General features: G+C 58.5%; 49 protein-coding genes (2 of these 49 only partly in view). 16 read left to right on the forward strand and 33 right to left on the reverse strand.

What is annotated here, in order from left to right:
- Together thrC and thrB are read left to right on the forward strand one after the other, a co-directional pair.
- Positions 1-1,222, forward strand: the 3' portion of a protein-coding gene (gene thrC, locus DW850_RS00320) for a threonine synthase (protein ID WP_117785918.1). 296 nt of this gene lie to the left of the window's left edge; 1,222 of the gene's 1,518 nt are visible here — the last part of the coding sequence; the start codon falls outside the window, past its left edge; the stop codon is at positions 1,220-1,222.
- Between the two features lie 201 nt (positions 1,223-1,423).
- Positions 1,424-2,305: a homoserine kinase gene (thrB, locus tag DW850_RS00325; RefSeq protein ID WP_117785919.1), complete on the forward strand. Its 882-nt coding sequence runs from the start codon at positions 1,424-1,426 to the stop codon at positions 2,303-2,305.
- Positions 2,306-2,587: 282 nt separating this feature from the next.
- Here the strand turns inward: thrB and DW850_RS00330 are convergent, their stop codons facing one another.
- From DW850_RS00330 to DW850_RS00375, 10 genes are all read right to left on the reverse strand, one after another.
- The gene (locus DW850_RS00330) at positions 2,588-3,220 is read right to left on the reverse strand and encodes a helix-turn-helix transcriptional regulator (RefSeq protein ID WP_117564737.1); all 633 of its coding nucleotides are present in this window, start codon (positions 3,218-3,220) and stop codon (positions 2,588-2,590) included.
- 31 nt (positions 3,221-3,251) lie between these two features.
- Positions 3,252-3,935 carry a DUF3990 domain-containing protein gene (locus tag DW850_RS00335; RefSeq protein WP_117785920.1) on the reverse strand — a complete coding sequence of 228 codons (684 nt, stop codon included), beginning with the start codon at positions 3,933-3,935 and terminating at the stop codon, positions 3,252-3,254.
- Between the two features lie 94 nt (positions 3,936-4,029).
- A complete protein-coding gene (gene yihA / locus DW850_RS00340) occupies positions 4,030-4,620 on the reverse strand; it encodes a ribosome biogenesis GTP-binding protein YihA/YsxC (protein ID WP_055252447.1) in 591 nt (196 codons plus the stop codon).
- Positions 4,621-4,658: 38 nt separating this feature from the next.
- Positions 4,659-5,399: a 5'-methylthioadenosine/S-adenosylhomocysteine nucleosidase gene (mtnN, locus tag DW850_RS00345; RefSeq protein WP_117785921.1), complete on the reverse strand. Its 741-nt coding sequence runs from the start codon at positions 5,397-5,399 to the stop codon at positions 4,659-4,661.
- A gap of 125 nt (positions 5,400-5,524) precedes the next feature.
- Positions 5,525-6,343 carry a pyruvate formate-lyase-activating protein gene (gene pflA, locus DW850_RS00350; protein WP_117785922.1) on the reverse strand — a complete coding sequence of 273 codons (819 nt, stop codon included), beginning with the start codon at positions 6,341-6,343 and terminating at the stop codon, positions 5,525-5,527.
- 187 nt (positions 6,344-6,530) lie between these two features.
- Positions 6,531-7,385, reverse strand: coding sequence for a DegV family protein (locus tag DW850_RS00355; protein WP_117785923.1), 855 nt, complete (start codon positions 7,383-7,385; stop codon positions 6,531-6,533).
- Positions 7,386-7,820: 435 nt separating this feature from the next.
- Positions 7,821-8,072 (reverse strand): autonomous glycyl radical cofactor GrcA3, encoded by a 252-nt coding sequence (gene grcA3 / locus DW850_RS00360; RefSeq protein WP_055252439.1) that lies wholly within the window; start codon positions 8,070-8,072, stop codon positions 7,821-7,823.
- An 85-nt stretch (positions 8,073-8,157) separates the two neighbouring features.
- Positions 8,158-10,209, reverse strand: a complete 2,052-nt coding sequence (gene pflB, locus DW850_RS00365) for a formate C-acetyltransferase (protein WP_117637024.1) — start codon at positions 10,207-10,209, stop codon at positions 8,158-8,160.
- A gap of 470 nt (positions 10,210-10,679) precedes the next feature.
- Complete coding sequence (locus tag DW850_RS00370) at positions 10,680-11,693, reverse strand: 2-keto-3-deoxygluconate permease (RefSeq protein WP_117564719.1); 1,014 nt, start codon at positions 11,691-11,693, stop codon at positions 10,680-10,682.
- Positions 11,694-11,801: 108 nt separating this feature from the next.
- Positions 11,802-12,551, reverse strand: a complete 750-nt coding sequence (locus DW850_RS00375) for an SDR family NAD(P)-dependent oxidoreductase (RefSeq protein ID WP_117785924.1) — start codon at positions 12,549-12,551, stop codon at positions 11,802-11,804.
- Positions 12,552-12,802: 251 nt separating this feature from the next.
- Between DW850_RS00375 and DW850_RS00380 the strand changes: the two genes are divergently transcribed.
- The 3 genes from DW850_RS00380 to DW850_RS00390 are packed head-to-tail and all read left to right on the forward strand — an operon-like array spanning position 12,803 to position 17,471.
- Positions 12,803-13,252 carry a MarR family winged helix-turn-helix transcriptional regulator gene (locus tag DW850_RS00380; RefSeq protein WP_117785925.1) on the forward strand — a complete coding sequence of 150 codons (450 nt, stop codon included), beginning with the start codon at positions 12,803-12,805 and terminating at the stop codon, positions 13,250-13,252.
- A complete protein-coding gene (locus DW850_RS00385; protein ID WP_117785926.1) occupies positions 13,249-15,615 on the forward strand; it encodes an ABC transporter ATP-binding protein in 2,367 nt (788 codons plus the stop codon). The genes DW850_RS00380 and DW850_RS00385 overlap by 4 nt, the downstream gene beginning before the upstream one ends.
- Positions 15,615-17,471, forward strand: a complete 1,857-nt coding sequence (locus DW850_RS00390) for an ABC transporter ATP-binding protein (RefSeq protein ID WP_117785927.1) — start codon at positions 15,615-15,617, stop codon at positions 17,469-17,471. Before DW850_RS00385 ends, DW850_RS00390 begins: the two co-directional genes overlap by 1 nt.
- A gap of 557 nt (positions 17,472-18,028) precedes the next feature.
- Here the strand turns inward: DW850_RS00390 and DW850_RS00400 are convergent.
- Positions 18,029-19,060: a 3-deoxy-7-phosphoheptulonate synthase gene (locus DW850_RS00400; protein ID WP_117564710.1), complete on the reverse strand. Its 1,032-nt coding sequence runs from the start codon at positions 19,058-19,060 to the stop codon at positions 18,029-18,031.
- Between the two features lie 344 nt (positions 19,061-19,404).
- Between DW850_RS00400 and DW850_RS00405 the strand changes: the two genes are divergently transcribed.
- Together DW850_RS00405 and DW850_RS00410 are read left to right on the forward strand one after the other, a co-directional pair.
- A complete protein-coding gene (locus DW850_RS00405; protein WP_117716324.1) occupies positions 19,405-20,055 on the forward strand; it encodes a GNAT family N-acetyltransferase in 651 nt (216 codons plus the stop codon).
- A 735-nt stretch (positions 20,056-20,790) separates the two neighbouring features.
- Entirely contained in the window at positions 20,791-20,982 is a 192-nt protein-coding gene (locus DW850_RS00410; protein ID WP_117564706.1) for a hypothetical protein, read from the forward strand.
- 36 nt (positions 20,983-21,018) lie between these two features.
- On the opposite strand, the gene DW850_RS00415 is transcribed toward DW850_RS00410, so the two are convergent.
- The 5 genes from DW850_RS00415 to ptcA all read right to left on the reverse strand — a co-directional run bounded on the left by DW850_RS00415 (position 21,019) and on the right by ptcA (position 27,219).
- The gene (locus DW850_RS00415) at positions 21,019-22,428 is read right to left on the reverse strand and encodes an APC family permease (protein ID WP_117776867.1); all 1,410 of its coding nucleotides are present in this window, start codon (positions 22,426-22,428) and stop codon (positions 21,019-21,021) included.
- Positions 22,418-22,600 (reverse strand): hypothetical protein, encoded by a 183-nt coding sequence (locus tag DW850_RS00420; protein ID WP_117637033.1) that lies wholly within the window; start codon positions 22,598-22,600, stop codon positions 22,418-22,420. The genes DW850_RS00415 and DW850_RS00420 overlap by 11 nt, the downstream gene beginning before the upstream one ends.
- Before the next feature lie 399 nt (positions 22,601-22,999).
- Positions 23,000-24,205 carry an agmatine deiminase family protein gene (locus DW850_RS00425; RefSeq protein ID WP_089572369.1) on the reverse strand — a complete coding sequence of 402 codons (1,206 nt, stop codon included), beginning with the start codon at positions 24,203-24,205 and terminating at the stop codon, positions 23,000-23,002.
- Positions 24,206-24,572: 367 nt separating this feature from the next.
- Positions 24,573-26,012 carry an APC family permease gene (locus DW850_RS00435; RefSeq protein WP_117785928.1) on the reverse strand — a complete coding sequence of 480 codons (1,440 nt, stop codon included), beginning with the start codon at positions 26,010-26,012 and terminating at the stop codon, positions 24,573-24,575.
- A gap of 133 nt (positions 26,013-26,145) precedes the next feature.
- Positions 26,146-27,219, reverse strand: a complete 1,074-nt coding sequence (gene ptcA, locus DW850_RS00440; RefSeq protein WP_117776864.1) for a putrescine carbamoyltransferase — start codon at positions 27,217-27,219, stop codon at positions 26,146-26,148.
- Between the two features lie 330 nt (positions 27,220-27,549).
- Between ptcA and DW850_RS00445 the strand changes: the two genes are divergently transcribed.
- The gene (locus DW850_RS00445; RefSeq protein WP_117654943.1) at positions 27,550-28,515 is read left to right on the forward strand and encodes a response regulator transcription factor; all 966 of its coding nucleotides are present in this window, start codon (positions 27,550-27,552) and stop codon (positions 28,513-28,515) included.
- 328 nt (positions 28,516-28,843) lie between these two features.
- Here DW850_RS00445 and DW850_RS00450 read toward each other — a convergent pair whose 3' ends face one another.
- Entirely contained in the window at positions 28,844-31,081 is a 2,238-nt protein-coding gene (locus DW850_RS00450) for an FtsX-like permease family protein (protein WP_117785929.1), read from the reverse strand.
- A complete protein-coding gene (locus DW850_RS00455) occupies positions 31,071-31,856 on the reverse strand; it encodes an ABC transporter ATP-binding protein (protein WP_006234847.1) in 786 nt (261 codons plus the stop codon). The genes DW850_RS00450 and DW850_RS00455 overlap by 11 nt, the downstream gene beginning before the upstream one ends.
- 144 nt (positions 31,857-32,000) lie before the next feature.
- Between DW850_RS00455 and vsr the strand changes: the two genes are divergently transcribed.
- From vsr to DW850_RS00475, 3 genes are all read left to right on the forward strand, one after another.
- Positions 32,001-32,987: a DNA mismatch endonuclease Vsr gene (vsr, locus tag DW850_RS10325; RefSeq protein ID WP_233514497.1), complete on the forward strand. Its 987-nt coding sequence runs from the start codon at positions 32,001-32,003 to the stop codon at positions 32,985-32,987.
- 497 nt (positions 32,988-33,484) lie between these two features.
- On the forward strand, positions 33,485-34,414 hold the full coding sequence (locus tag DW850_RS00470) for an AraC family transcriptional regulator (protein ID WP_158565200.1): 930 nt from the start codon (positions 33,485-33,487) through the stop codon (positions 34,412-34,414).
- Positions 34,415-34,470: 56 nt separating this feature from the next.
- Entirely contained in the window at positions 34,471-35,094 is a 624-nt protein-coding gene (locus DW850_RS00475) for an HAD family hydrolase (protein WP_089572377.1), read from the forward strand.
- Positions 35,095-35,416: 322 nt separating this feature from the next.
- Here DW850_RS00475 and DW850_RS00480 read toward each other — a convergent pair whose 3' ends face one another.
- Positions 35,417-36,274 (reverse strand): class II fructose-bisphosphate aldolase, encoded by an 858-nt coding sequence (locus DW850_RS00480; protein WP_022095149.1) that lies wholly within the window; start codon positions 36,272-36,274, stop codon positions 35,417-35,419.
- Between the two features lie 335 nt (positions 36,275-36,609).
- On the opposite strand from DW850_RS00480, the gene DW850_RS00485 reads away from it, so the two are divergent.
- On the forward strand, positions 36,610-37,413 hold the full coding sequence (locus DW850_RS00485) for a DeoR/GlpR family DNA-binding transcription regulator (protein WP_117785931.1): 804 nt from the start codon (positions 36,610-36,612) through the stop codon (positions 37,411-37,413).
- Positions 37,414-37,472: 59 nt separating this feature from the next.
- Here the strand turns inward: DW850_RS00485 and DW850_RS00490 are convergent, their stop codons facing one another.
- Together DW850_RS00490 and DW850_RS00495 are read right to left on the reverse strand one after the other, a co-directional pair.
- A complete protein-coding gene (locus DW850_RS00490) occupies positions 37,473-38,633 on the reverse strand; it encodes an FprA family A-type flavoprotein (protein WP_233540576.1) in 1,161 nt (386 codons plus the stop codon).
- 129 nt (positions 38,634-38,762) lie between these two features.
- Positions 38,763-39,749 (reverse strand): LacI family DNA-binding transcriptional regulator, encoded by a 987-nt coding sequence (locus DW850_RS00495; RefSeq protein WP_117785933.1) that lies wholly within the window; start codon positions 39,747-39,749, stop codon positions 38,763-38,765.
- A 383-nt stretch (positions 39,750-40,132) separates the two neighbouring features.
- On the opposite strand from DW850_RS00495, the gene DW850_RS00500 reads away from it, so the two are divergent.
- Both DW850_RS00500 and DW850_RS00505 read left to right on the forward strand, forming a co-directional pair.
- A complete protein-coding gene (locus DW850_RS00500) occupies positions 40,133-41,338 on the forward strand; it encodes a galactokinase family protein (protein ID WP_117785934.1) in 1,206 nt (401 codons plus the stop codon).
- Positions 41,329-42,957, forward strand: a complete 1,629-nt coding sequence (locus DW850_RS00505; protein WP_233540577.1) for a UDP-glucose--hexose-1-phosphate uridylyltransferase — start codon at positions 41,329-41,331, stop codon at positions 42,955-42,957. Before DW850_RS00500 ends, DW850_RS00505 begins: the two co-directional genes overlap by 10 nt.
- Before the next feature lie 337 nt (positions 42,958-43,294).
- Here the strand turns inward: DW850_RS00505 and DW850_RS00510 are convergent, their stop codons facing one another.
- From DW850_RS00510 to DW850_RS00540, 7 genes are all read right to left on the reverse strand, one after another.
- Positions 43,295-44,230 carry a hexose kinase gene (locus DW850_RS00510; RefSeq protein WP_117786016.1) on the reverse strand — a complete coding sequence of 312 codons (936 nt, stop codon included), beginning with the start codon at positions 44,228-44,230 and terminating at the stop codon, positions 43,295-43,297.
- A gap of 53 nt (positions 44,231-44,283) precedes the next feature.
- Complete coding sequence (locus DW850_RS00515) at positions 44,284-45,165, reverse strand: aldose 1-epimerase family protein (protein ID WP_117785936.1); 882 nt, start codon at positions 45,163-45,165, stop codon at positions 44,284-44,286.
- 378 nt (positions 45,166-45,543) lie between these two features.
- Positions 45,544-46,068, reverse strand: coding sequence for a galactose-6-phosphate isomerase subunit LacB (gene lacB, locus DW850_RS00520; protein ID WP_117785937.1), 525 nt, complete (start codon positions 46,066-46,068; stop codon positions 45,544-45,546).
- A gap of 63 nt (positions 46,069-46,131) precedes the next feature.
- Positions 46,132-46,560: a galactose-6-phosphate isomerase subunit LacA gene (gene lacA / locus DW850_RS00525; protein WP_006234830.1), complete on the reverse strand. Its 429-nt coding sequence runs from the start codon at positions 46,558-46,560 to the stop codon at positions 46,132-46,134.
- 307 nt (positions 46,561-46,867) lie between these two features.
- Positions 46,868-47,881 (reverse strand): hypothetical protein, encoded by a 1,014-nt coding sequence (locus DW850_RS00530; RefSeq protein ID WP_117736092.1) that lies wholly within the window; start codon positions 47,879-47,881, stop codon positions 46,868-46,870.
- Positions 47,882-48,347: 466 nt separating this feature from the next.
- On the reverse strand, positions 48,348-48,686 hold the full coding sequence (locus DW850_RS00535) for a PTS lactose/cellobiose transporter subunit IIA (protein WP_089572387.1): 339 nt from the start codon (positions 48,684-48,686) through the stop codon (positions 48,348-48,350).
- A gap of 214 nt (positions 48,687-48,900) precedes the next feature.
- Positions 48,901-49,905, reverse strand: coding sequence for a LacI family DNA-binding transcriptional regulator (locus DW850_RS00540; RefSeq protein ID WP_117785938.1), 1,005 nt, complete (start codon positions 49,903-49,905; stop codon positions 48,901-48,903).
- A gap of 357 nt (positions 49,906-50,262) precedes the next feature.
- On the opposite strand from DW850_RS00540, the gene DW850_RS00545 reads away from it, so the two are divergent.
- A complete protein-coding gene (locus tag DW850_RS00545) occupies positions 50,263-52,038 on the forward strand; it encodes a lactose/cellobiose PTS transporter subunit IIB (RefSeq protein ID WP_117785939.1) in 1,776 nt (591 codons plus the stop codon).
- 66 nt (positions 52,039-52,104) lie between these two features.
- Positions 52,105-53,544, forward strand: coding sequence for a 6-phospho-beta-galactosidase (lacG, locus tag DW850_RS00550; protein WP_117758688.1), 1,440 nt, complete (start codon positions 52,105-52,107; stop codon positions 53,542-53,544).
- 321 nt (positions 53,545-53,865) lie between these two features.
- Here the strand turns inward: lacG and DW850_RS00555 are convergent, their stop codons facing one another.
- From DW850_RS00555 to DW850_RS00575, 5 genes are all read right to left on the reverse strand, one after another.
- Positions 53,866-55,236, reverse strand: a complete 1,371-nt coding sequence (locus DW850_RS00555) for an ATP-binding protein (RefSeq protein WP_117785940.1) — start codon at positions 55,234-55,236, stop codon at positions 53,866-53,868.
- A gap of 299 nt (positions 55,237-55,535) precedes the next feature.
- Positions 55,536-55,727 carry a hypothetical protein gene (locus DW850_RS00560; RefSeq protein ID WP_199411133.1) on the reverse strand — a complete coding sequence of 64 codons (192 nt, stop codon included), beginning with the start codon at positions 55,725-55,727 and terminating at the stop codon, positions 55,536-55,538.
- 105 nt (positions 55,728-55,832) lie between these two features.
- The gene (locus tag DW850_RS00565) at positions 55,833-56,105 is read right to left on the reverse strand and encodes an HPr family phosphocarrier protein (RefSeq protein ID WP_117785941.1); all 273 of its coding nucleotides are present in this window, start codon (positions 56,103-56,105) and stop codon (positions 55,833-55,835) included.
- 138 nt (positions 56,106-56,243) lie between these two features.
- On the reverse strand, positions 56,244-56,930 hold the full coding sequence (locus DW850_RS00570; protein ID WP_117716312.1) for an RDD family protein: 687 nt from the start codon (positions 56,928-56,930) through the stop codon (positions 56,244-56,246).
- Between the two features lie 3 nt (positions 56,931-56,933).
- Positions 56,934-57,671: the 3' portion of a M24 family metallopeptidase gene (locus tag DW850_RS00575; RefSeq protein ID WP_117716311.1), read on the reverse strand. 336 nt of this gene lie beyond the right edge of the window; only the last 738 of its 1,074 coding nucleotides appear in the window; the start codon falls outside the window, past its right edge; the stop codon is at positions 56,934-56,936.

Raw genomic sequence — 57,671 nt, forward strand, 5'->3', positions numbered from 1 at the left:
CGCCGACGCCCCTCAAACCTATGTAATGGAGCTCTTTGGCGGCCCCACGAGCGCCTTCAAGGACGTCGCCCTGCAAATGCTCCCCCGCCTCATGGCCCGCACCTCCGCCAAGGACGGCGGCGCCGAGCGCATCATGATCGTCACCGCCACGTCGGGCGACACCGGCAAGGCTGCACTCGCCGGCTTTGCCGATGCTCCGGGCACGGGCATCACCGTCTTTTATCCCGAGGGCAAAGTCAGCCGCGTGCAGAATCTGCAGATGTCCACGCAGGAGGGCGATAACGTCGCTGTCTGCGGCATCCGCGGCAACTTCGATGACGCCCAGAGCGCCGTCAAGCGCATCTTTGCCGATAAGGAGCTTGCCGAGCGCCTGGAGGCCGCCGGCACCGTGCTTTCGAGCGCCAACTCCATCAACGTCGGCCGTTTAGTGCCGCAGGTCGTCTACTACTTTGCCGCCTATGCGCAGCTGCTGCGTGCCGGCGCTATCGAGGCCGGCGACGCCGTTGAGTTCTGCGTGCCGACCGGCAACTTTGGCGATATCCTGGCCGGCTACTACGCCAAGCGCATGGGCCTGCCCGTCGCCAAGCTCGTCGTCGCAAGCGACAAGAACAACGTGCTGGCCGACTTTTTGACCACCGGCGTCTACGACCGCAACCGTCCGTTCTTCACGACCATCTCGCCGTCGATGGACATCCTTATCAGCTCCAACCTGGAGCGCATGCTCTACTTCCTGTCCGACGGCGACTGCGAGCTCGTTGCCGGCCTTATGGAGCAGCTGGCACAGACCGGTCGCTACGAAGTGCCCGCCAATCTGCTCGCAAAGATTCAGAGCGTCTTTGGCTGCGGCTGGGCCAGCGAGGACGAAGTCCGCGCTGCCATCAAGAGCTGCTGGGACGCAAACGGCTACGTGATTGACCCGCACACCGCCTGCGGCTATCACGTCTTTGAAAAAGTCCCCCCCGCCGAGGGCGCCAAGGCCCGCGTGCTGCTTTCGACCGCCAGCCCCTACAAGTTCCCGCGCGCCTGCTGCGACGCTCTGGGCCTCGACGTTCCCGAGGATGATTTTGAGGCTATGCGTGTGCTCGAGCAGGCCACCGATACGGTCGCCCCGGCACAACTTGCCGAGCTCGAGTCCAAGCCCGTCCGCTTTGAAGACGTCTGCGACGTCGATGAGATGGCAAGCTACGTCGAGTCTGCAGCAAAACGAATGAGCACCAACTAAACCCCTTATTAAGCGCCGGCGAAAGCCGGCGCACCTTCTTTTTATTAAGCTTTCGGGATGATGACGAGCATGCGAGCGGGTCTGGCCGTTTAGTTCGTCGCGAGTTCCGCACGAGCCGGAAAGCACTTAATGTGCTTTCCGAGCGAGCCAGGACTGCCCGAGCAGCGAACTAAACGGCCAGACCCGCCCAGGAGGACCCACATGATCAAAATCACCGTCCCAGCAACCAGCGCCAACCTAGGCATCGGCTACGACACCCTCGGCATGGCCGTCAGCCTCTACTCGCACTTCACCTTCGAGCGTACCGACAAGCTCACCATCACGGGCTGCCCCGAGGAGTTCCAAAACGAGAACAACCTGGTCTATGTGAGCTTTGTCGATGCTCTGGCCGCCTGGGGCGAGCAGGCCTTCCCCGTTGCCATCGACATCCAGACCGACGTGCCCGTCGCTCGCGGCCTGGGTTCCAGCTCCACCTGCGTCGTCGCTGGCATCATGGCGGCCGCCGCGCTGACGGGCCACACCGTCGACCGTGCCGAGCTCGTCCGCATTGCCACCGAGGTCGAGGGCCATCCCGATAACGTCGCCCCTGCCATCCTGGGCGGTGCCGTTTGCTCCTTTACGCCGACTGATTCGCTCCCCCAGTGCCTGCGCTACGAGGTGAGCGATCGCTTGCGTTTTATTACCGTGATTCCGCCCTACGAGGTGCATACGAGCGAGGCGCGCAAGGTTGTGCCGCAGGAGATTCCACTCTCCACCGCCGTATGGCAAATGGGCCGCATCGCCGGCATGACGCGCGGCCTGGAGACCGGCGACCTTGACCTAATTGCCGCCGTCAACGACGACCGCATCCAGGAGCCCTATCGCCGCCGCCTGATTCCCGATTACAACGCTGTGCGCGACACCTGCCTTAATGGCGGCGCCAAGACCATCTGGATCAGTGGCTCCGGCTCGACCCTCATGGCCGTAACCGACGATACCATCGTGGCGAAGTTCCTGCAGGTCAAGCTGCGCGAGCAGTTCCCCAAGTGCGATACGCATATTCTGACGTGCGACACGGAAGGCGCCCAGATCGAATACCTGTAGTCGCCGTACCTTATACCCGCCGGGGAGGCCAGGGGCTTTGCCCCCAAATCGTCCTCGGACATGGCAGGACCCCCGCTGCGCACTTCGTGCGGCGGGGGTCCTGTCGTCCTGCGGAAAGATTTGGGGGCAAAGCCCCTGGCCTCCCCTATGTTAACTTCGCTGGCGGCGGCTACAGGGACCTACGCTCTGGAAAGTCGCCGGGCTGATAGTTGCTTTTTATTGGTAGGGGCTCTTGCTAGGCTGGAGCACTTCCTAGAGGCGGGCATCGGCTGTGTGCTTGGTTTAGGCTGCGCTAGTTTCTTTGTATTCAAAGACTGGCTCTAAGATGTCTTCGATGCTGCAGTGCAGGACTTTCGCCATATCCCTTACGGTTGTTACCGATGCTTCGTTGATGTTTCTCTGGCGCTGTTCGTACATTTGGATTGAGCGGAGTGATACGCCCGATTCGTATGCCAGGTCTTGTTGGGTTTTCTTGAGCCTCTTTCTTGCTTGCGCCAGTTTAGTTTGACGAGGTGTTTTCTTCGCCATATCGCAAATAAGACGCGCCACACGTTCCTCTGAGGCTTCATGCCAGGGATAGTACAGACCGCGCAGCGCATCAAATGGAACGACATGCAGCAGATCTTCGAAAGACTCCCCTAAACGCCACTGCAGGTATGCCAGCATCCAGCCCGCCCAATATTCCGGAGTCTTCTCAAATCGATAGGTGCAGTCCGGTATAGGCCTGTTTTGATAGCCCGATCTTTCGGCGATAAGCGCGAACAGCTCAACGCCCGATTTTCCCGATACGACCCATGCGTTGCCGCGTTCGAACTCGCGAGCTACGCCGCTGAGGCAAAAGAGTTCAGCAACTTCCGATCCCTCTGCTCCATAATCATTAACGGCATAGTCAAAGCAGTCGCCTAGGTTGTTCATTGCGTCCTCGAGGTAATAGACGGGATATGTCCTACTCGGCCCACAATCCGTTAACTCTTGGATCATTTAAATCAACCCTCCCTGCCATCAAATCCCTAATGTCGACACCCTCGGTGTCAAATCCGTTTATCGTATCCAGATACTTACGTCGAGCATTCTGTTCTCGCTCAAATCGTTTGGGATAAAACTCAGCTCCCGAGGCCTGCTTCCAATCGCGGAACCTGATCGCCGAGAACGCGCGCTCACTCATAAGAGCGTATTGGATGCCCAAATCGCCCAAGCGCATAATGAGTTGCAGTTGCCTGAGCGAGATCATGCCGTTAACGAACTGTCTTGCAAACGAAAAGTAGGAATCGTCGGCGCGAAAGCCTCGAATAACATCATAGGGAGAAATATCAATCAGGCAGTTATCCAGCAGATAGCGAAGTCCTTCGCGTGCCAGCGGCGTCGAGACATTAAACTCCCGGTTGTCGGCCAAAATCGCAAGCCAATTAAGAATTGAAAACTCCCCGGACTCCAAATCCAAGACCGCGAGACCATCCATATCGAGCTCATATCGATTCGCGATACCATCGGACTCGGTCCGGCATGCCCATTCCATCGCCATTTCCTCATGTGGCGTGCAATAAAACCCACGTCCATAGTCGTTGAACTGCTTACATCTATCCAGCGACGGATGCTCGACAACAACCTCCGACCCGTGCCACAGCTCCATATCGGCCTCCTAAAAAATATCACCACAGTGATAGTTTACCAATAACTATCACTGAGGTGATATAGATAAGAGCTTTTGAGGGGTTGTAGCTCGATTAGAGGCAGGCCTCGGCGATGCGGCGCTTGAGTTCGTCGATACCGGTGCCGGTCTGGGAGCTCGTGATGATTACATTCTCGGCCGGGACGTTGAGCTGCTTTTTGATGGCTGCTGCCTGGCGGGCCTGCTGGGTGCGGCTGAGCTTATCGGCTTTGGTGAGGCAGACGATAAAGTTGAACTCGTTGCCCTGTAGGTAGTCAATCATGTCGTGGTCGAGCTTGCTGGGGTCGTGACGAATGTCCACCAGCGAGACGACCAAGTTAAAGCTGCGCTCGGAGTCGAAGAAGTCGCCGATGAGCTCGGCCCAACGGTCGCGCTCGGCCTTGGAGCGACGGGCGAAACCGTAACCCGGCAGGTCCACGAAATGCACGTCGTCGGCCTCAAAGAAGTTGATGTTGCTCGTCTTGCCCGGCGTGCTGGAAACCTTGACCAGGTTCTTGCGGCCAAAGAGCTTGTTCATAATCGACGACTTGCCCACGTTGGAGCGGCCGACAAAGCTCACCTCGGGGCAGGTGGACTCGGGAATCTGCGAAACCTTGCCGTAGCTGGCGACGAACTTGGCAAGCTGGTAGTTAATGGAATCGGCCATGGACACTCCTTGGTCGTAGGTTCTTACAAATAGACGCGCTATTGCGCAGCGGCAATGCGGCGGACGATATCGAGCGTGATGTCACTTGCGACACGTGCATACTCGAACAGATCGAACTCGCGCTCGCAAATTGCATCGTACGCCTCGTCACAATTATCACTGATAGCGCGCAACACCAGGCAATCGACACCATTTTTGGTTGCGACATGCGCAATTGCCGCGCCCTCCATCTCGACGCAATCGGCATGCGTGGCCTCAATCGCAGCGGTACGCATGGCGTCACCCGTAACAAAGCGGTCACCCGTGGCGATAGTGCCACACAGGAACTGCTTGGGGTCCTTCTCCGCAGCCGCTACATCCAGCGATGCGTCCACAAACCCGTGCTCGGCAAGCACGACGGCGGCAACATCAGCCAACGCCGGCGTCGAGGCAAACTCCTCGAGCCCCGGCGCAGACTCTGCAATGAGCGACGTGTCGGTATCGAGATAGCGCAGGCACTTGCCTATAACCATGTCGTTAATATGGAGCTTAGGGTTTAGGCCACCCGCAATGCCCGAAAACACAACGGCCTGCGGAGCATATTTGCTGATGAGATGCTGTGTTGCGCCAGCGGCGTTCACGGTACCCATGCCAGCGGTCGTGGCGACCACCGTCAGACCGTCGAGCTCGCCGCTCACAACGGTCAAGCCCGCCTCTTGCGCCTCATGCGCGCCACTCAGCTCTTCCTTAATCTGCGCAACCTCTTTTTCGAGTGCGCCTATGATCGCGATGGTTGCCATGCCATCCCCCAAATCCGTGCAAGTTGCTTATCCACGGTATGGTACCAGCATTTTGACTCAACCGCGCGATACGAAGCCGCTAGACCAGCGCGGCGCGGGTATCATAAAGGGGCAAAAATGACTTGCTAGTCGATGGCGTTTTTGAGCTCCGCACGGCGCTTTTTCATGCCGGTCATAACGGCATTGCGCAACTCGGGCATGCGAGCGGTATCCATCTGGGGCACGCCCTCAAGCTTATAGGGAATGCCCAGTTGCTCGTACTTGACGACACCCATCGTGTGATACGGCAGCATCTCCAGGCCCACCACGTTGTGCCATGGAGCGATGAGGCGACCGAGCTTCTCGCACTCCTCCACCGTGTCGGTAATGCCCGGCACCACCACGTGACGGATAACGACCTTGATCTTGCGACGCGCCAGTTCATCGCCAAACGCCAGGATACGTGCGGGATCGCAACCGGTCAGCTTTTTATGCTCAACCGGATCGGCATGCTTAATGTCGAGCAGCACCATGTCGGTCTCGTTGAGAACGGCATCGAACTTCTCGGGGTGGTTGGGGTCAAACGCATAACCGCAGCTATCCAGGCAGGTATGCACGCGGCCATCGGGGTTGTTATGCATGGCACGGAACAGGTCGGCTAAAAACTCGGGCTGCAGAAGCGGCTCGCCGCCGGACACCGTAATGCCACCGCTGCGATAGAACTCGTGGTTACTCTGGAACTCATCCATCAGGTGCTCGACGGTCACCATGGTGCCGCCGTTGACCGACCAGGTATCGGGATTGTGGCAATACGCGCAGCGCATGGGGCAGCCCTGAACAAACACCACAAAGCGGATGCCGGGTCCGTCGACCGTTCCCATCGTCTCGATCGAATGCACGCGGCCAAGGGCAAACGCAGAGTCCTCGGGACGAGCGTCCACACCCTCAAGCGTCATTTCTGCCATTCGCGCTACCTTGCCTCTCCTTGGTTTTAGTTACATAAATGCCAGAGCCATTCTAGCCCATACGCATGATGGTGAAACGGTTTAGTGGTCAATTGGGTTGTTCTATTTGGCCCCACACAAAAGCGGCGGGAAGGTTGTCACAACCCACCCGCCGCCGAGGCAATAGATATCGATAGACGCCAGGCCTTTACGCCTTAAGCGTGAGCACCGCGCCGAAGGCGGTCGGGCCGCAATGGCTCGAGATGACGCCGCCGACCTGAGTCCAGGTAATGTCCTTAAAGCCCAGGTCGTGCGCATAGACTTCCATGTCGTCGCGCAGCTCCTCGGAAAGACCTACCGAATATGCCAAGCCAATGTGCGAGTAGTCGATCTCGCCCTTGGCAACCATATGGTCAATAAAGGCGCGGGCGCATTTGAGCATAGAGCCGCGGAACTTCTTGGTTGCCACGAACTTGCCGCCCGTTACCTCAATGCAGGGCTTAATCTTGAGCAGATGGGCGCCCAGGAACGCAACGTTGGACAAGCGACCGCCCGCCTTAAGGAAGGCAAGGTCCGTAGGAACAAAGCCCAACAGCACGCGGTCCATGACCGAATTGGTGAAGGCGAAAATTTCGTCGACGGTGGCATCGGGGTGGGCCTCGATGTATTTGGCAGTCTCGACGACAACGAGCGACTGGCCTACCGAGACAAAGCGCGTGTCCATGGAGTAGACGTAATCGCGACCCTTGGCGGCGATCTTCGATGATTGATGCGAGCAGGTCGTGGCCTCGGAATATGCAAGATGCAAAATAGTCGCGTCGGGTTGCTCGGCATGGATGCGGTCGTACACATGCGCAAAATCCGCTGGCGAACAGCCACTGGTCTTGGGCATCACACCAAACTCGTTGCAACGCGAATAAATCTCGAGCGGATCGATCGAGCCGTCCTCGACGGTCTCGTCACCAATCGTGACATGCATGGGCACGCGCACGATGCCGTAGCGCTCGCAGAGCTCCGGCGTCACATCCGACCCAGACTCAACCACGATTACGTACTTGCCCATTCTTATCACGACCTATCTCGACGTTGGCTTTTCACTACATGACACACGCCCGGCGCACTGTTGCACAACGGCGTCCAAGCGCCAAAGAGACGCCGCCCTTTGCACATAACAAAGGACAGCGTCTCCCTGGAAAACTCCGTGCTTAACTGAGATTCTACACGGTTTATTGCTAAGTGTTACTTACTCCGCAAACGGTAGCTATACGCGATAAACGGTAGCAAGCAAGAATCCAGAACGCTCAACCCATCAGGAGAGTTCCGCCTAAAGGGTGACTACACAGGAGACCCGCGAGGGCGTAATGGGCTTCTCCCCAGAACATTCCGCAGGACGAAAGTGCCCCGCCGAGCGAAGCGCACGGCGGGGCACTTTCATGTCCGAGGACGTTCTGGGGAGAAGCCCATTACGCCCTCGCGATCCTGCGGGAGTTAAACCCCTTTAGAACTTGTTGTGGAAGGTACGCGAAATGACCTCGTCCTGCTGCTCCTTGGTGAGCGTGTGGAAGTTCACGGCATAGCCGGAAACGCGGATGGTCAGCTGCGGGTACTTCTCGGGGTGAGCCTGAGCATCGAGCAACGTCTCACGGTTGAAGACGTTGATGTTCAGGTGGTGGCCACCCTTCTCGGCGTAAGCGTCGAGCATGTGGACCAGGTTATCGGCCTGAGTCTCGGAAACTTCAGAAACCTTCATAATGTGTCTCCTTCGATCGATAGGCGCCGGCCGAAACCGGCGCACTAATCAGTAATCGTTATTGTTAGTATAGCACTAACAATAGTTACTCGCCCAGCTGATCAAGGTCGATATCGCCAAAGAACACCTGGTCCTCCTTGCCGAGCGCACCCGGGATGATGGAGAAGGTGTTGGAGATGCCGTCCTGAGCATCGCGGAACGGGAGCTTGGAAACCGAAGACAGCGAAGCGATGGCGCCGTGGCTATCGCGCTTGTGCATGGGGTTAGCACCCGGGGCGAACGGCTGGCCAGCCTTGCGGCCGTCGGGCGTGGAGCCGGTCTTCTTACCGTACACGACGTTGGAGGTAATGGTCAGAACCGAGGTCGTGGGCACGGAGTTGCGGTAGGTGTCGTTCATGCGGATGTACTCCATGAACTGGTGCACAACGTCGTGAGCGATCTGGTCGACGCGGTCGTCGTCGTTACCGTACTTGGGGAACTCGCCCTCGGTCTCGAAGTCGACGATGATGCCGTTCTCGTCACGGACGGGGTGGACCTTGGCGTACTTGATGGCGGACAGGGAGTCAGCCACGACGGAAAGGCCAGCGATGCCCGTAGCGAACCAACGATGCACGTGCTTGTCGTGCAGAGCCATCTGGATGCGCTCGTAGCAATACTTGTCGTGCATGTAGTGAATGATGTTCAGCGAGTTGACGTACACGCCAGCGAGCCACTTCATCATGTCGTTGTACTTGGCCACAACGTCGTCGTAATCGAGCGTATCGCCCTCGACGGCGCGGTACTTGGGGCCGACCTGCTTCTTGGAGACCTCGTCAACACCGCCGTTGAGCGCGTAGAGCAGGCACTTGGCCAGGTTGGCACGGGCGCCGAAGAACTGCATCTCCTTACCAATGCGCATGGAGGACACGCAGCAGGCGATGCCGTAGTCGTCGCCGTGGTAAACGCGCATGAGGTCGTCGTTCTCGTACTGAATCGAGGAGCTGGCGACAGAAGTCTTGGCGCAGAACTTCTTGAAGTTCTCGGGCAGACGGGTCGACCACAGAACGGTCATGTTGGGCTCGGGGCTGGTGCCCATGTTCTCGAGCGTGTGCAGGTAGCGGTAGCTCATCTTGGTAACGAGCGTACGGCCGTCAACACCCATGCCGCCGATGGACTCGGTGACCCACTGCGGATCGCCGGTAAACAGGGCCTGGTACTCGGGGGTACGGGCAAACTTGACCATACGGAGCTTCATGATGAAGTGATCCACGAACTCCTGGATCTGCTCCTCGGTGAAGGTACCGTTGGCAAGGTCGCGCTCAGCGTAGATGTCGATGAACGTGGAGGTACGGCCGATGGACATAGCGGCGCCGTTCTGCTCCTTGACGGAAGCGAGGTAGGCGAAGTACATCCACTGGATGGCCTCCTGCGTGTTGGTAGCAGGGTTGGAAATGTCGAAACCATAGGTCTCGGCCATCATCTTGAGCTCGCCGAGGGCGCGGATCTGCTCCTGCAGCTCCTCACGATCGCGGATGTTGTCGGCGGTCATGACCGTCGGGGTGGAAGCCTTCTGGGCCTCCTTGTCCTTGATCAGGTAGTCGACACCGTACAGGGCGACACGACGGTAGTCGCCGATGATGCGGCCGCGGCCATAGCCATCGGGCAGACCGGTGATGATGTGGGCCGAACGGCAGGCGCGCATCTCCGGGGTGTAGACATCGAAGACGCCGGCGTTGTGGGTCTTGCGCTCGAAGGTGTAGCGCTCGACAACGTTCTCGTCGACCTTGTAGCCGTGCTGGCTGGCAGCCTGGCAAGCGATGCGGATACCACCGTTGACGTGCAGCGCGCGCTTGAGCGGCTTGTCGGTCTGGAGGCCGACGATGGTCTCCTTCTCGCGGTGGGCGTTATCGATGTAGCCAGCGGGGTGGCTCACGATACCCGTGACGGTCTTGGTGTCCATATCGAGGACGCCGCCCTGCTCGCGCTCCTTGAGCAGCAGGTCGAGAACCTCGCCCCACAGCTCCTTGGTACGCTCGGTCGGGCCGGCGAGGAACGACTCGTCGCCCTCGTAGGGGGTGTAGTTCTTCTGGATGAAGTCTCGGACGTCAACCTCTCCCGTCCAGATGCCTTCCTTGAAGCCTTCCCATGCCTCCTGCATTGTGTAACCACGCTCCTAGTTACGTGTAATGCGGCGCTCTCTCACACCGCTGCTTATTGAATTCTTGAATTATCGGCTTGCACTACCGGCTTCTTCCGTTCTTCACCACACATTGGTACAGGGAAAAACGTTTGTCCACCTTGGAACTGCAACCCAAAACCCAAGATTTCACCCGTTTGAGAAGGATAACATAGCCACCCCCTTCATCAGGGCTGTTATATGTTTCTTTTTTTATACCATTAGGGCGTTTTTAACAAATCCGCAGGAAATGCGAGCGCGAGCAACTACCGTTCACCGATTTGTTTGGTATATTTCCTTGCCTTTGTACGACGTTCACTCTAGCTGTTATGCCAGTTTTAGCAGGGTAAAGTGCCCCAGAGACCCCGCAGAAACTGCAGGGCGGCCACGGGATTTCCCCCGGGACCGCCCTGTGGCATGGTTAGTTATTTAGCTTTGATTGCCGCTTGGCATTAGGCGGCTGCGGCGGCCTTGTCGGTCGTTGCCTTGCTGTGGCCCTGACCCTCAAAATGCTTGTAGCACCAGCTGGTGACCAGCGGGGTCAAAATGGCCGTCACGATAGCACATGCTGCAACCTGCGCCGTAGCCGTCGCGAGCACCGCGCCGCCGTACATGGCCTCGTTGACGCTTGCCATGGCAGCAGGCGTGGCCACATTGGCTCCGGCGCAGCTCGAAATGGCCGCACCTGCGACACCCGTACCGCCCGTGAGCTTATCGACAGCGATGACGGGAATTGCAAAGACTACCGAGCAGATCACGCCGAGCAGGATGCCGGGAAGACCACCGTTGATAAGCTGGCCAAAGGTCATGGTCGAGCCCATGGCAAAGAAGACGAGCACGATGATGGCGGAAAGTGCCGGTGCCATCATCTTCTTAAAGCTCGGGAAGAGGTTACCCAGAATAATGCCGACGACGATCGGCAGGATGGCGCCCACGAGCGACCAACCGATCGGAGCCTGACCGGCAGCGCCGAGCACGATCATCGTGACCGGAGGGCCGACAACCAGCGTGGTGATTGCGACGGCACCACGCTCGGCCTCATTGCCCATGGTGCCCATCAGACCAGCGTACATAGCGTTGTTGGCGCCGGTGCAAGCGGCCAGCATCACCATGGCAGAGATGCCAAACAGGTTGTCGTTGAATACATAAAGGATGAGCAGCGACACGGCAACGACCACGATCTGCTTGACGGCGATGATGATGGCGCCGCGGGCAGCGGCGGCAGGAGCGCTCTTAAACGAAATCGTCGTACCGACGATGAGCAAAAAAGCGCCAACAAGCGGGCCTGCGCCCTGCTGGGTCATGCCGAGCGTAAAGCTGCCGAGCGTTTTGAACAGGTCGGGGAACAGCGTGTTGAGCAGGCAGCCCAACAAAAGCGGCACCAAAATATTGGCACCCGGGATGGAGGACATCTTAAAGAACGGCTCCTTTGCCGCCGGCGCCTCCACCGCAGTCGATTCACTCATATATATCTCCTTTGGATGCATGCGAATCGTAGCCGCACGCGCCTATGTCAGAAAGAAGGCGACGGTCCCGAGTCGCAGGAACCGTCGCCGAATAATCGTCGTGGGGTATTACCCGTCCAGGACGATGCCGCCGTCGCAGTCGCCGATCTCGCCGTTCACGAAGCTGGCGAGGTCGGAAGCGAAGAACAGCACCATCTGCGCAGGCTCGCTTGCCTGTGCGGCGCGGCCCAGGGGGATACCGTTGATGATGCGCTGAGAGTTCTCGTCAGAGAGAATCGAGGTCATATCGGTAAGGGTGAGCGACGGGCATACAGCGTTGCAGCGGACGCCGAACTTGCCGCCCTCCTTGGCGACTGCCTTGGTTAGACCGTTAACACCGGCCTTGGAGCTGGCGTAGGCAGCGGTACCGAGCAGACCACCACCGATCTTGCCAGCAACAGAGCTCACGTTGACGATAGTGCCGGCGTGGGCCGCCTTAAAGTGCGGGTACACGGCATTCATCATGGTAAAGGTGCCGTTGAGGTTGATGTCGATGGTGCGGCGCCACTCGGTGTCGTCGATCTCGTCAAACTTCTTGGTGCTGATGACGCCAGCGCAGTTGATCAGGATGTTGGTTTGCGGCAGGTCCGTAAAAATCTGCTCGACGGTCTCGCGCGCCTTGGGTGCATCGGCGACATCGAGCTGATAGAACTTGTTGCCCTCGCCAAGCTCGGCCACCGCAGACTCGCCCTTAGCAGCGTTCCTTGCGATGAGCGCGACGTGTCCGCCGCCCGCAACGATGCCCTTGGCAATCTCGAGACCAATGCCCTGAGTGCCGCCCGTGACAATCGCGGTCTTGCCCGTGAAGTCAAATGCCATGACTCCATCCCCCTTTATATAAGGTGTCTCCTCGCGGGAAGTTGGAGCATCGCACGTGGCGATTATATGAGTCCCAGTCGTCATGGTGGTGACAACCCCTCGCCTAACCGCGGGCATAATAGTTCTTTGAAACGCTTCAGCAATTGAATTTTTTAACTCTTTATGCGCTCTTTATATTGCCCACTGCATGAGGCCCGAATATGCGGGTATCATCTTTCACCGAAAATAGTTTCTAGTGTTAGGGGTTTTCGGTGGAAGATACCGATTTCCATGAGCTTGGGCGTCAGCTCTTTACCGAGTTTGGCAGCATTCACCAGCGCATTACGCGCTTTGCCGACCAAGCCCTGAGTGGCGAGATGGCCGTCATGCGCGCCCTCATGCTCGCCGGCGGCTCGCTCACGCCGAGCGAACTCGCCGATCGCGCCTGGGTCTCGAGCGCCCGCATCGCCAACATCCTGCGCGCCCTCGAAACCAAGGGCTGGGTCGAGCGCGAGCACTCAAAGACCGACCGTCGTCGCGTACACGTCACGGTGACCGACAAAGGCCGACAAGATATCGAAATCAAGCGTCGCGAATTCGAGGACCGCACCGCGGCCTTCCTCGAGCAGCTCGGCGAAACAGATACCCAAGAGATGGTGCGCCTTCTAAGGCGTTTCAACGAAATTATCGACCGCAATCAAGAAAGGAGAGATGCCGAGTGAGGATTCTCAAGCTCTTTAAAAAGCATGTCCTGGCACTGTTCACAGCTATCGTACTTATCGTAATCAGCTGCAACGCCGATCTGGCACTGCCTACCTACATGAGCGACATCGTCGACGTGGGCGTGCAGCAAGGCGGCATCGCCTCGCCCGTGCCCGACACCATTCGCGCCGAATCGCTCGACGACCTCGAACTCTTTATGAGCGCCAAGGATGCCAAGACGGTAGAGGCTGCGTTTGGCAAGGCGGACAAGAACGGCATCCGCACGTACAAGGGCACCGAGGACGAGCGCGCCGACGGCAGCAAGATTGCCGACATCATGAGCCTGCCCGAGACCGTCGTACTTTCGCTCAACCAAGGCATCGATGCCAGCTCCATGGGCGACATGATGGGCGCGTCCAGCGAGAAAGACAACAGCGACCCCCAGGCCATGCCCACCCCCGAGCAGATGGCGGCAATGACGCCCGAGCAGCTCGCCGAGATGCAGCAGAAGGCCGCAGCGGCGCAGAACATGCAAAAGCAGATTGATGCCGACGGCGGCAAGATCACCATGAAGAGCCTGCGTCTAGGCGTTGAAGACGGCCTCATCGACCAAGGCAAGCTCGTCGAGGGCGCCAACGAAATGGCGGACAAAATGGGCTCCATGTCGGGCTCCATCGTCACTCAGCGCGCCGTGAGCTATGTGCAGGACGAGTACAAGGCACAGGGCATCGACCCCGCCGACGTGCAGAACGCCTACCTGGGCCGCATGGCGACCACGATGTTTGGCCTGTGCCTGGTGTCGCTTGTCGCCACCATCCTGACCGGCGCCGTGGCTTCGCGCACCGCCTGCTCCATCGCCCGCGACCTGCGCCGCGAGACCTTCAACAAGGTTATGCACTTCTCGCCGGCCGAGGTGGGCAAGTTTAGCCAGGCCTCGCTCATCACCCGCTGCACCAACGACATTCAGCAGATTCAGATGGCCGCAACCCTGTTTATCCGCATGTGCCTCATGGCGCCCGTCATGGGCATCGTCGCCGTCATGCGCGTCCTGGCCAACCACACCGGCCTGGAGTGGACCATCGCCGTGGCCATCATCGCGGTCTCGGCCGTCGTCGGCGTGCTTATGGGCCTCACCATGCCCAAGTTCAAAAAGATGCAGAGCTTTGTGGACCGCGTGAACCTTACCGCCCGCGAGCTGCTCGACGGCCTTATGCCCATCCGCTCGTTTAACCGCGAGGAGCATGAGCTCGAGCGCTTTGACCAGGCGTCCCTCGACCTGATGACCACGCAGCTCTACACCAACCGAGCCATGAGCTTTATGATGCCGCTCATGATGCTGGTCATGAACTGCATCACCGTGCTTATCGTCTGGTTTGGTGCGCAGGGCGTGTCCGACGGCGTGATGCAGGTCGGCAACATGATGGCGTTTATCTCCTACACCATGCAGATCGTCATGGCGTTTATGATCCTCACCATGGTGTCGGTCATCCTACCCCGTGCCGAGGTCGCAGCCGAGCGCGTGGAAGAGGTCATCACCTGTCCCACGAGCATCAACGACCCCGTCTCGCCCAAACTGCCCGCGGCCAACGCGCCGCGCGGTGAGCTCGCCTTCCGCGACGTGAGCTTCCAGTATCCCGATGCCCGCGCCGATGTCATCAGCGGCGTGAACTTCACCACGCACGCCGGCCAGATGCTCGGCATCATCGGCTCCACGGGTTCGGGCAAGTCCACGCTTGTGCAGCTCATCCCGCGCCTGTACGACGTCACCGGCGGCAGCATTTCGCTCGACGGCATCGACGTGCGCGACATGACCCTTTCCGAGCTGCGCCGCCGCATTGGTTACATCCCGCAGCAGGGTCGTCTGTTCTCGGGCACCGTTGAGAGCAACCTCAAGTTTGCCGGCGACATGGTGAGCGACGAGGACATGCACCGGGCCGCGCGCATCGCCCAAGCCGAGGACTTTATCGCCGAGCGCGAGGGCGGCTACGACTCCCCCATCAGCCAGGGCGGCTCCAATGTCTCGGGCGGTCAGCGCCAGCGTCTGGCCATCGCACGCGCGTTGGCTAAAAAGCCCGAGGTCGTGGTGTTCGATGACTCGTTTAGCGCCCTCGACTACAAAACAGACGCGCGCCTGCGCGAGGAGCTTGCCAAAAACGTTACCCACGCCGCGCTCGTGGTCGTGGCCCAGCGCATCGCGACCATCATGCACGCCGACCAGATCATCGTGCTCGACGACGGCCACGTGGTGGGCACCGGTACGCACGAGGAGCTGCTGCACAGCTGCCCAGCGTACCTGGAGATCGCACAGTCGCAGCTTTCCGCCGAGGAGCTGGGGCTCACCCAAGAAGAAATTGAAGCCGTCATGGAAGGAGGCGAGCGCTAATGGCAGACAAGACCAAGACTCAGATTCCCAAGCCCACCCGCCAGCGTGGTCCTATGGGCCGTATGGGTGGCATGGGCCGCGGCGAAAAGGCCAAGGACTTTAAGGGCACCATGAGGCAGCTACTCGGCTATATCGGTCAGCACAAGATTGCCGTGTTTGCCGCCGTCGCCTTTGCCGTGTGCTCGGTCATCTTTAACATTGTGGGACCCAAGGTGCTCGGCCAGGTTACGACCAAACTGTTCGAGGGCCTGGTTGCCAAGGTCAACGGCACCGGCGATGTTGACTTTGACTGGATCGCCAAGACGCTCGGCTTTTTGCTCTGCCTGTATCTGGCAAGCTCTGTCTGCGGCCTCATCCAGGGCTGGCTCATGACCGGCGTCACGCAAAAGATTTGCTACCGCATGCGCAAGGAGATCGCCGCCAAGATCGCTGTCGTGCCGATGAGCTACTTCAACGGCCACAGCAAGGGCGACGTGCTCAGCCGCATCACCAACGATGTCGACACGCTGGGTCAGTCACTCAACCAGAGCGTGACACAACTCATCACATCGGTGACGCAGATTATCGGCGTGCTCGTCATGATGCTTTCGATCAGTCTGCCGCTCACCGGCGTCACCGTGCTCACACTGCCGGCCGCCGCGATTATCCTGACCGTGATGATTCACTTCTCGCAGCCGTACTTCCGCGAGCAGCAACAAGTCCTGGGCACCGTCAACGGCATTATCGAGGAGGACTTTGCCGGCCAGAACGTTATTCAGGTGTTCGACCGCGCCGAGGCCTCAATCGAGGAGTTCGACCGTCAAAACGACCGTCTCTTTATTAGTGGCTGGCGCTCGCAGTTCCTATCGGGCCTGATGATGCCGCTTATGAGCTTGGTGGGTAACATGGGCTACGTGGGCGTTGTCGTGGTGGGCGCACAGCTCGCGCTGACCGGCAATGCCACGCCCGGCGACATCCAGAGCTTTATCCAGTACGTGCGCAACTTTACGCAGCCGGTGCAGCAGCTGGGCAACGTGAGCAACACGATGCAGTCGATGGCCGCTGCCACCGAGCGCGTCTTTGAGTTCCTCGCCGCGCCCGAGGAGGAGCAGAAGGCCGACGCCCAGATTCCCGAGAAGCGCCCCGGCCACGTTGAGTTTGACCATGTCAAGTTTGGCTACACGCCCGACAAGACCATCATCCACGACTTTAGCTGCGAGGCGCAGCCCGGTCAGACCATCGCCATCGTCGGCCCCACCGGCGCCGGCAAGACCACGCTCATTAAGCTGCTGCAGCGTTTCTACGACGTGGACGGCGGTTCGCTGCGCGTCGAGGGCGTCGACGTGCGCGACTGGGACCGCGCGGCACTGCGCGGCGAGTTTGCCATGGTGCTGCAGGATACCTGGCTGTTTAACGGCACCATCCGCGAGAACATCCGCTACGGACGTCCCGATGCGACTGACGCCGAGGTCGAGGCCGCCGCGCGCGCCGCACGCTGCGACCACTTTATCCATACGCTCGCCGGCGGTTACGACTTTATGATCAATGAGGAGGGCACCAACCTCTCACAGGGCCAGCGCCAACTCGTGACCATCGCCCGCGCCATTTTGGCCGACCGTCCGGCGCTGATTTTGGACGAGGCGACCTCCAACGTCGATACCCGCACCGAGGAGCTTATTCAGCGCGCCATGGATGCGCTGATGCAGGGCCGCACGAGCTTTGTCATCGCGCACCGCCTGTCCACAATCCGCAACGCCGACGTAATCTTGGTGATTCGCGACGGCGACATCGTCGAGAAGGGCACACACGACGAACTGCTCGCCCAGGGCGGCTTCTACGCCGACCTGTACAACTCGCAGTTCGACGAGGCGGCGTAAAACCGGCGGCAAACAACCGCAATACCCAAAGAATGGGGGCGCAGGACAACCAGCGCCCCCATTTTTCGTTCTGCGGCCCTTGGGCCGCATCCCCTGGAGCCGAATTGACGGTCCTTTCCAGCCCCTGTGGGCAAAAAATGGCAAATATGAGTACTGTTACCTTTTTAGTAACAGCCAAAACAGCCCCATATGCTGCCCGCACGGCTTGCAAGCGCCCCTAAATTACTCAAATAGTTCTATAGCGGGCTTATATGTGTTAAGGTTAATGAACATATTTTCTGTTATGTCTATTATCTTATGCCGGCAATATGACACTACGATAGCAACAGTACTCATATTTGCCATTTTTTGCCCACAGGGCCTGGAAAAGGCCAACAGGGTAGTCATTGGGGACGTTCTTAAACGACCAGTCAAACAAGAACGTCCCCAACGACTACTTAAAAACGGGAGATTATCCACTCTCATTCTGCGAGCACTCATTTAAGTCTGTCCCCAATGAGTGCCCGGCAGCAACGGGACCGCCGATGTCTTGGCAGAGCCAGCGAAAACCCGCGTAACTAAACCCGCTCCGCGATCTCGTGAATGAGGTAGTCGGTCTTTTCCCAGCCCAGGCACGGATCGGTGATCGACTTGCCAAAGACACCGCCGTCGACCGGCTGGTTGCCGTCCTCAAGGTAGGACTCGATCATAAAGCCCTTGACCAGCCTTGAAATGGCTTCGTTGCGGCGGCAGCTGTCGAGCACCTCCTTGCAAATGCGATACTGCTCCAGCGGACGCTTGCCCGAGTTGTCGTGGTTGCAGTCGATGACCGCTGCCGGATTGGCATAGCCGGCGTGCTCGGTATAGCGCTCGGCCAGGCGCTCGAGGTGCTCGTAGTGGTAGTTGGGGTAGGTGCGCCCATCGAGACCGATGTAGCCACGCATAACGGCGTGCGCGAGCGGATTGCCGTCGCACTCGACCTCCCAGTTGCGGAAGATGAAACTCTGATGCGCCTGAGCGGCGTAGATGGAGTTGAGCATGACGGTGGTGGAGCCGGCAGTGGGGTTCTTCATGCCCACCGGCACCGAAATGCCGCTCGACACCAGACGGTGCTCCTGGTTCTCGACCGAGCGCGCGCCCACAGCGACGTAGCTCAGCAGATCGACAAGGTACTGATAGTTAGAGGGGTAGAGCATCTCGTCGGCGGTAAAGAAGCCGGTCTCCTCGATGACGCGCAGGTGCATGTGGCGAATGGCCTTGACGCCCTCGAGCAGGTCATCGGGCGCCTCGGGGTCGGGATTGTGCAGTAGACCCTTGTAGCCGGTACCCTTGGTGCGCGGCTTGTTGGTGTAGACACGCGGGATGATGATGAGCTTGTCCTTGACCTCCTCGGCGGTTTTGGCCAGGCGGTTCATGTACTCGAGGACCGAATCCTCCCGATCGGCAGAGCATGGGCCGATGATGAGCACCTTGCGCGCGTCCTCGCCGGTAAAGACCTTGGCGACCTCGGCGTCGAATGCCTGCTTCTTAGCGGTAAGCTCGGCGGAAAGCGGCATTTCCTCGCGGATCTCCATGGGGATCGGCAGCCTACGTTTGAAATCCATGGCCATAGGGGCCTCCTCAATCTATAGAGAGAGCAAAAAGCGTATTGTCGAGTGCTCGGCATTATCCGCTGTCGCACGCTAAAGTGCAAGCACAGCCTACTAAAAAGGGAATGAATCGACACAAGGGCCCGCTCACCACGAGAGTGGATAATCTCCCGTTTTTGGCCCATGTTCGCGCTCAAAGTGGGAGATTATCCACTCTCGTCGGGCAAGCGTCCGAAAATCCTCACTCGTGACCCCTTTTCCTCCGTCCCCGAGGGATCGGGGCTCGCCTGCCGAATGATTGATGCGGCCGCCCTGCGTCCATGTCACACTCAGAGGTGGCCTGACCCAACTTGGAAGGAGCCTTCATGAGCCTTGACAACGTAACCCTGCGCGCCGCCACGCTCGACGACCTGACCGGCATCGCCGCCATCTACAACCAGCTGTGGTGCAACACGCTGCGCAACCGCGGCGACGTCGAAGCTGCCGATTTCTGCGCGCGCTTTAACATCGCTATGCAGCTGCAACGCTCACCTATCGCGCTTGTCGCCGAGGCCGAGGGCCGCATTATCGCCGCCTGCTGCATCGGCATCTTCGAGGACGGCAAGCCGCGCACCAACCCCACGTGGGAGTCCTGCTACAACGAGATGCTCGCCCAGGCAACCGAAATGGCAAAGGCTGCCGACGCCAAGCTCGAGGGCTCGCTCTTCGGCGACAGTCGCGAAAAGGCCACGGCGGATCGCTTTGCCGCCACAGGCAACGAGTATGCCCAGGGCCAGCTCAACCTGATCATCATCGTGCCCGAGTGGCAGGGCAAGGGGCTCGGCCGCGCGCTTATCGACCTTGCGCGCGCCGAGCTCGCCAAGGCAGGCTGCACCAAGTTCTTCCTGATGAGCGACTGCAACTCCGACTGGCAGTTCTACGAGCACCTCAACATGAAGCGCATCCTGGAGGATCACAGTCAAGACACCGGCGACGGTTTTATCGTCTACATGTACGGAGGCGACACGCAGGGCTAACCCGCTAAGCAAGTACCAAAACCACCACAAAAGGCGCCCATCCCCCTTGTGGTGACAGGTTTTATCTGGGCGAACGTTAAGACCGCCGCGGGGGAGCTGCTTTCCCTCGCGGCGGTTTACTAACCGTGAAAACCAAGTGAGTAGGCTTTTGGCGGGATCCCGAGCACACCCCAAAACGCCGCAGCTCTGGCCTGCGGTTTTATCGAGCGTTTGTCGCGATGTGCTCGGCAGATCCCAAAAAGTCTACTCACTTGCATCCGAGACGCACCAGGCAGGCAAAAAACCGCCGCGAAAGGGGCCCGTCCCCCTTCGCGGCGGTTGTTCATCGCGGTTTTGCGACGGTTTTGCGGTGGTTTTGCCCGCCTGCTACTCGCTGTAGCGAGTGGCGATGGCAACTCGCACCATGCCGGCGCTCATGAGGTACGTTGCCATAGGCTGTAGTAGCGCATGTCATAATCCTACAGCAGCATTCGCCATAATCTGACAATAGAGTTTTCCACAATCTATAAGTAGCCCAGGTCGGGACCCTATTTAACAAACCAAATTCTCGCCCAACGCCATTTCCTCTCCTGGTGACCGGTTCATTTTGGCGGGTTTCATCTGGGCAAACGCCAAAACCACCACAAAGGTGCCTGTCCCCTTTGTGGTGGTTTGAAGCTCTCCTGGGCGGGATGCTAGACTTGCGGCATATACATTCGCGCCAAAGCACGGGTCGCATACAGGAAAGGAGATGCCATGGCGCCTATCGCACCGCTCAAGATGCTCGTCGCTCCTGCCGCCAAGGCCATCGCCCACCTGAGCGACTCACTTACTTACGATGAGGTCCCCTGCATCGCCGAGGAGCGTTCGGACAGCCGCCCGTACCTGGGCCACGTCCCCTACTTTGCGCCTAAGCTCGTTTCCGATCCCGAGCACCGCGAACAGTAATCCAAGATGCACCAAGCGCTGCGTAACTCGCGGCGCTTACTGTTTTGGTGCAAAGTAACCTGACCCCCGTGCACCAACGCCGGGATTGTCGACGCTTCGGCCGCGGCGCGATATGAGGCGCGAAACCTCGCCCAATAACAGGCCAATCACTACGCCCGCGAGAATCGGCAACTTTGCCATCTCGGCAGGTGAGCTGTTGAGCGGCACAATCGTAGCAACAATCGAAAGCACGAGCTCCACCACGGGAATCGCAAGCGCCACCGCGAGCACCTTGCCCTCGAAAGGCGCACGGAACACACGCGAGCGATTATCGTGCTTGCGCAGACGCCAAAACGCTGGGAACATGGGAATATAGCTCATGAGCAGAAAGACGACGTTCATCGAGAAGAAGACCCAAAAGACGTCGGAACCCTCACCCAGCGGAATCTGGAGCAGCAGCACCAGACTGGCAAAACAGCCGTTAATGAGCGCCGAGCCGTTGGGCATGCCGGTCTTTTTGGACACCAGCGCAAAGGGGCGCGGCATGTTGCCGTGACGTGCGGCATAGCTCGCTACGTTGTTGACGCCAAAGCTCCAGCAGATCATATTGGCGAACAGCGTCACCAAAAAGGCCACGCCCACGACCATCGTCAGCGGGTGGGTGCGCCCCACCATAGCGGCGACTGCGTCCACAATGCCCGAATCGAGTGAAAGCTGCTCGGTGGGAACCGCGGCTCCAATGCCAATGCCACAGATGATGTAGATCGCCGCAATGGCCACGCCACCGGCAATAACCGCCTTGGGGATATCACGCGACGGGTTCTTCATCGTGCTGGCAAAGGTCGCGACCACTTCGAAGCCCATAAAGTTGAACAGGATAATCGATAGGTACGTCAACGAATTGGTGTCGCCCAGATCTGGAATGAAGGTCTTAAACGACATGTCGTTGGCAAAGCCGTTATTGCAGGCAAACCAAATGCCGACGATTCCCACCGCAGCGGTAATGAGCACCTTGATGACGGCGCCGCCGTCCATAACCCAATCGGCCTCCGCCACCGGCTGCATTGCCATGACCGTGACGCCCCACACAAAGGCAATCTCGATGGCAATTCGGATCCCGAGTGAAAACTCGATACCCCACACCGCATTAATGACACTGGGGAACATGCAGGCGATACTTGCCACCCACAGCGGAAAGTTAACCCAGTAGCACCAAGAGCAACGGGCGCCCCAACGGTCGCCCAGGCCCAAGCGAACCCAATCGTACAGGCCGCCCTCGGAATCAAACGCCGTACCCAGCTCGGCCACCACCAGACCATAGGGAAGCAAAAACGTAATGATAAGGAAAATCCACCAGAAGAACTGTACGTTACCCATGGCAGATGCCGGAGCCGCCGCCTCGATGGTAAACACGACGCAGATAACCGAAAGGATGACCTCGATCAGGGAGAACTTTTTACCTGCCATGGCGCGCGCCCCCTACAGCAAAAAGGATGGCATCTGTACCGAAGGCGCAGCCCAAGGTAGGGTTGCAGGCCGCGTCACCGGTGCAGGTGCCATCCCAGAGAGAGGAGAGGATGCATTTGTTGGACCAACGCTCGCGGAACAGGCGCGTGTAGATAACGATACGCTGGTACATAGATACTCCGATCAAAACGGCCGCGTTCACGACCGATAACTTTCGGCAATTGAAGACGCGTCTGACCTGGGAAATTCAAGCGAACAATTGGCCTAACCCGCAAAAAATCCCAGGCCAGACGCGTACTCAATCAAAGAAAAGGGCACTCCGAAGTGGAGGCAACGGAGTGCCCAAAGAAAAACCCAACCGACCAAGACATCGAATAAACCGACCATCAATGCCCCGAGATGGTCCGATTCACCGACCGTCCGATTGATCGGCTGGGTTCCCGAAGCATCACGGCTCGGAAAGTCAGACGTTTACTCGGCGTGCTCAGGTGCGCCAGATTGGCGCGAACGAGGAGCGTAGCGTACTGACGCTACGTAAGCGACGAGTGAACGCCAAGGTGGCGTGCCTGAGTTACGCCGAGGGCTCCTGCTGGGTAATGCAGTGGATGTTGCCGCCACCGAAGACGACCTGCTCGGACTGGACGCCGACGCACTTGTAGACGCCCTCGCCCCAGACCTCGTCGTAGATCTTCTGGAGCGTGTCGACGGCCAGCTGGTCGTTCTCGTCGCCGTACTGCGGGACGATAACGCCGTGGTTGGTGACCAGGTAGTTCATGTAAGAGGCGATCAGCGGCTCGTCGGGGACGCGCGGCTCGGCGTTCTCGTCGGCGTCGATGGTGTCGCAGGAAGCCTGGTCCATGAACAGCGGGTTCACGGGCATGCAGAGCTTGTAGACCTTCATCTTGCGGCCCTTAGCGTCAACGGCGTTGGAGAGGGTCTCGTAGGCAGCGTGGCACTGCTCGTAGAACGGATACTCGGGATCGTCGGTCCAGATGCAGGCCATGACGCCCGGAGCGATGAACGTGGCGACGTCATCGATGTGGCCGTTGGTCTCCTCGGGGTCGATGCCCTCCTTGACCCAGATGACCTTCTCGACACCCAGGTAATCCTTGAGGTGCTCGTCCATATAGGCGCGAAGCTCCTCGCTCCAGGGCTCAAACTTCTTGTGGAACTTGGGCCAGATGGACTCGGGATCCTCTTCCTCCTCCAGAACCGCAGAGCAGGTGCGGCCCGGGGAAAGCAGGCACTGGTCGGTCACGACAAGGGTGCCCTCGCCGTCGACGGTGATGGAGCCGCCCTCGAGGATCATGTCATCGGGACGATAGCGACGGCAGCCGGAGAGCTCAGCCATCTTAAGGGCGATCTGCTCGTCCTTGTCCCACGGGAAATAGAGGCCATCCACAAGGCCACCGTAAGCGTTGAAGTGCCAGTGGTTGGCGCGCTTCTCGCCCTTGCCGTTGATGACGTAGGTGGCGGCGGTGTCGCGGAACCAGGCGTCGTCGGTGGTCATCTCGATGACGGTGACGTTCTCGTCCTCCTCGAAGACGGCCTTGCAGTTGGCATAGTCGACCTGGTTGGCGCACATGGTAACCGGGGTGAACTCGGCGATGGCGCGGGCGATGGCGGCATACTGCTTCTGAGCCGGCTTGGCGCCGTGGGCCCAGGTGTCGGTGCGGTGGGGCCAACCCATCCACACGCGATCCTGCGGGGCGAACTCAGCGGGCATAAAGAAGCCGTCGGCCTTGGGGGTGGACTCGGACTCGGTGATCGTACGCATAAGATTTCCTCCAAATCGAACGATCGCTTGCCGCGGGCGGGTTGCCCGCAGCCTAAAACCAAGAGATGGTAGGCGCCCGTTCCTCGGCAAAGGTCGGGGCGCCCGACGCCGGTTTTCACGGAATCGCACCGGCAAGCGACGACGTAACCAAGTGCGCGGAGACAAAACGCACGAAGGATACGGAAGAGAGATTGGGGTGGGCGGTGGTTACCGGAGCTATCGCTCACACCCACCCCGGGGAATGGTTAGCAAACCTGTCGCTTGGGCACGTCTCCGAAGAGGCTAGAGTGCCCGGAGTCGGGAGCGACAAGCCCGACGAAGCGCACGTTGGTACGCGAGGAGGGTTGGAGCCCCAGAACCGGGTGCTCTAGTTCTCCTCGGCCTCGGCGGCCTCCTCAGCGAGACGCTGAGCTGCCAGCTCGGGAGTGAGGCCCTTGTACTCGGTCTCGCGGCCCTTGGCGCTGACGACGCGGACAACCTCGCCGATGAGCAGAAGCACGATGAAGATAACGATCATCGGGAGCTTGTCGCCAATTTCAGCGGCAGAGAGCGGCACCAGCGTTGCAACGATGGCCAGGATCAGCTCGATGCAAGGGATGGCCAGCATGACCTTCATCATGGCGCCCTTAAACGGGAACGTGAAGATACGCTCGCGGTTGGGGTCGTTCTTGCGAAGGTTGAGGAACGCCGGGAACATCGGGATGTAGGTCAGCAGCAGGAAGACGACGGAGGTGCCGAAGAGCATCCAGAAGACACCGTTGGAGATGGCGTCGATGGGTACGAGCTGCAGGCACAGCACCAGGGAGGCAACGATGGCGTTGACCAGGTTGGCGCCGTTGGGCATGTCGTCATCCGAGATCATCGAGGCGAAGACCTTGGGCATGTTGCCGTGCTCGGCAGCGTAGCGGGCGACGGAGTTGACGCCGAAGGACCAGGCGGCCATGTTGGCGAACAGGGTGATCAGGAAGGCGATGCAGATGACCTTGAAGATCATGGAGTCGCCCACCATGGTCTGGACTGCGACGATCATGCCGTAGTCGGGGTCGATGGAATCGGCCGGCACCGCAGCGCCGATGCCAAAGCCAGCGAACAGGTAGATCACGGCGATGGACAGGCCACCGACGATGATAGCCTTGGGGATATCGCGAGCGGGATCGGCCATGTCGTCGGTCATGGTGCAGATGACCTCGAAGCCCATGAAGTTAAAGATGATGATCGACAGGTAGCCGAGAGCGTTGGTGTTGGTGAGCTCGGGCAGGAAGGTGGCAGCGGACATGTCGTTCGCAAAACCGTTCTCCATGGCATACCAAATGCCCAGAGCGCCAACGATAACGGCGACGGCAACCTTGATGATGGCGCCACCGTTCAGAACCCACTCGGAGTCGGCCGCCTTGGAGCGGCCCATGAGGTAGACGATCCACACAAAGGCAAGATCGATACCCATCTTGGCGATCAAGTTGAACTCGACGCCAAAGACCATGCCCAAAATGTCGGGGAACATGGTAGCCAGCGAGGCGATCCACAGCGGGTAGTTAACCCAGTAGTAGTACGAAATGCGAGCGCCCCACTTGTCGCCCAGACCATCGCGTACCCAGTCGTAAATGCCGCCCTCGCCGTCATAGGTGGTACCGAGCTCGGCAACAACCATGCCGTAGGGAAGCAGGAAGGTCAGGATCAGGAAGATCCACCAGAAGAACTGCTGGTTGCCAATGGCAGCAGCAGGAGCGGCGGCCTCGCAAACGAAGACGACGCAGATGATGGTCGAAATGACCGTCAAGAAGGAAAGCTTTTTCTTTCCGTCGCTCATGATGAGCTCCTTCGCTCAGTCTTGGACAGATCCGAGGCCCTAAGGTATTAAGGCAATTGCTTGGGCCTCGGTGAGCGGGCGACAGGAGACGAGCATCCGCCGCCCGCAAACGTGCTTTTAGAAGCCTTGAGGCTTAGAGCTGCTCGAGAGCCTCGAGAGCGGCGTGGAGCTCAGCCTTGGCGGAGTACTCGACACCCTCGTCGTTGAGCGGGGTGCGCTTGCCCAGGGCGGCAAGGAGAGCACGGATGGAGTGCTTGCGGTTCTCGGCCTCGACCCAGCACAGGGAGCGCTCGGGATCGTCCATGACCTCGTCGACGACCTCCTCGTTGCGGGTGGCCGGCAGGCAGTGCATGAACTTGGAGTTGGGGCCGGCGAAGTTCATCATGTCCATGGTGACCTGATACTTGGGATAGAACACGTCCATGTAGTTCTCGCCCGAGACCTCCTCGTCGTACAGGCCATACCACACGTCGGTGTAGATGAAGTCGGCGCCCTTGATGCACTCGATGTCGTCGGAGATGACGACCGAGCCGCCGGAGACCTTGCAATTCTCCTCGGCGATGGCCATCATCTGCTTGCCGAACTCGGCGCGCTCCTCGACGGTGCCAACGTGCAGGCCGCCGTCGGGGATCTGGTGGCCCTTAGGTCCAAACTGGACAAACTTCATGCCGACCTTGGAAGCGATGAACATGAGGGAGACGCAGACCTGGGTGGCGTCGCCGATGAAGGCCAGGGTGCAGTCCTCGATCTTCTTGCCCTCGGGGAGGTTCTCGAGCATGGTCATGAGGTCGCCCATCTCCTGCGTGGGATGGTTGAACTCGGACATGCCGTTGATGACGGGCACAGCGGAGCCCTCGGCGAGGCCGACGACGTCCTTGTGACGGTCAACGCGAGCCATCATGATGTCGAGCAGGTCGCCCATGACGCGAGCGGTGTCGCCCAGGGACTCGTGACCGCCGAGCTGGATGGTGCCAGGGCCATAGAACTGAGCATGGCCGCCGAGGTCGGTCATAGCGGTCTCGAAGGAAAGACGAGTGCGGGTGGAGACCTGCTGGAAGATCATGCCAAGGCTCTTGTTGCGGAGCAGGTGCGGATAATAACCGTCAACCTTGATGGCCTTCTTCATTGCCAGGCCAAGATCCTCGATAGCCAGGATCTGCTCTTTGGTGAAGTCGTTGGTGTCGATGAAATCCTTAGGCAGTGCCATGTCGATTTCCTTTCCGCCGGTCTTGCCGACTATTACTATGAGGCGCTCGAACATCACGCCTCGTGTTGACAAGACCATCATTCACCCGTATGCAATTTTTACCTAGTTTATTCGGGATTAAAGACCGTTCACGGAGTTACACCCCCTCTAAACCAATATAAACCCGCAGGTCAAGAGTTTACAGGGGGTTTACCATCTAGAACCACGAACGGTATACGGCTATGCTGTATCTCGGCGCCTAATCCACAATGAAACGAAGGGTTGAGACGTCTATATCCCACAAGGTATACAGAACTCGGCCATAGAATAAATGAGATGGGACGGTGACAGATGAACACCCTGATGTTCTTCTATACCCTAGCGATACTCGTGATCTGTATTGTGACGGCGGTGCTCTCGCTTGCCGCCTATGCCTCGTCCCGTCGACGCTTCTTTATCTATGGCAGCGGCGTATTTATCTGCTATGCCATCGAGATGACCGAGATTTTCTTTTTTGAATACACGCTGCAAAACCAGAGTTTTCCAGCCAGCGACTATTACTCAATTACCATGCCTGTGTTGCGGACCTTTGTGGCGACCGCTTCGCAGGCTTTTATTTGGCTCATTGCCATGGATTTGCTCGACAAGCATTCAAAAAAGCAGTTTGTCATTCCCGTCGCAACGTTCTTGCTGAGCGAGCTGCTGATTATCGTCGCTGTCCCCTACGGCCCCATTCATCAATGGCTCTACTACACGATGCGTCAGGTATTCCTTGTTTTCGTGGGGCTATATATCTTTTGGACGGCACGCAAGAGCACACAAGTCGAGCTGAAGGCACGTGTCAACAACCAACAAAAGCACCTGATTATCGGCGCTATTCTGGTCGGTTGCATCGTTGCCGAGGATTTCTACAACATTCTGGTGGTCCCCATGAGCTTGGCGCCCTCCTGGCTGCAGCTGTACCTATCCGAGCGCAACTTTAGCGAGAACATCTTTGCGTGTTACTTTGCGATCCTGCTCATTATCTACGCCTATCACGTGCTTTCGATTCGCATGCAGGAGGCGCCCGAGGAAAAGAACGTCAGCGATCTTGATCGACACATCGAAGAGCAGATGCCCTTCTATCGCAACGCCTACAAGCTCTCCAACCGTGAGACCGAAGTTATGCGTCTGGTCGTACTGGGCAAATCGAACCAAGAGATCGCTGACGAGCTCTTCCTTGCCGTGGGCACCGTCAAGACCCACATCCACAACATCCTGGTCAAAACCGAGCAGCAAAACCGTACGACCCTGATCCTCCACTTTTGGAAACGATAACCTACCAAAAAGGGACAGGTTTATTTTGGCAGGTTTTATCTGGGCAAATGCCAAAACCGCCGCGAGGGAGCTACTTTCCCTCGCGGCGGTTTTCTAGCAGTAAAACCAAGTGAGTAGGCTTTTGGCGGGATGCCGAGCACGCCCCAAAACACCACCGCCCTGACCTGCGGTTTTATTGAGCACTTGCCGCGATGTGCTCGGCAGATCCAAAAAAGTCTACTCACTTAGTTTTGAGATGCATCAGGCGGGCAAAAAACCGCCGCGAAGGGGGCCCGGCTCCCTTCGCGGCGTTTGTTCGCTGTGGTTATGCGGCGGTTTTGCCCGCTCGCTACTCGCTGTAGCGGGTGGCGATGGCTGCTCGCACCATGCCGGTACTCATGAGGTACGTTACCAGGAAGTAGCCGCCGTAGGCTGCCAAGAAAATCGCACAGGTAAGGCCCACCGTGCCGCCGATGCTCATGTTGCCAAACGTGCTCACCAGCTCGATGATCACCTTGAGCGCCACAAAGGAGTGCGCCAGACCCACTGCCAGCGGGAACAGGAAGAACACCGCTTGCTGCGCCATCACCGAATGGCGAATCTGGCGGTCGTCACAGCCGATCTGCGCCAGCACGCGATAGCTGCGGCTTCCGTCGGCCACATTGGAGAGCTGCTGGATCGACAGAATTGCCGCACATGCAACGACCAGTACAAAGCCAATATAGATGGCTAGATAGCTAATCATGCCGTTCATCTGCGCCGCCTGCGTATAGATCTCGGAGCGTGTCATGAAGATTCCCCACGACCCCGGCTCCTTGCCGTCAACGAGCAGATTGTCGAGCATGGTGTATTTAATGCTCTCGTCTGCCTTGGTCACATCCATCCCCTGCTTGTAGTTAACGAGCAGATTACTGGAATACGGCTGCAGGTTAAGCTGGGACAGCAGCTCGTCGGCTACGACCACGGTACCGGGATTGCTGCCGAGTGCCGAGTTGGCGATGGCAGCCGTGTCCTCGTCCGACTTATCGGCTGCGGGCTTGAGCTCATGTCCGCCCAAGGTGAGGGTATGGCCCCCAGCCATGTACTTGGTGTACAGGTCGCCCAACTCGCCGCCCATATCGCACGTAAGCAAGTACTGGTCGCGGCCAATGTTCACCGGCTCCTCGCCCATCATCTGGCGCAGTTTGTTGTACTGGCTCGCCGGCGTCACAAACAGGCCCATATCATCGGCATTGCTACCCTCGAGCGCCTTGGGGAGCTTTTCGCCCATGGCCTTGCACATCTCGCCCGCCGTCACCGAAGGATCCGAGCCGCCAAGCGTATAGCTCAGATACGAATCAATCTGCACATGCTCGCCGGCAACGTCGGCGATATTGACCTTCTTTCCGGCCTCGTTGCCATTATCTGCCGACTTGCCCTTGATACTTTCCGCAACGTTATCGGGATCGATACGGTCACCGTGCCATGCAGAGTACAAATCGACCGTTGCGTCTGCCAGCACCATGCGATCGGCCTCGGAAGGATTGACATACTCCTTGTAGTAGTCGAGCCTATCGGGCATGTAATAGATATACGTCTGCGTCATATCCGCCGGCGTATAGCGCTCGAGGTTTTCGTTCATCACGTTGGCGATCGACATACCGCAGGTCACCGAGGTAATGGCCAGAAACAGGATCATCGCGATAACGCCCATCGAAAAGCACACCGTGTTGACCTTGGCCGCAAGCTGGCGCACGGTAAACATGTTGAGGCCGCGCCAATACACGCTGCGCAGGCTCTGCAGCAGCTTGATAAGCATGCCCGAAAGGCCCCAGAACAGGGCAAAGGTACCCACCGTAACCATGGCCGTGGTGATACCAAACTGGTTCATGGCCTCCTGCAGCTTACCCTCCGTCGCGGTGAGCGGGAACCCATCGCGCAACAGGCGGTAATAGGCCACGCCCACCAGCACCACGCCCACGACAAAGATGGCGATCGCAATCCAGGGGTTGCGCGTCTTGATGCTCTCGTTGCGCCGCTCGGCGCCCATAAGCTCGATGAGCTTGGTACGGCGCACGGCGCGAAGGTTCAGCAGTAGCGTAAGCGCAAACATCACGAGCATGCAGGCAAGGGTCAGGTTGAACGCATGCACCGAGAAAAAGAAGTGGAAATTAGCGATCTGTGTCTTAAAGAGCGAGGCCGTAAAGAATGTCATGAGCTGGGAGAGCCCCACGCCCAGCACAATGCCGGCGACAAAGGCGCCGACCGAAACGATCACGGTCTCGAGCGCCATGATCGTGGCGACGCGCCCGCGGCGCATGCCGAGCACCTGGTACAGGCCGAACTCCTTTTTGCGGCGCTTCATGATGAAGTTGTTGGCATACACCATCAAAAAGGCCATGACGCCGGCCAAAAAGTACGTCAGGTAACCGAGCATGCTGCCCATGAGCTCGGACAGTCCCTCCTCCTTGATGCCGGCAATGTCGACCTGCATCGAGACGGTATTGAAGGCATAGAAGACCGTGACACCCAGGGTGAGCGTCAGCAAGTAGACGAGGTAGTCGCGGCCGGCGCGGCGGACGTTGCCCCAAGCGAGTTTACAGAGCATCGGAGCCTTCACCGCCCATCATGGCAACGACCTCCATAATGCGGTCGAAGAACTCTCGGCGGTCGGTGTCGCCGCGGCGCAGCTCGGTGAAGATCTTGCCGTCGCGAATAAACAGCACACGGCTCGTGTAGCTGGCAGCAAAGCTGTCGTGCGTGACCATGAGCACCGTGGCGCGCAGGCGGCGGTTGAGGGCCTCCAGGCTCTCGAGCAGCAGGCGGGCGCTCTTGGAATCGAGGGCGCCGGTGGGCTCGTCGGCCATGATCATAGTGGGGTCGGTGACGAGCGCGCGAGCCGCGGCAACGCGCTGCTGCTGGCCGCCGGACATCTGGTAGGGATACTTGTCGAGCACCTGACTGATAGACAGGCGCGCGGCCACATCCTGCACGCGGGTCGAGATCTCTGCCGAGTTTGTGCGGGCGATGGTGAGCGGCAGGGCGATGTTCTCGCGTGCCGTGAGCGTATCGAGTAGGTTGGAGTCCTGGAAGATAAAGCCCAGCTCCTCGCGGCGGAACTGCGAAAGCTTGGCCTGCTTCATGCGCGTCACGTCCTGGCCGTTGATGCGGATGGTGCCACTCGTGGCGCTATCGATGGTCGACACGCAGTTGAGCAACGTCGACTTGCCCGAGCCCGAGGCGCCCATGATGCCGACGAATTCGCCGCGGTTGACGGTAAAGCTGACATCGTTGAGCGCGCGGGTCACGTTGCCCAGTGCTCCATATACCTTTTCGAGATGCGCGACCTCCAGTACCGGGGTCGCCATGTGCGTGGTTTGCATACCGAGTCCTTTCTTGCGATTAGTCTACGGCATCTATAGTCGCAAGGAGCCGAGTCGGCTACCATCGATATGGCTTACGCTTGCCTTACCGTTGCGTAAGGTAAGCGTAGTCTGCCATGTGTTGATGTTGAGAGAGGGCTCCTGTTGAAGACTGTTCATGTTGCCGCTGGGATCATTCGCAAGGAAGGATCTGACGAGCTGCTTGCCGTGCAGCGCGGCTACGGCAACATGCAGGGACTATGGGAGTTCCCGGGCGGCAAACTTCTGCGCGGCGAGACACCCGAAGACGCCGTGCGCCGCGAGCTTATGGAAGAGCTACAGGTAAAAGTCACCAACCTGCGTGATTTCTACACCGTTGAGTATGACTACCCCGATTTTCATCTCTCCATGGAGTGTTACTACTGCTCGCTCGCCGATGAATCCGATGAGCCCCAGAAACACGACCGCCAGCTTGATATCCGCTGGATTCCACGCACCTCGCTTGCCACGGTGGAATGGATGCCCGCCGACAAGGGGCTCATTGATGCTCTGATTGAGTTAAAGGAAGATCGGCTTGAGGCAAGCTCCGCCGATGACGCCGCGCCCAACACAACCGACAAACCCGCCACCAAACCCAAGCGCGCACCTAAACGCCGCAGCAAAAAGCGTCCCAAGCCCGGTCTGCTCGACGGCATCGATACCTCGGACCTTTCCGCCGACGAGCGCGAACTGGTGCGCCGTCGCGCCGCCATCAAAAAGTCCATGAAGGGCAACAAGCGTGCAAACACCAAACCCGAGCTGCTCGTTCGCCAGCGCCTGCGCGCAGCGGGCCTTACGGGTTATCGCTTGGAATGGAAGGTACCCGGCAAGCCCGACATCGCCTTCCCCGGCCGCAAGATCGCCATCTTCGTCAACGGTTGCTTTTGGCACCGCTGCCCCAAGTGCAACCCAAGCCAGCCCAAGCGCAACGTTGAGTTTTGGGAGGCAAAGTTCCGTCGCAACGTCGAGCGCGACCGTGCTGCTGTGGCAGCGCTCACTCAAATGGGCTGGACGCCCATAACCATCTGGGAATGCGAACTCAAAAAAGACCGCATCGACGCCACGATGGAAAAGGTCATCGAGCAGGTGCGCGCCACAGAGCCGCAGCGCTAACAGCGAGCATTCACACGCTACGCACGTCCGCGCCACATCCACGTCACAAACCTTAGAAAGCCCTTAAGCTCAAAACCTTTCAAGAGTGTTACTCGATACCTCTGACCTGCAGTTTCATCGTAACACCAAACCAGGTTAAGCCTTTCTTTAGCGCTTCTTTGCGGCAGCCGCGGCATAATGTAGCCAGCGCACGGGACCTAGCAGCAAACCCCGAGCGCATCCTTTTGGTGGATATCGAGGAGGCCGCATAAGCATGCATTCTTCCAATGACGCAGCACAGCAGCCATCCCTAAAACATGCAAACCTTTTCTCCTTCCCCCCGACACAGAGAAACGGCCTCCTCGACTCCCCCACCACAAAAACCAAGCGCTCAGCCGATCAGAGCCTCAACTTACGAGCATCCTTCGAAAAGCTCCAAGCATCCCTAGACAAGGCGTTCCCCGAACAGGCAAGAGCAATCTAAGCCCATCGCGCTTTATACTGATGCCATGCGAAACATGGATCACATAGAATTGCACCGCGGAGGACGCGAGGAAGCGTTTCCCGAGACCGCCGAAGACTGGCCCTATATTGCCGAACGCGCAGAATTCGCTCGCTATCCGGGCAATTCCGTCCCCTGGCACTGGCATTCCGAAGTTGAGCTTTTCTACATGGAGCAGGGAGCGATTGACTATCGAACGCACGCGGCTCATGAGCACGTACGCTTTGAGGAAGGGTCCGCCGGCTTTATCAACGGCGGCGTTTTGCACAGCACGCTGCAATCACCCAATTCGGCACCAGCCATTCAAATGTTGCATATCTTTCAGCCGTCGATGCTCGGCGATCCCGCGGGACGCCTTCAAAAGCGCTATATCAATCCTTTACTGCAATGTCGAGGCGTCGATGTGCTCAAATGGTCGCCCACCAATCCCGACGATATGCCCTTTATCGATTTGCTGAAGAGCTCCTTTAGCCACGACCTTCAACGGCCGCAGAACGAGATGGCGCTTCGAAATAGTTTGTCAGAGCTCTGGATTCAGATTAACGCCAAGACCGAACCGCTCTTTTCTTCCGACGGCGCCTCTTGGATGACCAGCCGCGACGTACAGCTCAAGGCAATCCTGGACTTTATCCGCGCAAACTATGCAGCCGCTATAGATGTGCCCCAGATGGCATCTGCAGCCGGCGTAAGCGAAAGAGAGTGTTACCGCATTATCGAAACTTGTGCAGGAACGACCCCGGCGGCATATCTACGCGCATACCGCATAAACCGTGCTTGCGAACTTTTGGCACACACCACGCGAACGGTACAGACAGTCGCGCGCCAATGCGGATTTATAACAGCAAGCCATCTTGGCCAGGTATTTAAAGAACAAATGGGGTGCACTCCTTCGAGCTATCGAGCAGCGAGGCAGAATCTCGATAGCACCAGGCAGAAATCCCGCTAGCCCTTCTTCTGTCACTGCATCAAACTTGCAGGCAAACAACAGAGAGGAGCAATCATATGAAGCACTTTGACCATATCGTATTTGACGTTGATGGGACATTGGCAGATACAGAAGAAAGCGTTCTGTCATCGCTTGTCCAGATTGTCCAAGAAGAGACCAGCAAAACGCTTCCCCGACACGAGCTTGACTTTGCCCTCGGCATACCCGGCAAGGATGCCCTTGAGAAACTTGGGATCTACTCGCAGGCAACGTTGGATCGCTGGTGCCAAGTTGCCGCCAGCTTTAAAAGCACCATCAGCGTGTTTCCAGGTTTGCTTGAAGTCATCGCAACACTCGCCGATAGCGGCTGCAAACTTGGTATCGTCTCCTCACGTGCGCGCGACGAATACGCAAAAGAAATTGCACCCCTTGGTTTCGATAAGTATTTTGAGCACATCATCCTTGTCGAAGACACAACCGAACATAAACCCGCACCCGCACCCATGCTCGAATATCTCCGACGTGCGGGCGCGAATCCTGGCAACGTCGTCTACGTTGGCGACACCGTCTACGACGAACAATGCGCAACTTCAGCAGGGGTCAGTTTTGCCCGAGCAGCATGGGGATCACACCAAGATATCCCAAACGCCACCTACAACCTCAAAACCCCCAACGACCTACTAACCCTAACAACCAAATAACCCACGCGTCCCACCCTTTCAGTCCCAACACCACAAGGGCGATTGAGCAGAACGGCTTGGGCGGGTCCCCGTACTTAGTTTCCAAAATCATTCCGCAGCGCGAAGGCTTCTTATTATTTTCCGCCCTAACGCCACAAGGGCGACGACCTCGAGTAGGTCAACCTGGGAGGGACGAGGGCTTAGTTCCCCAATCGTCCTCGGGCATGCAAAAAGCCTCGCTGCGCACTTCGTGCGGCGAGGCTTTTTGCCCCCTGCGGAAAGATTGGGGAACTAAGCCCTCGTCCCTCCCCGGGATATGTAGCGAGTCGGAGTACCCTTGCTGTTACTCTGCCTTGCCCACAGAGTTGAGGTTGGTCATGCGGATCTTAACCAGCTCGGTGATCTCACGCATGCCCTCCTTGGCCGGCTTCTTAGGATCGAAGCAAGCGGGGTTCTCGGCCATGTAGGCCATGAAGCCCTTGGTGTAGGCCTGACGCAGCTCGGTGGCGTAGTTGACCTTGCAGATGCCGTTCTTCACGGCCTCGGCAACCTGCTCATCGGGCACACCGGAGGTACCGTGCAGAACCAGCGGCACGTCGACGGCGTCGCGAATGGCCTTGACCACGGACTGCTCGATGTGAGGATCGCTCGTGTACACGCCGTGGCTGGTGCCAACGCCAATGGCCAGCGAGGTGCAGCCGGTGCGCTCAACAAACTCCTTGGCCTCGGCAGGATCGGTGTAGGGGCTCTCGCCCTCAACCGCGGGACCGTCGTCCTCCTTACCGCCGACCTTGCCGAGCTCGGCCTCGACGGGCACGCCCATGGCGCGGCCAGCGTCGGCGACGGACTTGGTCAGGGCAATGTTGTCCTCGAAGGACTCGTGCGAACCGTCGATCATGACGGAGGTGTAGCCCGTGCGGAAAGCCTGCATGCAGCGGTCATAGCCATCGCCGTGATCGAGGTGCAGGGCAACGGGCACGGAAGCGCGCTCGGCGGCAGCCTTGACCATGCCGTAGAAGTAGTCCAGACCAGCGGTCTTGATGGTGCCCGGGGTGGTCTGCATGATGACGGGGGACTTGGTCTCCTCGGCAGCAGCCAGAACGGCCATAACAAACTCGAGGTTCTCGACGTTGAACGCGCCGACGGCGTAGTGGCCGGCCTGGGCGTCCTTGAGCATCTTTTCGGTGGTAACAAGTGCCATGAGCGTTTGCTCCTCTCCCTCGCCCGCATCTGGACATCGGGCGTACGTGTCCGCAAGGCGTTTTACCTTGCGTTTTACTGCGCTCATTGTATGAAATTCAGCGGGTATGCATGTGCGAGATATTGAGCCCATGCAGGTCAATACAGTCGCTTTTGAAAAGTAAACGGAAGGAATTGGAGCTGAGTGGGCGTGTTCGATATTGAATTTTGGGCGTTAAACGTCTTTCTTTTATAGAAAAAGTAAGTAATCGAAAGGCGTTTTCTTACTTAAAAAGAAAATGAACGAAAATAGACTCAACACAATTCCTGCAAATATCAGACGATGATGGAGCGGATATGGCCTATGCAACAACCCGAGCTTTCGCCGATGAGCGGCGTGCCGCCATCATGGAGATGCTCGAACATAACGCCTCGGTGCAAGTGGCAGAAATCGCCCAGACCTTTGGCGTGTCCTCCGTCACCGCCCGTGCCGACCTGGACGCCCTCGCCGAATCCGGCAAGCTGCGCCGCACGCATGGTGGCGCTGTGTCGCTCCAGAAGCGACTGACCGTATCCACCCAGGATCGCCGCATCAACGTCAATGTCGCCGCCAAGCAGGCCATCGCGCAAAGCGCCATTGAACTCGTCGGCAACGGTGACACCCTGCTCGTAGACTCGGGCACCACAGCGCTCGAGTTTGTCCGCCTGCTCGACCAGCGCGATGGCATCACCGTCATCACGGCCGACATTACCATTGCCGATTACATCGACGAGAGCATGCCCTCAGTCGATGTCGTCATGCTGGGCGGGGCACTGCGCAAAGGCCATCGCTATTTGTACGGCCCACTTACCATGCAGGCGCTCCAAATGGTCCACGCCGATCTTGCCGTCATGTGCCCTGGCGCTTTCGTTCCCGGCTGCGGCTTTACCACCGACTTTCCCCAGATGGCCGAGACCAAAGCGGCTATGGTCGGTGCCGCCCGTCAAAGCGTCGCCCTCATGGACAACAGCAAGGTTAACGGACGAGGCATGTACCGCTTTGCCGAGCTGACCGACGTCAACGCCATCGTAATGGACCGTGACCCCGATCACGCCGTCGCCATCTCAATCGCCGAGATCGCCGACGACACCCGCCCAAATCTCGTCATCGCCGGCGCTTAAACAAAAACCACCACAAAGGTCTCCTTTGTGGTGGTTGAGCATCAGAAGTGAATGTGTCGCTACTTGGACAGCTCGTCGGCGAGAACCTCGATCTGAGCGCGCGAGGCGTCGTTGAGCGAACCCAGGACGGTCACCTTATTCTGCGTCAGCGTGATGTCTTTCATACCCTCGAGCTCCTTGGTCATAACCTTAGCGGCGGCAGGTGCCCAGGAACCGGCCTCGACGAGCGCCACGGTGCGGTTCTGGTAGGCATGCTCGGCGAGCGTGTGGATGAAGGTGCTCATAAACGGGAAGATCTCGCCCTGATAGGTGATGGAGGCGAGCACCAGACGGTCATAGCGGAACGCGTCCTCAACGGCCTCGGCCATGTCGTCGCGAGCCAGGTCAAAGACGGAAACCTTCTGGCCGCGAGCCTCAAGCGCAGATGCAAGCTCCTCAACGGCAGCCTTCAGATGGCCGTAGACGCTCGCGTAGGCAATGGTGATGCCCTCGTCCTCGGGCTGATAGCTCGACCAGGTGTTGTAGGTGTCGAGGTAGTAGCCCAGGTTCTCGGTCAGCACGGGGCCGTGGAGCGGGCAGATGATCTGGATGTCCAGATCAGCGGCCTTCTTGAGCACGGCCTGCACGAACTTGCCGAACTTACCAACGATGCCAAAGTAGTAGCGGCGAGCCTCGCAAGCCCAACCCTCGGGATCCTCGATGTCGTTAGCGCCAAACTTGCCAAAGCCGTCGGCACTAAAGAGCACCTTGTCGGTAGACTCGTAGGAGAAGATCACCTCGGGCCAGTGAACGTTGGGGGCGCCGACAAACGTTAGGCTGTGACCGCCCAGATCGAGCACGTCGCCCTCTTTGACGACCATCTTGCGCTCGGGGTAGTCGGTGCCAAAGTAGTTGACCATCATGCGGAAGGCGCCCATGCTGGCCACAATCTGTGCCTGGGGATAGCGCTCCATAAAGGCGGCGATGCCGGCGGAGTGATCGGGCTCCATATGGTGAACGACCAGGTAATCGGGCGTGCGACCGTCGAGCACGGCTTCGATGTTACCGAGCCACTCGTCGACAAAACCGCCGTCGACTGAATCGGCGACAGCAATCTTTTCGCCCAAGATAACGTAGCTGTTGTATGCCATACCGTTCTCGGACACATCGTACTGGCCCTCGAACAGGTCAATGTCGTGATCGTCGACGCCAACGTAGCGGATATCCTTGGTGATCTCCATCAGGCAAAGCCTCCTAGATAGACAAAAGAACCCGTCTATCATAACACTCGCCTTCATAGTCACGGCTATCTGCCGGCATCCTTACCGATTGTTATTGATATGCAACGCCGAGCCGTTGACCTGCGAAAACTATGCGCGCGGCGCTGCCGTGGTGTGTCGAACGATGAGCTGACCGGGAATACGAATGGCGACGGTTTTGTCCGATGCCCCCGCCTTGGGAACTGCGCGCTCGAACACCTCGCGCCCGCGCTGATGCAGATCGAATCGAACGGTCGTGAGCTCGTTATGTGCGACAAAGTCGTCGAGCGAATCGTCGACGCCCACCACGCTCACGTCCTCGGGCACGCGCAAGCCGCTATCGCGCAGCGCGGCAATGGCGCCGTTTGCCATCTGGTCGTTTGCCGCGTAAATCGCCGTCATGGTGCGGTCGTGCTCAGCCAAGTACCGAGCGGCCTCGTAGCCGCTGTTGGCAGACCAGTCGCCCTCGAGTGGCTCTACCGTCTCGATGTGTTTACGCTCGAGTGTATCTTGCCAACCGGCGCGACGAAATTGCTCGTCGACCGAGAACGACGGGCCGCCAATATAGCGAATCTGCTCGTGCCCCAGCTCAAACAGGTGATCCATAAGCAATAGCGAGCAGCCGTAATGGTCGGAATCGACCGTGGTCACGCGCGGATGCGCGTACATGGTAACGATGACCGTTCCAATGCCCGGCAACGGATCGAACGTCTCAAAATCGGGCGCCATGCGACTCATGCCGATGATGATACCGTCCACGGGCAGCGCGGCCATACGACGCGTGGCCTCGGCAAGCGAAAACTCCTCGGTCTTGGACATCTCGACCAGCGTGATGGCGCAATTATGCTCGCGAGCTGCGCTGGCGATGCCGTCGATCATTGAGAGGTTCCCAAACTTGGTGACATCGTTGACGCACAGCCCGACCGAATGGTAACGGCCGTCACGCAGCGAGCGACCGGCATAACTCGGACGAAAGCCAAGCTCTTGCATAGCGGCCTGCACGCGCCGGCGCGTCTGTTCGTTAACGTTGGGCAAGCCGTTGGCGACGCGCGAAACCGTCTGCTGCGAAACGCCAGCAGCGCGGGCGACGTCGGCCATGGAGACCGGACGCGAACTGGTATCGTTGGACGGGCGCCTTGCCACAGGATCACCTTCACCCTTGAGAGATCTGAATAGCGTGAATGCCGGCCCGGGCAGAAATACATCCCGCGCCGAGGCCCGCTATCGTCGGACGCATGTTAACGTACTCTACTTTTTCTATCTGCATCTCTTCTGCTTTATAAGTCCATACGGCAGTACCGTTCACGGCTGAATTTCTACCGATTACCAGATTCTCAAAAAGTGATAAGTGTTGTGTTATGAGTACGTTAACATAGCCCGTAACGTGCGGCATCGTAGATGCTGAGTTTATGCCGCTTCAGATTGTTAACGTACTCACTACGACGGAAAACTCGTCAGTATGCGCCAAGGAAAGGACCCTCATGACCACCCCCGACGAAAAGACACTCGCCACGCTCACCAAGCTGTTTGAGGAGGAGTTTGGCCCCATCGGCGATCGCCAGGTGCTCTATGTGCACGCGCCCGGCCGCTCCGAGATCAGCGGCAACCACACCGACCACGAGGGCGGCCACGTTATCGCCGGCTCGCTCGATGTCGCCGTTGACGGCATTGCCGTGGCAACCGATTCCAACAAGGTCCGCGTTGCCGACGAGGGCTATCCCACGTTTGAGATCGCGCTCGACACGCTAGACGTTCAGGAGTCCGAGAAGGGCACGTCCGCGAGCCTCGTCCGCGGCATGGCCCACGAAATCGCTGCTCTGGGCGTTGAGCCCCAGGGCTTCGACTTCGCCTTCACCTGCTCCGTCCCCTCGGGCGGCGGCCTTTCCAGCTCTGCCGCCGTCGAGGCCGCGTACGGCCGCGCCATGGAGACGCTCTGGGGCGCGCCCGCCATTGAGCCCGTCGCGCTCGCCCAGATGAGCCAGCGCACCGAGAACAACTACTACGGCAAGCCCTGCGGTCTGATGGACCAAGCCGCCGTGTGCCTGGGCGGCCTCGCCTACATGGACTTTGAGGACCAGGCTCAGCCTAAAACCCAGAAGCTCGAGCTCAACTTCGAGGATCACGGTTATGCGCTCGTGCTCGTTAAGGTTGGCGCCGACCATGTGGCGGCTACCGACGACTACGCCGCCGTTCCGCGCGAGATGCAGGACGTCGCCGCCGAGTTTGGCAAGGCACGCCTGTGCGAGGTAAACATTGCCGACTTTGACGCCAAGCTCCCCGAGCTGCGCGCCAAGCTGGGCGACCGCGCCTGCCTGCGCGCCGTTCACTACTGGTACGAGAACGGCCTGGTCGACAAGCGCTGGGCAGCTCTGAACGCCGGCGACATTAAGCAGTTCCTGGTCCTGACGCGCGAGTCCGGCGCCAGCTCCGCCATGTACCTGCAGAATGTTGTTGCCAAACTGGGTGCCGAGCAGCCTTCCATGTATGCCCTGGCGCTGGCCGAGCACGTGCTCGACGGCCGCGGCGCCGTCCGTATCCACGGTGGCGGCTTTGGTGGCACCATCCAGGCCTTCGTGCCGCTCGATCTGGTCGACACCTTCATTGCCAAGATGAACGGCTGGCTGGGCGAGGGCTCTGCCCGCCACTACGCCATCTCTGACAAGGGGGCTTACGCGGCATGGCTGTAATGACTGACGTGCGCGAAGCCGCGCAGAACCTGATCGAGTACGCCATTCATCGATCGATGATCGGCCAGGACGATCGCATCTGGGCATACAACACCATTCTGGAGTGCATCGGCGCTACGGGGCCGGCGCTCGATATGGCCTGGGCGCTCCAGGTTGAGAAACTCTCGCTCTTGCACCCCGACACTCTGCCCGACTTTGACCTGGAGGGCACGCTTGCCGCGCTTTCCGAGGCTGCCGTTGCCAACGGTGCTGCCGAGGACACGGCATCGGGCCGCGACCGCATCGCCATGCGCATCATGGGCGCGCTCATGCCGAGGCCTTCGGTTGTAAACGAGGAATTCAATGGGCGTATGGGCGTCAACGAGCCCCGCGCCGCAACCGACTGGTTCTACGGCCTGTGCTGCGATGCCGGCTACGTGCGCCGTGCCGCCATCGCGCGCAATATCAAATGGAGCACCCCCACCAACTGGGGCGACCTCGAGATCACCATCAACCTGTCCAAGCCCGAGAAGGACCCGCGCGATATCGCTGCGGCAGGTGCAGCCAAGAACACGGGCGAAAAGTACCCCGCCTGCCAGCTCTGCATCGAAAACGAGGGCTATCCCGGACGCTCCGCCGCAGCCGACGGCGGCGCTCACCCCGCCCGTCAGAACCTACGCGTTATTCCCATTCAGCTTAATGGCGAGCGCTGGGGCTTCCAGTACAGCCCGTACGCCTACTTTAACGAGCACTGCATTGCCATGAGCTCCGAGCATCGCCCGATGCACGTCGACCGTAAGGGACTGACCTGCCTGCTCGATTTTGTGGACCTGTTCCCGCACTACTTTATTGGCTCCAACGCCGACCTGCCCATCGTGGGCGGCTCGATTCTTTCGCACGACCACTTCCAGGGCGGCGCGCACGAGTTCCCCATGATGCATGCCGCCGAGGTCTCGCAGTTTCGCGTGCCCGGCTTTGACGGCGTTACGGGTGCCGTGCTGCAGTGGCCGCTTTCGGTGCTGCGACTGCGCTCGCACGACCGCGCTCAGCTGCTCGATGCCACCGAGAAGATTATCCTCGCCTGGCGCGAGTGGACCGATGAGTCGGTGGGCGTCATCGCGCACACGGCCGACGGCGTGGCGCACAACACCGTGACGCCGGTCATCCGCCGCGTCGACTCCCGCGGCAATGCCGGCGGCGAGATCTACGAGGCCTACCTGGCGCTTCGCTGCAACATCACGACCGACGAGCATCCGCTGGGCGTGTTCCACCCGCATGCCGAGTATCACCACATTAAGAAGGAGAACATCGGCCTGATCGAGGTCATGGGCCTGGCGATTTTGCCGCCGCGCTTGGTTCCCGAGCTCGGCGCTGTCCGCGAGCACCTGCTGGCGGCCAAGGCCGATGCCAGCTACGACCTTGCCAGCGCGCTCGAGGGCGACGACCTTTGCCACAGCCACGCCGCATGGGCCGAGGACGTTTTTGCTCGCCGCGCCGACGATCTTACGGCGGATAATGCCATCGACATCCTGCACGAGGAGGTCGGCGTGGTGTTTGGCCACGTACTCGACAACGCCGGCGTCTTTAAATGGGACGAATCCGGCCGCGCCGCCCAGCAGCGCTTTATCGACTCACTGTAATGATCCCCTGGGGACGAAGGAAAACGGATCATTTCGTCTTCAAGACAACGGCGCCCGCCGGCAACATCGCCGACGGGCGCCGTTTTTGAGTTTAGCCATTGGGGACGTTCTTAAACGACCAGTCATTAAAGAACGTCCCCAATGGCTACCCCAAGTGACAACCACGGCGACGCCGATGTTTTGGCAACGACAGCGAGCGGGCCGCATTTGAGACAAGGTGACGCGAAACGAAAGGGCGCTGACCTTCTGGTCGCGCCCTTGAAGTTGAACGTCAGATTGTCCAAATGCGGCCCGCGCAGCGTCGAGCCGTTACGGCGTTTGGTAAAACGCCGTAACCTTAAAGCTCCGTTACTTCAACGCTGTTGTAGATCTCGTCCCAGCGGTCCATGACCAGGTGGCCGGTCTTGGGATCCATGGCGTTGAGCTTGCCGCAGGTATTGGCGGTCTTGAGCACCGTGACGTCGTCGGCACCAGCAGCAATGGCATGCGCAAAGCCGGCGATGGTCGAGTCACCGGAACCCGTCGCGTTCACAGCCGCAATCGCGGGCGTCTTGGCGCGGAACGCGCGGCCCTCATGGAAGCCCACCGAACCGGCAGCGCCCATCGAGACGACGACCCAGGGAATACCGGCAAAGCGGCCATCGGCGGCAAGCGCCTCGCGCAGGGCATCGACATCATCGGTCGTAAAGGACGTACCCAGCAGGCCGTTAATCTCGGTCAGGTTGGGCTTTACGAGCTCAGGCTTAGCATCAGATTCCAGCGCGGCCTCCAGCGATGCATCCGAAGTGTCGAGCAGCACCTTGGCGCCCGCCTCCTCGGCGATCTTGACGAGCTCGGCATAGTAACCGGCATCGACGCCACGCGGCAGCGAACCCGAAAGCGTCACGACGTCCGCCTTCGCTGCAAGCTCGGCGAACTTGGCCGTAAAGGCCTCAAGCTCGGCAGGCGCAATCTGAGGGCCGCTCTCCAGCAGCTCGGTTTGATTACCCTCGTGCAGAATATTCAGGCAAATGCGCGTCTCACCGGCGATGGGCACAAAGTCGTTCTTGACGCCGTCGGCATCCATAAGCTCGGCCATATAGGCACCCATGTGGCCGCCGAGCAGACCGGTCGCGAGCACGTCGTCGCCCAACTGCAACAGCACACGGCTCACGTTGAGGCCCTTGCCGCCAGCGGTCTTTTCGGGCGTCACGCGGTTCACGTCGTCGATAATCAGCTTGTCGAGTTGATAGCGCGTATCGATCGACGGGTTCATGGTAACGGTCAGAATCATGTTGAACTCCTGTTCCGGGGCGGCATGACCCGCCCCAAACATACGATAGCTCGTTAAAGGATCTCGATCTCAAAGCCGCGGATGACGGTCTCTCCCGGCTTGGCCACCAGGCAGCCACGCTTGTGCTCCAGAATATCGTCCTCGTCGGAGCAGGTGGACAGACCGCCCCACGGTTCAACAGCCACAAAGTCCCCCTCGGGCTTGCTCCACACAATCAGGTACGGCATATCGGGGAACGTCAGGCGCACGCCCTTGTCCTCGGTTTTCTTAGTCAGCGTAACCACGCGGCTCTCGAGCACGTCAAAGATGGTCTCCGCGAAGTCGAAGAGTTCGTGGGTAAGCGGCAGGTTCTGGCCGATCATGGGGTTCTTGCTGCGATGCTCAACATCAATCAGGCCAGTCGAGGGAACGGCAGTACAGAGCTCGGTGGCCTCACGCTGCTCAAAACGAAGCTCATAATCGTCATAGGACTCGCCCTCGTCGAGCGGGCACTTAAAGCCGGGGTGACCGCCCACAAAGAATGGCATATCCTCGGTGCCCTCATTGGTCACCTCGTACGACACGGCCACCTTAGCCGCATCGATCGTGTAGCGCGCGACGATCTTAAACGGATACGGATACTGCTCGAGTAGCTCGGCGTGGTCGGCAGAGCTTAGGCTCAGCGCGACCATGCTGTCGCCCTGCTCCTCGAGCTTCCACTCCTGCTTGCGGGCAAAGCCGTGGCGGGCAAGCTTGACCTCGCGGCCGCCCATGGTCATCGCGCGGCCGTCACGAAGGCCGCCGCAAATCGGAAAGCAAATGGGTGCCTGGCCCGACCAGACCGCCGGATCGCCCTGCCACAGGTACTCACGGCCGTTGGCCGCAATAGAAGTGAACGACCCGCCCGCCGTGGTCAACGCCACACGAATCAAACCGTTATCAAGAACAAACTCCATAGGAGCCTTCCCTTTCTTACGACAGCCCGCCAAGTCAATAGGGCTGATAGAAAACCGGCCCGCGCCCCCTCACAGAAACGCGAGCCGTCAATTGAAAAGCTGCAGAATGCCGGGGACCGCCAAGAGCAAAGCACTCAAGCCAAGCAAGCAAACGTGTTATCGGAGCAGCTAGCCGAACCAGAACGCTTCCCAACAACAGCGGCAACCCTGCTGGTACCCCCTACGTCAGCGAGCGGCGCTCAGGTGCCCCAGGTCGCCGCGAAAGAGGAGCGACGCGTACTTCATGTACGCGAGCGACGGTTTGAGCGGCGAGATGGGGTGCCTGAGCGCCGCGCAGCGTCGACCCGTTACGCGGTTTGGCAAAACCGCGTAACCCCACTAGTCGTGATACTCGCCGCGGTCCCACTTCTCGAGGAACTCGTCAAAGAAGTGCGGGTCAGCCTGAGCCTCAGCGTCGACCTTATTGCAGGCATCGATCTTGGCAATCAGGGCATCGTGCTCGGGGGTCTTCTCGTAGGGCTCCTCCAGGAAGGCAAGCATGATATCGGCCATCAGGAACTCGCCGGTGATCTTGCCGCCAAAGCCCACGATGTTGGCGTTGAGCTCGCGACGGGCATACAGGGCGGAGGTCATGTCGCGAACCAAGGCGCAGCGAGCGCCGGGAACCTTGTTGACGGCGTTGGTGATGCCGATGCCGGTGCCGCACAGGGCCACGCCAAAGTCGGCCTTGCCGCTGGCAACAGCCTCGCCCACGGCCTTACCGTAGATGGGATAGTGCGTACGGGTGTGGCTGTAGGTGCCGCAGTCGAGCACCTTGTAGCCAGCCTGCTCCAGGCGGTCGGCCAGATAGATCTTCTCGTCCGTAACGATATGGTCGCAACCGATTGCGATGGTCTTCTTCATCAGAACGTCCTTTCGTCTGAATTCACAAGTTGAGGTAGAAGTTCGAGTTCTCGGTGGCTCTCGTTAGGCCATCTTGTTGAGCATGTCGACACGGATCTGGTGACGGCCGCCGGCGTACTGGGCGCGCAGGAACTCGCGGGCGATCTTCTTGGCGACCTCGGTGCCCACAACGCCCGGGCCCATGGTGACCATGCGCGAGCCGTTGTGCTCGCGGGTCATGTAGGCGGAACGCTCGTCGGAAATGTTGGCGACGACCATGCCCTTGATCTTGACGGCGGCCATATAGGATCCGACGCCGTACTTATCGAATGCGAAGCCCTGGGAATCCTTGTGCTCCAGCAGGTCCTTGGCAACGGCGGTCGCGGAATCGACAAAGTCCGCGGCAGGGGTCTCGGAATAGTCGACGACCTCGTGACCGTCGGCGATGAGCATCTCCTTGATGGACTCCTTCATCGACATACCGTCGGCATCGGAAGCGATTACAACCCTCATGACATCCTCCTTGAGAGATACGCAGGTGCGTAGTTTCTGTTTGGAAGTGTTGAATCGCGCTCAGGTCCGGGCATCTGAATGTGCGGTTCTTCACTGTTCATGTTTATTTGAACACATTCGAACATCGACTGCAACAACTATTTGTTTATCTTTGTTCTTTTTTGAACAAATGCCGTTCACGGTTGATTGCAGACCGTTTGGGCTCGGCGCAGACGTAGCGACCATGTGTTCAACAGACAAAAGGGCGGCCGAGAACGTGTCTCGGCCGCCCTTCTTACGGTTGATCTTCCAAAGATCGCTTTGCCGCCTACTCAGACTGCCCACTCTTCTTGGCATGTTTGGACGGAGCGCTCAAGAAACGATCCGTCAGATAGTTCGCGGGACCGGAGACATCGATCCCCAGCAGCACGTGTCCTAGCCATAGGAACGCCACGAGCACCAGTAGAGGAATCACACACGAGGTCACGATCATCACAATGACGCCTTCGATGAGGTCGGTCACCTGCTGCACGATCTTGTCGGTCATCTGCTTGGCACCGCTGGTCACCGACGTGACCAGGCTCGAGGCCCCGTCAGTCAACTGCTCGAGCACGTTTTTGGACTCTGTAGACTCGGTCTTTTTCTTGCTTGCTTTGGAGCTGTCGCTATCTGCCGCACTCGCAGCGTCGGCCGCCTTTTGCTCGGCCTGTTCAATGCTGACGCGATATGTCTCGTCGACCTTTTGCGATACCCACACGCTTGCAGGCACCAACGCCATGCCGATCATGGCGACTACCAGCACGCGGGTCGCCACGCGACGCAGGACGGCACTCGTGCTCCAGCGTCCGTGAATGCCAAGCGAGACCGCAAAGAGCACCAACGCAAACGGGATTAAGATGCCCAAGCCAACCGACCACAAAATCGTGAGCAAGTATTTCTCTAGGTATAGCACGGCAAGCACGATACCGAGGTTGCCTGAAAGCTGTGCGAGCTGCTCGGCAACCGGCGTTCCCGTATCTCCAGGCAGCGCCGTGATGCCCGCAGACAGGGCAACGCACGAGGTCGTGAGCGCCAAAACGTTGCCCTTCTTTTGATCGATAACCTCGATGGTGGAGTCCCAAGTCTTGGTATCGGCAAAATGCGGGCGCGCGACAAAGCCCGACAGGAGCGCCATAACCACAAGGGCGACGATGATGCCAATCTGCAGTTTTTTGTTTGCGCACACGACATCGGACAGGCTGGGCTGCAGCTCGGTTACTGTCGTGTGCTCGGTTATCTGGACAGAACGCCCATGAGCTACCTCGTGCGCGCCTCTCTTTTGAATCAATCCGTTGTCCGGCATTTGGATACCTCCTCATTCCGGCCTGTAATGCGGTGGAAAGTATACCCACCCATCGAAAAACCGAACGGGAGGGCGTGCAGAAGCTCCATAACGCTGCTAGTCGAATAGTGCCATTTCAAAACTATGCCGGTTTACTACGATAAAACCGATAGGACCGACCACATTTGCTATTAGTAGAAAATGACAAGCGTTCTACCTGCGGCTTTGATAACGCTGTTCTTTCCATAGTTGAAAGAATGCGATTCATCGTAGTAAACCGGCATAGTTTTGTAACCGACAGGCCGATTCGGCATCGCAGCAAACCTAATGACCCGTTTTCTTCCATCCTCAAAGGATCAAATGCATGGCAGGATCGTCCCTAACTGCCGGCAGATAAGGAACGTCCCCAAGTGCCGGGTAAAAAGAAAAAGCCCTGTCGCGGGTTTGCGGCAGAGCTTTTGGAAGGGGACTTGATTGTGAGGATTCGTTAGGCAAGCTTAGCCTCGAGTGCGGCGATGCGCTTATAGGCATCGATGGTAAAGCGGGTCTGCTTCTCCAGGATCATGGTGGTCATGAGAGTATCCTGAGCGTGAGCCATGATGAAGGTCATCTCCATCTCACCGCCGCCGGCCTCCTGCGAAAGCAGCTTGGTCTGCGTGTCGTGGGCGCCGATAAGTGCATCGCTGGCATCCTTGTGCAGCTGCTCGGCCTTCTCAAAATCACCCTCACGAGCAGCATCGAGCGCTGCAAGCAGATCGGTCTGGGCGTCGCCCGCGTATGCGACAATCTCGAATCCAACCATCGAGATTTCTTCTTTGGTTGCCATATTGCGTTCCTTTCACACATGAACCAACGGAGAGCATCGCGTCCGGGCATACGCGCTGCGCTGTGTATGGCAGGAACATTAACATTCAAACAAAAAAGAACAGCGCAAAACGTAATTTCGAGCTATGAACGGTTGCTTTTCACCCGTGAGCGGTTTTTAAACCAATCTGAACATTCTCGAACACAATTAGCGGCTACCCAAACAGGTCCGCACCCTAGCGCACATCGCGCACCGTATCGCCCTCGACGAGCACACCCGGAAACAGCATGTGCTCCACACCGGGTGCAGCGCCCTCGGCGCCGGCAATCTTGTCGACCGCCCACATGCCGACGCGCTTGTTGTCAAAGCGCACCGTAGCCAGGCGACGATCGGGCACGATATCGCCCAAACTATCGTCAACACCCACCACGCTTACGTCCTCGGGCACGCGCCTTCCGCACGACTCGAGCCCGCGAATGCAGCCGTAGGCCATGGCATCGTTGGAAGCATAAATGGCCGTACAGGTCGGATCGTCCGCCAGAGCCTGACCGGCAGCATACCCGCTCCGTGCCGTCCAATCGCCACGGACGAGTCGCGGCGGCTCAATACCATGCGCGCGCAATGTCTCACGCCAGCCCTCCTCGCGTTGCATGCCCGAAAGCGAGCGCTCGGGGCACGAGATAAAGTGCACGGTCCTGTGCCCCTGCCCCAGCAAGTACTCGACCACCTGGCGCGAGCAATCGAACTGGTCGTTATCGACCGTCGAGCACAGCGGGTGCTCCAGCATGGTAACGAGCACCGTCTGCATACCGGGCAGCGGCTTAAAGGTGCCAAAATCCGCCGGCATGCGGTTCATGATCACAACCATGCCGTCCACCGGAAGCGCACTCATGCGCGTTGATGCGCTCTCGAGGGTATAGGGGTGTCCATCTACTTTAGTAAGGGTGATGGCATAGCCGTGTTTGTCGGCTGCGGCGGCAAAGCCCTCCATACGGTCGAGGTTGCCGGTACCGGTAATGTTGAACATGGCGACGCCGACCGTCTTGAACTTGCCGCGACGCAGCGACCGGCCGGCAAAGTTTGGACGATAGCCAAGCTCGCGCATGGCGGCGCGCACGCGCTCCTTGGTCTCGGGGCGCACGCTGGGCGAATCATGCACGGTGCGCGAGACCGTCTGCTCCGAGACGCCCGCGAGACGTGCCACGTCTTTGACGGATACCGATTTTTTAACAGCGGCCATAGGTCGATCTTTCTATGTCAACGATGCCATTGGTGGCACCCTACGCAGTCAAATGAAACGTCTTTAAGTATATCTAACGCCTCCTCCGCCATACGCTCACCACCCAAAACCTACCGTTCACCGACATTTTTGCTTCCCCGAACGGCTTTTGTAGTCCAAATGTTAACGTTGCCATTGTGCAAACACAGAGCCACCGGGCGGCTCAAACGTTTACGCATAAGGAATCGACGGTTCGCAGGCACAGGAACCATCAGTTCGCGTCTTTTTTTGTGTCGCAAAATGGCAACGTCAACATTTTGGCAACCAAACGCCAAAAGCTACCATCGTTGCTAACCCACCGACTCTTAGGAGCATTGCATGGAGCAACTCATCGCCATCATCGAAAAGGGCCAACCCTTTTTCAACGCGATCGCCCGCAACAAGTACCTCAAGGCGATCCGCGACGGCTTTATCTCCGTCATCCCCATCATCATCTTCTCGTCCATCTTCTGCCTGGTAGCCTCGGTCCCCAACATCTGGGGTTTCTACTGGCCCGATGACATCAACAACGCCCTGTGGAAGTGTTACAACTACTCCATGGGCATCCTGGCCATCGCCTGCGCCGCCACCACGGCCAAGCACTTCGCCGACGCCCAGAACCGTGATCTGCCCAAGAACAACCAGATCAACTTTATCTCGTGCATGTGCGCGGCCATCATCGGCTTCTTGCTCCTTTCGAGCGACACGATCGCCACGGACGCCGCCAGCGGCTTCAACACCACCTACCTTGGTTCCAAGGGCCTGCTGACCGCCTTCATCGCTGCGTTTGTGACCGGCATCATCTACAAGTTCTTCATTAAGCGCAACATCACCGTCAAGATGCCCGAGCAGGTTCCGCCCAATATCTCGCAGACCTTTAAGGACATCATCCCCTTCTCCGTCTGCATCACCGTCTTTTGGGTCTTTGACATCGTCTTCCGCGCCGCCTTTGGCTTCTGCTTTGCCCAGGGCGTCATCCAGGTGTTCCAGCCCCTGTTCACCGCTGCCGACGGCTACATCGGCCTCGCTGTAATCTACGGCGCCATGAGCCTCTTCTGGTTCGTGGGCGTCCACGGCCCCTCGATCGTCGAGCCCGCCATCGCCGCCGCCCTCGTTGCCAACATGACCGACAACCTGGCTGCGTTCCAGGCCGGTCAGCACGCTTCCGCTGTCCTGACCCAGGGTGCCCAGTACTTCGTCGTCTGCATGGGCGGCACCGGTGCCACGCTCGTCCTGGTCTTTATGTTCTGCTTCCTGGCCAAGTCTCAGGAGATGCGCGCCGTCGGTAAGGCCGCCATCGTCCCGGTCTGCTTTGCTGTCAACGAGCCGCTGCTGTTCGCCGCACCCATCGTGCTCAACCCCGTCTTCTTTGTCCCGTTTGTCTTTGCCCCGATCGCCAACATCTGGATCCTCAAGATCTTTATCGACTTCTTGGGCATGAACGGCTTTATGTACACCCTGCCTTGGACTGTCCCCGGCCCCATCGGCACCATCATGGGCTTGGGCTTCCAGCCGCTCGCCTTTGTGATGCTCGCCCTCATCTTGGTCGTCGACTTTGTCCTGTACTATCCGTTCTTCCGTGCCTATGACGCCCAGAAGTGCGCCGAGGAGGCCGAGATCTCCCAGGAGGAGCTCGCCGCCAAGAACGCCGAGAAGGCCGCCAAGCTCAACGACGCCTTCCAGGGCAAGGCCGATGCCAAGAGCGTTGCCGCCGGCGCCGCAGCCGAGGCCGTGAAGGCCGACGCCCCTGCCGCTTCTGCAGCACCCGCTGCCGAGGCAACGACCGCCAGCGACCTCAACGGCAAGCGCGTGCTCGTGCTCTGCCAGGGTGGCGGAACCTCGGGTCTGCTCGCCAACGCGCTGGCCAAGGCTGCCAAGGAGCGCGGCATTAACCTCGAAACCGCTGCCGAGGCCTATGGCAACCACGTGGATATGCTCCCCGACTTTGACCTGGTCGTCCTGGCCCCGCAGGCCGCAAGCTACCTGGCAGACCTGCAGAAGGACTGCGGGCGCGTGGGCAACAAGTGCGTCGCCTGCCGCGGCAAGCAGTACATCGAGCTCTCCCAGAACGGCGATAAGTCTCTCGCCTTCGTAAGCGAGCAACTCTCGAAGTAACTAACGCCCAGGGCCAGTCGACCATCAACAGCCGGCTGGCCCTTCGATTTAGACGATTGGATCATCATGTCCGTTAATCCTGCTAGCGTCACCAACCCGCCCGCGCAGTTTCCCGAGGACTTTGTCTTTGGCGGCGCCACTGCTGCCTACCAGGTAGAGGGCGAGACCCGCACTCATGGTAAGGGCAAGGTTGCCTGGGACGACTTCCTGGAGGCCCAGGGGCGCTTTTCCCCCGATCCCGCTTCGGACTTCTACAACCAGTACCCCGTCGACCTGGAGCTGTGCGAGGAATTCGGCATCAACGGCATCCGCCTCTCCATCGCTTGGAGCCGCATCTTCCCCAACGGCACCGGCGAGATCAACCCCGAGGGTGTCCAGTTCTACCACGATCTCTTCGCCGAGTGCCACAAGCACCACGTTGAGCCGTTTGTCACGCTGCATCACTTTGACACGCCGCTGCCCCTCTTTGAGAAGGGCGACTTCCTCAACCGCGAGACCATCGACGCCTTTGTGGACTTTGCCACCTTCTGCTTTAAGGAGTACGCCGACCAGGTGACCTATTGGTTCACCTTTAACGAGATCTGGGCGGACGCCTCCAACACCTACATCGAGGGCACCTTCCCCGGTGGCGTCAAAGCGCATCTTGCCGAGGCCTTTCAGTGCGAGCACAACATGATGCTCGCCCACGCCAAGGCTGTGCTGGCCTTCCACAACGGCGGCTTTAAGGGCAAGATCGGCGTCATCCAGTCGCTGGAGTTTAAGTACCCCCTCAACGAGAACGACCCCGCCGACATCAAGGCCGCCAACAACGAGCACGTGCTGCAAAACCAGTTCCTGCTCGACGCCACCTTCCGCGGCGACTACGCGCCCGACACCCTCGAGTGCGCCAACCGCCTGGCCGCCATCTCGGGCGGCACCATCGAGATCCTGGACGAGGATCTGGAAATCATGCGCGAGGCTGCGCTCTACAACGACTACCTGGGCGTTAACAACTACCAGTGCCGTTTTTTGAAGGCTTACGATGGCGAGAACGACCTGCACCACAACGGTACGGGCGAGAAGGGCACCGGCCGCTGGCGCGTCAAGGGCATTGGCGAGCATGTGAACAAACCCGGCATCCCCACCACCGACTGGGACTGGATCATCTATCCCGAGGGTCTGTTCGATCTGCTCGTCTACATTAAGCAGCGCTACCCCAACTACAAGCAGATCTTCATCACCGAGAACGGCATGGGCTACAAGGACCCCTACAAGGACGGTTTTGTGGATGACCAGCCGCGCATCGACTACATCGAGCAGCACCTGCGCTGGTTGCTTAAGGCCATGGAGGTGGGCGTCAACGTGGGCGGCTACTTCCTGTGGAGCCTGCAGGATCAGTTCTCCTGGACCAATGGCTACAACAAGCGCTACGGCTTCTTCTACGTAGACTTTGAAACCCAGAAGCGCACGCCCAAGGCAAGCGCCTACTGGTACAAGCACGTGGCGCAGACCCGTCGTCTGGACTAGTGGCTTGCAGTTGGCGTAATTGCCCTGCTCACATAACTTGTCCCCATTTCTCAGCCGGGGGCGGCACGTCACACGGCGCGCCGCCCCCGGCCTTTGTGTTTGGGCGGACCGGGAGCCGTTTGTCTCGATCTGTAATATTTAGCCGAGTTTTTCGGTCCCACCTGTTACAGATTGAGACAAACGTGGAGGCCAGGCCGAAATATCTAAATCTGTAACACTTAACCCGGTTTTGGACGTCTAGCTGTTACAGATCGAGACAAATAAAATAGACCGGGCTGACAATCTCAGCCGCATGCCCCCTTTTTGGCCGCATTCCACCGATCAGATAAAGATCGTCATATACAGAGGTAGATATATCCTATGCCCTTCAGCCCTGAGCTGTTTTGGGTGAAGAACTATCTCCTCTCCGACTCGTCGTTCAAATCTTCTGCCGAAATCGTCAAGTGAGATTGTTGAATACGATTTGGAAGATTTAACTTCAACAGGAGTGACCCGCGGTTTTCTAGCCGCATCTTCAAAGCCGCGCGAAACAAGAAAATCAATCTCACGCGTTCTGGGACGACTCCCCTCCGTTTTGGAAGGCTCCTGCCAGCTGTAATAAAAAAGCGAATGCCCCAGACTCTTGAGCTGCTGTGCCACGATATTCTCGATCAACATTCCTTTATTAATCGAAATTCTTCCAAACTGAATATCTCTATGGACATCCATAAGGTCCGGACCATCATCAAACGCCAAGCTCACGAGCAGTCCCGTGTCCGCCATATAGCATTTAAGCGAAGACGCGTCCTCGTGCAGTCGGTAACCCACGCTCGGATCACTGCATAAATAGCAACGGTTAATCAGTCGCGCATCCTCAAGCCAGATTAACGCCGACTCATATGTTTCAAAACGGGACCCCTTCTCCAAGCTGTCAAATTTGAACCGTTTATTTGCCGCAGATAATTGACCCGGAATATCGTCATAAACCGCCCGCGCACGTCTAGCGTCCGAACCTCCAAACTTGGCAATGTCCTCCCTGTACAGTGCGATAATCTGCCGTTTAACCCTGTCGCATCCTCTAAAATCATTCTCTGCCACAAAGGAGTCGACCGACTGAGGCATACCACCGACAAGCATATACTCATCAAATAATCTCATGCACGTCGCATGAACGCCGTCCGGAAGCGCGGTCCGAGATTCGCGCGCTTTACGGATCTCTTCTGCATAAAGATCTTTTCCGGTCGCCCAAAGATACTCCTCAAAATCGAGGGGCTCGAGAGGGATTCTTTCTTCCTCTGACGGTATGACAATGCTATCGACATTCTTTTTGATGGAGACAAGAGAGCCTGTCTCGATGTAATCAAATCTGCCGTCTTCTACAAGATGCTTTATGTATTCGCGCGCGATGGGAAACCGCTGCACTTCATCAAAAATGACCAGCGACTCTCTCGGTTCGAGGGCCTTACCATACTGCAGCTGAAGCATGCGTAAAAAAAGATCGACATCTTCACGATGGTTCAGAAATATATCGAGCGTGGCTTTGCTAGCAGCCGAAAAGTCAATGTACAGATAATCCTTGTATTCATTTTGCGCGAAGCACTTGACGAGCGTCGTTTTGCCAACGCGTCTTGCACCCTCAATAAGCACCGCAGTGCGCCCTTGCGAGCGTTCTTTCCACTCCTGCAGACGATCATATGCCTTCCGTTTAAACATAATCTCACCTCAGCATAATTTACGTGCTAGTTTACAAAAATACCGACCTTCAGATATATCTAATAATACAAAAATACCGAGCTTTAAATGAGCTTATAGCTACAAAAATACCGACCATTGCAATGGTTGAGACATACAGTAATACCGAGCTTTACGCATAACGGATGCTATGCCTCACCGTAAAACAGCTGCAACTCATCGCACAGGGGAACCTGCAATCTGCACGCGCACCTATTATGCGTCGTGATGATGTAAATACTCCGCAATGGCAGGGGCAAAAGTATCTCCCGCAGCACTCGCTAGCAGATAACCTGCGTATGCTCCTCGATGGCGGCGCGATCCTCATCGTCAATATCCGGCTCACACACCACGGCGTCCAAATTGTCCAGGCGGCAGAACGTGCAGAAGTCACGCTTGCCGATTTTGCTGGAGTCGGCGATAAGATAGCGCGAACTATCAGGAACCTCGGCGGACGTGCCACTCAAACTCACAATAAAATGCCCCTCCCCGATTGCTCGGAGAAGGGCATCTGCATTGGCGTTCTTGCCAAAATCGACGGCGCGCAAGAACGCGCACCCGTCCGCATCAAGAGTGCGCTACTCGCCGAAACCGCCCTCAATAAGAGCGACCAACGCGTCAACGGCGGCAACCTCGTCGTCGCCCTCGGCACGCAACTCGACCTCATCGTTCTGGGTGATACCCAAGGTCATGATGGCAATCATGGACTTAGCGTCCTTGAAGTCACCATCCTTGGAGGCGTTGCGAACCTCAATCTTCGAGGCAAACTTAGCAGCCTCGGTCGCCAGCGTCGCTGCAGGGCGAGCATGCAGACCAGTGGGGTTAACGACCATAACGTTCTTGCTATACATTTCTAACTCCTTCGTCGTAGACCGACCAATTCATTTAGCCCAACGCGCGCGTTAGGCAAGGTAGAAGCATGCCGGACATTACGCATGCATACAACAAGTAGGCCGCGGACAACGTCGCCGCGGCAAATTCACAGGTGACTAGTCCTGATACAGCGGATGCCCCTCAGTGGGAACCACGCGCGTGCCAGCCAGGCAATCGTGAACGCACCGGCGCGCGGGGACGATCAGGAACATGAGCAGAGACACCGCTGTAATAATCATGCCCGCGATTTCCCAGTAATAATTCACGTCAACGCGGGTGACAAGCACCATTGTCTCGCGAATATATCGGGACACCACATACCCGCTGCCTTCGAGCAAAAAGCCAACGATAACCTGACGCCAAATCAAGCGTCCGACGGAAGGCAAGCCGCCATCAAGCGTTGCGACACGAACATGCGCGATGCGCTTGCCCGGCGTTTGCCCCGGCCACGCCAGCAACGGAATCAGCACAAAGTATGCGATAGCGGCGAGCACGCACGATAGTCCGACCACGATACCGACGCTCCAGGGATACCCCATTGCCTCAAACACGTACAAGTCGGGGAGCATCGCGTTCTTGTGGGTCAGCGCAAGATAAACCAACACGGCTGGCAAGCCAGAGACAATACCACCCAAAATCCAGTCGATAACGTACGCGTACAAACGCGACAGCGGGGGCGCCGGCAGAATCGAGGATGCATTAGCCTTCGATTCCTTGTGAATCTTGCTCACAGTGCTCGCCGCAGGAGAAGGCATCTGCTCCGCGGTCGCCGCACGCGGCCGTTCCTTGCGCTTTTTAGCCATGCGCTACCTCACATTCAGAATGCGCAGCTGCTTATCAGTATGGTTAAGCGGGCATGCAACGCCGTCTTTCAACAAGACGTCGTCTTCAATGCGCACGCCTCCGACTCCAGGAATATATACGCCCGGCTCGCAGGACATGATCATTCCGTTGTCGAGCACAATCTCACCAGAGGGGTTTAGCAGCGGCAAGTCGCCACCCATGCCGATACCATGACCAAGACCATGGGTGAAATACTCACCGTAACCCGCTTCGTTGATTACACGACGTGCGGCCGCATCCACATCGCGCGCCACCACACCGCAACGAATGGTATCGATGCCTGCAAGATGAGCATTCAAAACGGTCTCGTACACATGAGCCATCCGGTCGGTCGGGGCGCCCAGGAAGCACACGCGCGTCATATCTGACTGATAACCGTTGATCTGCACACCGAAGTCAATCAGGATCGGCTCATGTGCTTGGACTCGACGGTCGGTAGGACGGCCATGAGGCATGGCGCTGCGCTCGCCGGTGGCAACGATGGTATCGAACGACATTGCCTCGGCACCGGCGGCAATCGAGTAATAGTGCACGAGTGCGGAGATTTCAAATTCAGTCATATCCACGTGCAACTGCTCGATCACCTTGGCGTACACGTCATCGGCAACATCGACCGCATGCTGGACCGCAGCAATCTCAGCCTCGTCCTTGCGCAGGCGCATCAGCGCCATCTCGCTGCCCAGCAGCGTAGTGCCAAAGCC

It is taken from the genome of Collinsella sp. AM36-4AA (genome assembly GCF_003467795.1).
GTDB lineage: Bacteria > Actinomycetota > Coriobacteriia > Coriobacteriales > Coriobacteriaceae > Collinsella.

Excerpts from the sequence above, each read along its gene's own strand:
- pflA (WP_117785922.1), bottom strand. The coding sequence starts at position 6,343 with ATGGCAGAAATGACGCTTGAGGGTGTGGACGCTCGTCCCGAGGACTCT.
- DW850_RS00545 (WP_117785939.1), top strand. The coding sequence starts at position 50,263 with ATGGAGCAACTCATCGCCATCATCGAAAAGGGCCAACCCTTTTTCAAC.
- DW850_RS00530 (WP_117736092.1), bottom strand. The coding sequence starts at position 47,881 with ATGCCGGACAACGGATTGATTCAAAAGAGAGGCGCGCACGAGGTAGCT.
- DW850_RS00570 (WP_117716312.1), bottom strand. The coding sequence starts at position 56,930 with ATGGCTAAAAAGCGCAAGGAACGGCCGCGTGCGGCGACCGCGGAGCAG.
- DW850_RS00450 (WP_117785929.1), bottom strand. The coding sequence starts at position 31,081 with ATGCTCTGTAAACTCGCTTGGGGCAACGTCCGCCGCGCCGGCCGCGAC.
- DW850_RS00445 (WP_117654943.1), top strand. The coding sequence starts at position 27,550 with ATGAACACCCTGATGTTCTTCTATACCCTAGCGATACTCGTGATCTGT.
- DW850_RS00410 (WP_117564706.1), top strand. The coding sequence starts at position 20,791 with ATGGCGCCTATCGCACCGCTCAAGATGCTCGTCGCTCCTGCCGCCAAG.
- DW850_RS00475 (WP_089572377.1), top strand. The coding sequence starts at position 34,471 with ATGAAGCACTTTGACCATATCGTATTTGACGTTGATGGGACATTGGCA.
- DW850_RS00485 (WP_117785931.1), top strand. The coding sequence starts at position 36,610 with ATGGCCTATGCAACAACCCGAGCTTTCGCCGATGAGCGGCGTGCCGCC.
- DW850_RS00435 (WP_117785928.1), bottom strand. The coding sequence starts at position 26,012 with ATGAGCGACGGAAAGAAAAAGCTTTCCTTCTTGACGGTCATTTCGACC.
- DW850_RS00500 (WP_117785934.1), top strand. The coding sequence starts at position 40,133 with ATGACCACCCCCGACGAAAAGACACTCGCCACGCTCACCAAGCTGTTT.
- DW850_RS00425 (WP_089572369.1), bottom strand. The coding sequence starts at position 24,205 with ATGCGTACGATCACCGAGTCCGAGTCCACCCCCAAGGCCGACGGCTTC.
- ptcA (WP_117776864.1), bottom strand. The coding sequence starts at position 27,219 with ATGGCACTGCCTAAGGATTTCATCGACACCAACGACTTCACCAAAGAG.
- DW850_RS00370 (WP_117564719.1), bottom strand. The coding sequence starts at position 11,693 with ATGAGTGAATCGACTGCGGTGGAGGCGCCGGCGGCAAAGGAGCCGTTC.
- DW850_RS00330 (WP_117564737.1), bottom strand. The coding sequence starts at position 3,220 with ATGAACAACCTAGGCGACTGCTTTGACTATGCCGTTAATGATTATGGA.
- lacA (WP_006234830.1), bottom strand. The coding sequence starts at position 46,560 with ATGAGGGTTGTAATCGCTTCCGATGCCGACGGTATGTCGATGAAGGAG.
- DW850_RS00540 (WP_117785938.1), bottom strand. The coding sequence starts at position 49,905 with ATGGCCGCTGTTAAAAAATCGGTATCCGTCAAAGACGTGGCACGTCTC.
- lacB (WP_117785937.1), bottom strand. The coding sequence starts at position 46,068 with ATGAAGAAGACCATCGCAATCGGTTGCGACCATATCGTTACGGACGAG.
- DW850_RS00535 (WP_089572387.1), bottom strand. The coding sequence starts at position 48,686 with ATGGCAACCAAAGAAGAAATCTCGATGGTTGGATTCGAGATTGTCGCA.
- lacG (WP_117758688.1), top strand. The coding sequence starts at position 52,105 with ATGTCCGTTAATCCTGCTAGCGTCACCAACCCGCCCGCGCAGTTTCCC.
- DW850_RS00390 (WP_117785927.1), top strand. The coding sequence starts at position 15,615 with ATGGCAGACAAGACCAAGACTCAGATTCCCAAGCCCACCCGCCAGCGT.
- thrB (WP_117785919.1), top strand. The coding sequence starts at position 1,424 with ATGATCAAAATCACCGTCCCAGCAACCAGCGCCAACCTAGGCATCGGC.
- DW850_RS00415 (WP_117776867.1), bottom strand. The coding sequence starts at position 22,428 with ATGGCAGGTAAAAAGTTCTCCCTGATCGAGGTCATCCTTTCGGTTATC.
- DW850_RS00490 (WP_233540576.1), bottom strand. The coding sequence starts at position 38,633 with ATGGAGATCACCAAGGATATCCGCTACGTTGGCGTCGACGATCACGAC.
- DW850_RS00515 (WP_117785936.1), bottom strand. The coding sequence starts at position 45,165 with ATGGAGTTTGTTCTTGATAACGGTTTGATTCGTGTGGCGTTGACCACG.
- DW850_RS00565 (WP_117785941.1), bottom strand. The coding sequence starts at position 56,105 with ATGTATAGCAAGAACGTTATGGTCGTTAACCCCACTGGTCTGCATGCT.
- DW850_RS00405 (WP_117716324.1), top strand. The coding sequence starts at position 19,405 with ATGAGCCTTGACAACGTAACCCTGCGCGCCGCCACGCTCGACGACCTG.
- mtnN (WP_117785921.1), bottom strand. The coding sequence starts at position 5,399 with ATGGCAACCATCGCGATCATAGGCGCACTCGAAAAAGAGGTTGCGCAG.
- DW850_RS00420 (WP_117637033.1), bottom strand. The coding sequence starts at position 22,600 with ATGTACCAGCGTATCGTTATCTACACGCGCCTGTTCCGCGAGCGTTGG.
- pflB (WP_117637024.1), bottom strand. The coding sequence starts at position 10,209 with ATGCAGGAGGCATGGGAAGGCTTCAAGGAAGGCATCTGGACGGGAGAG.
- DW850_RS00355 (WP_117785923.1), bottom strand. The coding sequence starts at position 7,385 with ATGGGCAAGTACGTAATCGTGGTTGAGTCTGGGTCGGATGTGACGCCG.
- DW850_RS00470 (WP_158565200.1), top strand. The coding sequence starts at position 33,485 with ATGGATCACATAGAATTGCACCGCGGAGGACGCGAGGAAGCGTTTCCC.
- DW850_RS00455 (WP_006234847.1), bottom strand. The coding sequence starts at position 31,856 with ATGCAAACCACGCACATGGCGACCCCGGTACTGGAGGTCGCGCATCTC.
- DW850_RS00400 (WP_117564710.1), bottom strand. The coding sequence starts at position 19,060 with ATGGCCATGGATTTCAAACGTAGGCTGCCGATCCCCATGGAGATCCGC.
- DW850_RS00480 (WP_022095149.1), bottom strand. The coding sequence starts at position 36,274 with ATGGCACTTGTTACCACCGAAAAGATGCTCAAGGACGCCCAGGCCGGC.
- DW850_RS00335 (WP_117785920.1), bottom strand. The coding sequence starts at position 3,935 with ATGGAGCTGTGGCACGGGTCGGAGGTTGTTGTCGAGCATCCGTCGCTG.
- DW850_RS00505 (WP_233540577.1), top strand. The coding sequence starts at position 41,329 with ATGGCTGTAATGACTGACGTGCGCGAAGCCGCGCAGAACCTGATCGAG.
- DW850_RS00495 (WP_117785933.1), bottom strand. The coding sequence starts at position 39,749 with ATGGCCGACGTCGCCCGCGCTGCTGGCGTTTCGCAGCAGACGGTTTCG.
- DW850_RS00555 (WP_117785940.1), bottom strand. The coding sequence starts at position 55,236 with ATGTTTAAACGGAAGGCATATGATCGTCTGCAGGAGTGGAAAGAACGC.
- grcA3 (WP_055252439.1), bottom strand. The coding sequence starts at position 8,072 with ATGAAGGTTTCTGAAGTTTCCGAGACTCAGGCCGATAACCTGGTCCAC.
- DW850_RS00375 (WP_117785924.1), bottom strand. The coding sequence starts at position 12,551 with ATGGCATTTGACTTCACGGGCAAGACCGCGATTGTCACGGGCGGCACT.
- DW850_RS00510 (WP_117786016.1), bottom strand. The coding sequence starts at position 44,230 with ATGATTCTGACCGTTACCATGAACCCGTCGATCGATACGCGCTATCAA.
- yihA (WP_055252447.1), bottom strand. The coding sequence starts at position 4,620 with ATGGCCGATTCCATTAACTACCAGCTTGCCAAGTTCGTCGCCAGCTAC.